Origin of the sequence: Microbacterium sp. 22215, assembly GCF_052045655.1 — a bacterium.
Taxonomy (GTDB): Bacteria; Actinomycetota; Actinomycetes; order Actinomycetales; family Microbacteriaceae; genus Microbacterium; species Microbacterium phyllosphaerae.
The window spans coordinates 171,749-216,723 of sequence record NZ_JBQEPC010000006.1 but is presented as its reverse complement, the minus strand read 5'-3'; the positions used below and the strand labels follow the sequence as shown (position 1 = coordinate 216,723).

Genomic DNA, 44,975 nt, shown 5'->3' with positions numbered 1-44,975 from the left:
TAAGATAGAGAAGTTGCCCTTCGGGCCTGGTTGTGATGACTGGGTCGTGGGAGCATCCGATCCTTGAGAACTCAACAGCGTGCACTTGTCAAATGCCAAATTATCCTCGTCTAGCTTCGGCTAGTTGAGAATTCCTTTGGATCAAAGACCAACCTCCTTGTGGGGTTGGCATTCGGATGAAGTCAGCAATGAATTTGTCTCTTTGGTCAGCATCAAACTCGCTGCGTCACCGTTTTCCCGGTGTCGTATGCATTTCTTTTTTACGGAGAGTTTGATCCTGGCTCAGGATGAACGCTGGCGGCGTGCTTAACACATGCAAGTCGAACGGTGAAGCCCAGCTTGCTGGGTGGATCAGTGGCGAACGGGTGAGTAACACGTGAGCAACCTGCCCCTGACTCTGGGATAAGCGCTGGAAACGGCGTCTAATACTGGATACGAGTAGCGACCGCATGGTCAGTTACTGGAAAGATTTATTGGTTGGGGATGGGCTCGCGGCCTATCAGCTTGTTGGTGAGGTAATGGCTCACCAAGGCGTCGACGGGTAGCCGGCCTGAGAGGGTGACCGGCCACACTGGGACTGAGACACGGCCCAGACTCCTACGGGAGGCAGCAGTGGGGAATATTGCACAATGGGCGCAAGCCTGATGCAGCAACGCCGCGTGAGGGATGACGGCCTTCGGGTTGTAAACCTCTTTTAGCAGGGAAGAAGCGAAAGTGACGGTACCTGCAGAAAAAGCGCCGGCTAACTACGTGCCAGCAGCCGCGGTAATACGTAGGGCGCAAGCGTTATCCGGAATTATTGGGCGTAAAGAGCTCGTAGGCGGTTTGTCGCGTCTGCTGTGAAATCCGGAGGCTCAACCTCCGGCCTGCAGTGGGTACGGGCAGACTAGAGTGCGGTAGGGGAGATTGGAATTCCTGGTGTAGCGGTGGAATGCGCAGATATCAGGAGGAACACCGATGGCGAAGGCAGATCTCTGGGCCGTAACTGACGCTGAGGAGCGAAAGGGTGGGGAGCAAACAGGCTTAGATACCCTGGTAGTCCACCCCGTAAACGTTGGGAACTAGTTGTGGGGTCCATTCCACGGATTCCGTGACGCAGCTAACGCATTAAGTTCCCCGCCTGGGGAGTACGGCCGCAAGGCTAAAACTCAAAGGAATTGACGGGGACCCGCACAAGCGGCGGAGCATGCGGATTAATTCGATGCAACGCGAAGAACCTTACCAAGGCTTGACATATACGAGAACGGGCCAGAAATGGTCAACTCTTTGGACACTCGTAAACAGGTGGTGCATGGTTGTCGTCAGCTCGTGTCGTGAGATGTTGGGTTAAGTCCCGCAACGAGCGCAACCCTCGTTCTATGTTGCCAGCACGTAATGGTGGGAACTCATGGGATACTGCCGGGGTCAACTCGGAGGAAGGTGGGGATGACGTCAAATCATCATGCCCCTTATGTCTTGGGCTTCACGCATGCTACAATGGCCGGTACAAAGGGCTGCAATACCGCGAGGTGGAGCGAATCCCAAAAAGCCGGTCCCAGTTCGGATTGAGGTCTGCAACTCGACCTCATGAAGTCGGAGTCGCTAGTAATCGCAGATCAGCAACGCTGCGGTGAATACGTTCCCGGGTCTTGTACACACCGCCCGTCAAGTCATGAAAGTCGGTAACACCTGAAGCCGGTGGCCTAACCCTTGTGGAGGGAGCCGTCGAAGGTGGGATCGGTAATTAGGACTAAGTCGTAACAAGGTAGCCGTACCGGAAGGTGCGGCTGGATCACCTCCTTTCTAAGGAGCATCTGACTCTTCGGAGTCCAGAACCCAGTTCGAAGGCATACGTTCTTCGCTGGGAGCTCATGGGTGGAACATTTGACATGGTGCGAAGGATGAAGGTTTCTCTTAGTACACCGCTTGCGGTGGGAACGGGGAGGGTTTCGGATGTCGCACCTGCACGCTGTTGGGTCCTGAGGGACCGGATGCGATCTTCGGATCGTTTCTGTACCTCTGGGCCTCTTGTTGTTTCTCCTGTGGGGGAAGTGAGAAGGGGTACCGCCCGTACTTTGAGAACTACACAGTGGACGCGAGCATCTTGCAGCTGATCTTCGGATCGGTTGCACAAGATGATCTTAAAGATCATTAGTCAATTTCATGCCAGGCTTTCGGGCCTGGTGTCGATTCTGATTCAAACTCATGTGATTTCAAGTCTTTAAGAGCAAACGGTGGATGCCTTGGCATCTGGAGCCGAAGAAGGACGTAGCAATCTGCGATAAGCCTCGGGGAACTGATAAGCAAGTTTTGATCCGAGGGTGTCCGAATGGGGAAACCCCGCTGGGCGGCGTGCCGACCTAGTGACTCCCGCCTGAATATATAGGGCGGGTAGAGGGAACGTGGGGAAGTGAAACATCTCAGTACCCACAGGAAGAGAAAGCAACCGCGATTCCGTTAGTAGTGGCGAGCGAAACCGGAACAGGCTAAACCTAGCGTGTGTGATAGCCGGCAGGCGTTGCACGTTGGGGGTTGTGGGACTTTTCAGTCATCTCTGCCGAGGTGGCGGCGTTACACGATGGTATAGACGAACGGTCTTGAAAGGCCGGTCATAGAGGGTGCCAACCCCGTAGTCGAAATGCCAACCGTGGCGCGAAGAGTATCCCAAGTAGCACGGGGCCCGTGAAATCCCGTGTGAATCTGTCAGGACCACCTGATAAGCCTAAATACTCCCAGATGACCGATAGCGGACAAGTACCGTGAGGGAAAGGTGAAAAGTACCCCGGGAGGGGAGTGAAATAGTACCTGAAACCGTTTGCTTACAAACCGTTGGAGCAGCCTTAGTAGCTGTGACAGCGTGCCTTTTGAAGAATGAGCCTGCGAGTTAGCGATATGTGGCGAGGTTAACCCGTGTGGGGTAGCCGTAGCGAAAGCGAGTCTGAATAGGGCGATTCAGTCGCATGTCCTAGACCCGAAGCGAAGTGATCTATCCATGGCCAGGTTGAAGCGACGGTAAGACGTCGTGGAGGACCGAACCCACTTAGGTTGAAAACTGAGGGGATGAGCTGTGGATAGGGGTGAAAGGCCAATCAAACTTCGTGATAGCTGGTTCTCTCCGAAATGCATTTAGGTGCAGCGTTGCGTGTTTCTTGCCGGAGGTAGAGCTACTGGATGGCCGATGGGCCCTACAAGGTTACTGACGTCAGCCAAACTCCGAATGCCGGTAAGTGAGAGCGCAGCAGTGAGACTGTGGGGGATAAGCTTCATAGTCGAGAGGGAAACAACCCAGACCACCAACTAAGGTCCCAAAGCGCGTGCTAAGTGGGAAAGGATGTGGAGTTGCCTTGACAACCAGGAGGTTGGCTTAGAAGCAGCCACCCTTGAAAGAGTGCGTAATAGCTCACTGGTCAAGTGATTCCGCGCCGACAATGTAACGGGGCTCAAGCACGCCACCGAAGTTGTGGCATTGACATTATTGGTAGGCCTTCGTGGTCCAGCCGTGTTGATGGGTAGGAGAGCGTCGTGTGGCCAGCGAAGCGGCGGTGTAAACCAGCCGTGGAGGCTACACGAGTGAGAATGCAGGCATGAGTAGCGAAAGACGTGTGAGAAACACGTCCTCCGAAAGACCAAGGGTTCCAGGGTCAAGCTAATCTTCCCTGGGTAAGTCGGGACCTAAGGCGAGGCCGACAGGCGTAGTCGATGGACAACGGGTTGATATTCCCGTACCGGCGAAGAACCGCCCAAGCTAATCCAGTAGTGCTAAGTGTCTGAATCCCAGTGACTGATCCCTTCGGGGTGACGCTCTGGGCCTAGCGCACGACCCCATTCTGGTGCGGTTAGCGTATTAACAGGTGTGACGCAGGAAGGTAGCCCAGCCAGGCGATGGTTGTCCTGGTGCAAGTGCGTAGGCCGAACGGTAGGCAAATCCGCCGTTCACATAGGCTGAGACACGATGCGAATAAAAAGTGGGTGATCCTATGCTGCCAAGAAAAGCATCGACGCGAGGTTCTAGCCGCCCGTACCCCAAACCGACTCAGGTGGTCAGGTAGAGAATACCAAGGAGATCGAGAGAATCGTGGTTAAGGAACTCGGCAAAATGCCCCCGTAACTTCGGGAGAAGGGGGGCCTTCGACGTATTAGGACTTGCTCCGAAAGCGTTTGGAGGCCGCAGAGACTAGTGGGTAGCGACTGTTTACTAAAAACACAGGTCCGTGCCAAGTCGCAAGACGATGTATACGGACTGACGCCTGCCCGGTGCTGGAAGGTTAAGAGGACCGGTTAGCCGCAAGGCGAAGCTGAGAATTTAAGCCCCAGTAAACGGCGGTGGTAACTATAACCATCCTAAGGTAGCGAAATTCCTTGTCGGGTAAGTTCCGACCTGCACGAATGGCGTAACGACTTCCCAACTGTCTCAACCGCGAACTCGGCGAAATTGCATTACGAGTAAAGATGCTCGTTACGCGCAGCAGGACGGAAAGACCCCGTGACCTTTACTACAGCTTGGTATTGGTGTTCGGTGTGGCTTGTGTAGGATAGGTGGGAGACTGTGAAGCATGGACGCCAGTTCATGTGGAGTCATTGTTGAAATACCACTCTGGTCACTCTGGATATCTAACTTCGAACCGTAATCCGGTTCAGGGACAGTGCCTGGTGGGTAGTTTAACTGGGGCGGTTGCCTCCCAAAAAGTAACGGAGGCGCCCAAAGGTTCCCTCAACCTGGTTGGCAATCAGGTGTCGAGTGTAAGTGCACAAGGGAGCTTGACTGTGAGACTGACAGGTCGAGCAGGGACGAAAGTCGGGACTAGTGATCCGGCAGTGGCTTGTGGAAGCGCTGTCGCTCAACGGATAAAAGGTACCTCGGGGATAACAGGCTGATCTTGCCCAAGAGTCCATATCGACGGCATGGTTTGGCACCTCGATGTCGGCTCGTCGCATCCTGGGGCTGGAGTAGGTCCCAAGGGTTGGGCTGTTCGCCCATTAAAGCGGTACGCGAGCTGGGTTTAGAACGTCGTGAGACAGTTCGGTCCCTATCCGCTGCGCGCGTAGGAAATTTGAGAGGATCTGACCCTAGTACGAGAGGACCGGGTTGGACGAACCTCTGGTGTGTCAGTTGTTCCGCCAGGAGCACCGCTGATTAGCTACGTTCGGGATGGATAACCGCTGAAAGCATCTAAGCGGGAAGCCGGCCTCAAGATGAGATTTCCATACCTTCGGGTGAGAGGCTCCCAGCCAGACTACTGGGTTGATAGGCCAGATGTGGAAGTGCAGTAATGCATGCAGCTGACTGGTACTAATAAGCCGATGACTTGATAACACACCGTTTGTTGGTGCTACGCGTCCACTGAGTGGTTCTCGATGTACGGTCGAGAACCGCATGACAATGACTTTGTTATGTGTTTGATTGAAACATCAATAGTGTTTCGGCGGCCATAGCGTGAGGGAAACGCCCGGTTACATTCCGAACCCGGAAGCTAAGCCTCACAGCGCCGATGGTACTGCAGGGGGGACCCTGTGGGAGAGTAGGACACCGCCGGACTTCTTTTAAACAGAAAAGCCACCCAATGTTGGGTGGCTTTTCTGCGTTAACGTGCGTTCGTGCACGACGACGATGACAGCTTCGATGGCGTCACGCGTTCGTGAGCGAATCGCGCACCCGGGCGCCGCGCACCCGGGCACGATGACGCGTCAGCGATTGAGTTCAGCGCGTGAGCTCATGGCTGGGTTTCAGCGCTTGAGTCGGGATTCGAGCACCGCGGCCGTCTCGATCACGGCATCCGCGAGTGCGCGCTCGTCGAGCTCCCCACCCGCCCAGGTCACCGCGACGGCGGCGACAGGCCACCCCGCGTGATCGCGAACGACCGCGCCGACACTGCGCAGCCCGTCTGCGACCTCGCTGTCTTCCGTCGCATAGCCGCGCCCTCTCACCGTGCGCAGCAGCTCACGCAGGTCACTCGGCTTTCGCGGACCGAGGCCGGTGCGGTCGGGGAACGCGGAGGCGCTCGGATACAGTGCACGCACCTGCTCACGAGGGAGGGCTGCGAGCATCGCTCGTCCGGATGCCGTGAGATGCGCGGGGAGGCGCACTCCGACGTCCGTGACGAGGGCCTGCCTGCGTGGGGCGCGCTCCTCGACGATGTACAGCACGTCACCACCGCTCATCACGGCCAGGTGCGTGCTCTCGCCGAGGCGGTCTGAGAGGGCAGCGACAAGAGGGCGACCGATGCGTGCGAGCGGTTGCTGTCGCGCGTATCCGCCGGCGAGTTCGAAGGCCGACGTGCCCAGCCCCCAGCGCCGATCCTCCTTCATGTGCAGCACGAAGCCGTGCGCCGCGAGGGTGGTGAGCAGGTGGTACACGGTCGACCGGGGCAGCTCGAGCTCGCGAGCGATCGCCGAGGCGGCGACCGGCGCGGGGCGCCCGGCCAGATAGCTCAGGATCCGCAGCGTGTTCTGGGCAGCGGGCACCTGGGCGCCGGTCTCCGCATTGTCTGGGATCACAGACACAGGATCCCACGTTCGTCTGTCGCGCGCGACCTGTCGGGTGTGGAATCGAGACATGAGCGAAAAGCCCTCCGTCCTCGTCGGCGATGCACCCCTGAGCCATTCCGATGTCGTCGCGGTCGCCCGACACGGTGCCCCGGTGACCATCAGTCCCGCAGCGCTGGTGCGGGTCGCCGAGACCCGGCAGGTCATCGACGGACTCGCGGCCGACCCGCACCCGCATTACGGGGTGTCCACCGGCTTCGGCGCGCTCGCCACGACCTTCATCGCGCCCGACCGCCGTCTGCAGCTGCAGGCCAGCCTCATCCGTTCCCACGCCGCCGGCACAGGCGCCGAGGTCGAGCGCGAGGTGGTCCGTGGCCTTCAGCTGCTTCGTCTGCAGACGCTCACCTCGGGTCGCACGGGCGTGCGCCCCATCGTGGTCGAGACGTATGCCGGTCTGCTCAATGCGGGGATCACCCCGGTCGTGCGCGAGTACGGCTCGCTCGGATGCTCCGGCGACCTGGCTCCGCTCGCCCACATCGCGCTCGCGACGATGGGAGAGGGCGACGTCCGCGACGCCGAGGGCGCGCTCGTCCCGGCATCCGATGCTCTGGCCGCCGCCGGCATCGAGCCGCTCACCCTCGTCGAGAAGGAGGGGCTCGCCCTCATCAACGGCACCGACGGAATGCTCGGAATGCTGGTGCTGGCGCTGCACGATCTCGAGACGCTGCTGCTCACCGCCGACATGGCCGCGGCGATGTCGGTCGAGTCGCAGCTGGGCACGGATGCCGTGTTCGCGGCCGACCTCATGGCGCTCCGCCCCCAGGCGGGGCAGGCCACGTCCGCGGCGAACCTGCGGTCCTTCCTCGGAGACTCTCCGATCGTGCGCAGCCACAAGGGTCCCGAGGACGGCCGCGTGCAGGACGCGTACTCGCTGCGCTGCTCGCCCCAGGTGCACGGAACCGCGCGCGACACCATGGGGTACGCGTCGATGATCGCCGACCGTGAACTCGCGAGTGTCATCGACAACCCCGTGATCACCGTCGACGGTCGCATCGAATCGAACGGCAACTTCCACGGAGCGCCGGTCGCGGCAGTGCTGGACTTCCTCGCGATCTCGGTCGCCGATGTGGCCTCGATCTCGGAGCGTCGTACCGATCGCGCCCTCGACCCCGCGCGCAGCCACGGCCTGCCGCCCTTCCTCGCCGATGAGGTGGGCGTCGATTCGGGCCTGATGATCGCGCAGTACGCCGCCGCCGGCATCGTGTCGGAGCTCAAGCGCCTCGCCGTTCCGGCATCCGTCGACTCGATCCCGTCGTCGGCGATGCAGGAGGACCACGTGTCGATGGGATGGGCGGCCGCTCGCAAGCTGCGCCGTGCGATCGACGGGCTGGGCCGCGTGTTGGCGATCGAGATCCTCACCGGTGCCCGCGCCCTCGACCTGCGAGCGCCGCTGCAGGCGGGACCCGCGACCGGCGCGGTCCGCGATCTCGTCCGCACGGTCGCGGCAGGTCCCGGACCCGACCGCTTCCTCTCACCCGACATGGAGGCCGTGACTGCACTCGTGCAGTCCGGCGCCGTCGCCCGCATCGCAAAGGAGCACGCGAATGACTGACACCACGACGCCCAGCATCACCACGGCGGGGCCGCGCACTGTGCGGGCCGCCCGCGGCAACCAGCGCACCGCCAAGAGCTGGGGCGCGGAAGCGGCAAAGCGGATGCTCATGAACAACCTCGATCCCGAGGTCGCCGAGCACCCCGAAGACCTCGTCGTGTACGGCGGCACCGGAAAGGCTGCTCGCAGCTGGGAGGCGTACGACGCGATCGTCCGCACCCTCGACGAGCTCGAGCCAGACGAGACGCTGCTCGTTCAGTCGGGCAAGCCGGTCGGCGTCTTCCGCACGCACGAGTGGGCACCCCGTGTGCTGATCGCCAACTCGAACCTCGTCGGCGACTGGGCGACCTGGCCCGAGTTCCGCAAGCTCGAAGAGCTCGGCCTGATCATGTACGGCCAGATGACCGCCGGGTCGTGGATCTACATCGGAACCCAAGGCATCCTGCAGGGCACCTATGAGACGTTCTCGGCCGTCGCCCGTTCGCTCGGGCGGGACTCGCTCAAGGGCACGCTGACCCTCACCGGCGGCGCCGGCGGCATGGGCGGCGCACAGCCACTCGCCGTCACGCTCAACGACGGCGTCGTGCTGATCGTCGACGTCGACGAGTCGCGCCTCGCACGTCGGGTCGAACACGGATATCTCGACGAGTACACGACCGACCTCGACGCGGCCGTCGCCCGGGTCGTCGCCGCGAAACAGGCCGGCGAAGCGCTCTCGGTCGGCGTGGTCGGCAATGCGGCCGAGGTCTTCCCCGAGCTGCTGCGCCGTGGTGTGCCGATCGACATCGTCACGGATCAGACCAGCGCCCACGACCCGCTCGCCTATCTGCCGGTGGGCATCTCGGTCGCCGACTGGAAGGCCGAGGCCGAACGGGATGCCGAGGCCTTCACCCACCGCTCGCGCGAATCGATGGCGCAGCACGTCGCCGCGATGGTCGCATTCCAGGATGCGGGGGCAGCGGTGTTCGACTACGGCAACTCGATCCGCGCCGAGGCTCAGCTCGGTGGCTTCGACCGCGCCTTCGAGTTCCCGGGCTTCGTGCCGGCTTACATCCGTCCGCAGTTCGAAGAGGGCCGCGGACCCTTCCGGTGGGCGGCGCTCTCGGGTGACCCCGAGGACATCTACAAGACCGACCGCGCGATCGCCGAGCTCTTCCCCGACGACAAGGCGCTGCACCGCTGGCTCGAGAAGGCCGGAGAGAAGGTGCACTTCGAGGGGCTGCCCGCGCGCATCTGCTGGCTCGGCTACAAGGAGCGCCACCTGGCAGGGCTCAAGTTCAACGAGATGGTCGCCTCCGGTGAGCTGTCGGCGCCGATCGTGATCGGCCGCGATCACCTCGACTCGGGCTCGGTCGCTTCGCCGTACCGCGAGACCGAGGCCATGAAGGACGGATCGGATGCGATCGCCGACTGGCCTCTGCTGAACGCGCTGCTCAACACGGCATCCGGCGCGTCGTGGGTGTCGTTGCACCACGGCGGCGGTGTCGGCATCGGACGCTCGATCCACGCCGGCCAGGTCAGCGTCGCGGACGGTTCTACGCTCGCCGCCGAGAAGCTCGAACGCGTGCTGACCAACGATCCTGGCACCGGAGTCATGCGACACGTCGACGCCGGGTACGAGCACGCGCGCGACATCGCCCGCGAGCGCGGCCTGAAGGTGCCGATGCTGTGACCACCACGCTGATCACGAACATCGGCGAGCTGACGACCAACATCGGCTCACCGGACGGAGACCGCTTCGGCACGCTGCACGATGCGGCCGTGCTGGTCGACGGCGGACGGATCGCCTGGGTCGGCTCGGCGGATGCCGCACCCGGGGCCGATGAGATCGTCGACGCCGGCGGCCGCGCGGTCATCCCCGGGTTCGTCGACAGCCACAGCCACCTGGTCTTCGGCGGAGATCGTGCAGCCGAGTTCGAGGCGCGCATGGCAGGGCAGAAGTACGCCGCGGGTGGCATCCGCTCGACCGTCGCCGCGACGCGAGCGGCGAGCGACGACGAGCTGCGCGCGCGCCTGCGCGGTTTCATCGACGAGATGCTCGCGCAGGGCACCACGACGGTCGAGATCAAGAGCGGATACGGGCTGAGCGTCGCGGACGAAGAGCGACTTGTGCGCCTCGCCGCCGAGGTCACGCCGGAGGTCACGTTCCTCGGGGCGCACGTCGTGCCGGCCGAGTACGCCGACCGCGCCGACGAGTACGTCGACCTGGTGACGGGCCCGATGCTCGACGCCTGTGCTCCCCATTCGAGATGGATCGACGTGTTCTGCGAGACCGGCGCGTTCTCGGTCGAGCAGTCGCGCCGGGTGCTCGAGACCGGCGTCGCGAGGGGACTCGTACCCCGAGTGCACGCGAGCCAGCTCGGTCCGGGCGACGGGGTGCGGCTCGCCGTCGAGCTCGGCGCGGCCTCGATCGATCACGGCACCTATCTGACCGACGACGACATCGCCGCGCTCGCCGCCTCCGACACCGTGCTGACCCTGTTGCCCGGAGTCGAGTTCTCGACCCGGCAACCGTATCCCGACGCGCGTCGACTGATCGATGCGGGTGTCACGGTGGCGCTCGCGTGCGATACGAACCCTGGTTCGAGCTTCACCTCATCGATGCCGTTCTGCATCGCGATCGCGGTGCGCGATATGGGCATGACCCCCGCCGAGGCCGTGTGGGCGGCGACCGCCGGGGGAGCGCGGGCGTTGCGCCGCGACGACATCGGCGTGATCACGGTGGGAGCACGCGCAGACCTCGTGCTGCTGACGGCGCCCACCCGCATCCATCTCGCGTATCGACCGGGAGTGCCGCTGGTCGATCAGGTGTGGAAGGACGGCGTCGCGGTCTTCGCGGCACCGTCGAAGGCACGAGGAGCGGAGAACCATGGCCCTGTCGCACGATGACCTCTGGCCGCGCGCTGGATCCTGGCCCTCGTTCGCTGCGGGGGATGACGCGGATGCCGTACTGCTCGGCGTTCCCACGTGGCGCACGTCGCTGTCGCCGACCGGCGCGCATGCGACCCCCGCGGCGATCCGGGAGGCGTTGACCCGGTACAGCGCGACGCTCATGGGTCCGCCTGTGGTCGACCTCGGCGAGGCGCTGCGCGTGCTCGACGCAGGGGATGTGGCCGAGCCCGACGGCGAGGCCGGCATCGCGGCGAGCGTCGCGCGCGTGCATGAGCTCGCCGCATCCGCTCGTCTCGTGATCGCGCTCGGAGGCGACAACGCGCTGACCTACCCGGTCGCGCGGGGAGCCGGGGCCACCGGACTGATCACGGTCGATGCGCACTTCGACCTGCGCGACGGGATCTCGAACGGGTCGCCCGTGCGGCGACTGATCGAGGACGCGCCCGAGGGGGAGCGCATCGATCCGACGAAGATCGTGCAGATCGGCATCGCGGACTTCGCGAACTCCGCCGCCTACGCGGCGCGCGCCGCCGAGTGGGGCATTCGCGTGCTCACCCTCGACGAGGTCAGGCGCCGGGGCATCGACGACGTCGTCGCCGAGGCGACGAGCATCGCGGGAAGCGGTGCGGCTGCCCGCATCCATCTGGATGTCGATGTCGACGCGGCCGATCGGGCCGCAGCGCCCGGCTGCCCGGCGAGCGTTCCCGGCGGGTTGGCTGCGTGGGAGCTGCGCGCTCTCGTCCGCTCGGTCGTCGCGGATCCGCGCGTGGTGAGCGCCGATATCGCCGAGGTCGACGCGACCGCCGACACCGACGACATGCGCACGGTCAGACTCGCGGCCCTCTGCGTGCTCGAGATGCTCGCGGCCCTCGCCACCCGCTGACCGCACAGGGCCATCGGTCGGCGACTTTACGATGGAGCCATGGACACGCTGGACACCCTCGCTCTCGTCGGCGAGGTGCTGTCGTGGGTGGGTCTGGGGATCGGGCTGCCGCTGCTCCTGCTGGCCATGCTGATCCGCGCGGTCGAAGGACCGTGGCGGAGCATCGAGATCGCGATCGTCGAACGGGACGGCTCCGTGTTCGCCCGCTGGTTCGCCGGAGGCGACTTCCACGAGAGGCCGCTCCGGCGCGACGAGTTCGCGACCCCGGAGGAGGGCTGGGCTGCAGGGGTCGTCAGTGCGAACGATCCTGCTCGTGCACGTGTGGGGGATCCGCCACATCTGCGCCGGGTCGTGATGACCCTGGGGATCGTGTTCGCGGCTGTCGGCGTGATCGGTCTCGTCGGCTCACTGCTGCCGCTGTTCCTCTGAGCGGATCACCTGCGGGTCTGGCGGGCTACGCGCCCGGGAAGCGCGGATCGCGGGAGTAGTCCTGTCGCCGAAGGTCGAGCGCTGCGGCGACCTGTTCAGGAGCGTCGTCGCCGATGAGGACGCGCAGCGGCCCGTCATCGGAGGCGACGTGAGCGAGGATCGCGGCTGCGGCATCCGACGGCGCCGTGCCGCCGGACGAGTCGCCCGCTGGCCACGGAACCTCGGCTGTTCCGAACAACTCCGTCCGCTGAGCGTCATAGACGTCGGAGGGTGAACTGAACCGCATGCTCGGCCCTGCCCACGCGGTGTCGAGCGCCCCCGGTTCGATGAGGGATACGCGGATGCCGAAGCGTGCCACCTCGGCGGCCATGGCCTCGCTGAACCCTTCCAACCCCCACTTCGTGGAGTTGTAGAGCCCGAGCATCGGCATCGTGCCGACCGCGCCGACGGTCGAGATCTGCACGATGTGCCCGCCGCCCTGCTCACGCATGACCGGGATGACGGCCTGGCTGAGCCAGAGCGGACCGAGCAGGTTCGTCTCCATGATCGCGCGGATGTCGTCCTCCGAGGCTTCTTCGACGGAGCCGATCAGTCCGTAGCCGGCGTTGTTCACGAGCACGTCGATGCGCCCGAGACGTTCGACGGCGCGGCGAACGGTCTCGCGAGCGGCGCCACGGTCGCGGACGTTGAGAGTCATGACGGTCAGGCGGTCGTGCGCGGGCAGCTCATGCTCGCCGCGGACCGTCGCCACGACGGTGTGCCCCGCCTCGAGTGCGGCCTCGGCGAGTGCGCGTCCGAGCCCGCGGCCTGCGCCCGTGATCATCCAGATCTGAGGTGATGAGGTCATGGAGCGATCGTATCGATCCGCGTCGTCATTCCCCGGCGAGGGCTCTCAGGCCAGGGCCGCTGCACAGACGACGGCCGCCGCCGCCGACCACGCCTGGGGTCGGCACGCAGCGGGGTAAGGCACTGGCCGGACGCCATCGATCTTCCCGTTGCCGGAATGCAGCTCGGGAACGCGATAGTCGAAGCCCTCGGCCGCGTCGAGCAATTGGGTAGCGACCCCACGGGCTTCCTCGACGAGCCCTGACCGGAGCATGCCGTGCACGGCGACCGCCGAGTCGTGCGTCCAGACGCTGCCGCCGTGATAACTCAGTGGCCAATAGCCCTGCGCATCGGACGACAGGGTGCGGATGCCGAAGCCACTCGACATGGTCGCTCCGGTCAGAAGAGCCGCACACGCACGCTCCTCGTCGGCATCTAGCAAACCGGTGCCGATCAGGTGGCCGATGTTGCTGGTCAGCGAGTCGACCGCCGACCCCTGGGCGTCGAGCGCGACCGCTGGGTACCGACCTTCACCGGTCGAGACCCAGAACGTCGCACGGAAGCGCTCCCGCAGGTCAGCCGCCCATGTGCGAAGGCGCTCGCCGCCGGGTTCGCCGAGCTCGTCGAGCAGCGCGGCCCCTCGGGTCGCGGCCTCGTAGGCGTAGGCCTGCACCTCGCTGAGCGCGATGGGACCCTCGGCGAGCGTGCCGTCTCTCCACTGGATCGAGTCACCGGAGTCCTTCCACCCCTGATTCGCGAGGCCATGCCCGGTCTCGTCGACGTAGTCGATGAATCCGCTGCCCGATGCATCGCCGTGCACGACCGTCCATTCCAACGCCGCCCGCAGTGCCGGGAGCAGGTCACGGAGTTCGTGTTCGGGCATGCCGGCGTCGTGCGCATCGGCCAGTAGGCACACCCACAGGGGGGTCGCGTCGACGGTTCCGTAGTACAGCGGGGGAAGATGCACGCCCTCCTTCGGGAGCGACAGCACCCCGCTGCGGAGCTCGTGCAGGATCTTGCCCGGCGCCTGCGCGGTCGCCGGGTCCGTCACCGTGCCCTGCAGTCGGGCGAGCACGCGGAGGGTGGATGCGGCCATCGACGGGTCGGCGGCGAGTGCGAGTCGGGCAGCCCAGATCGAGTCCCGCCCGAACAGCGTGAAGAACCACGGCGCTCCCGCGGCGTAGAACGCATCCTCCGGGTGATCGGGGAGGGTGAGCCGGAGCGCGGCCAGGTCGGCCATCGCTCGGGTGGCCCATCGCGCGAGCCGAGGATCGTCGGCGGTCGGCTGGGTCGCGGACGAAGACGCAGGAGCGGCGGCGACCACGAGGGTGCGATCGTCGAGACCGACCGACCACGACACCTCGACGCTGCTACGAGGCGGCACGGTGATCTCCCAGCGCACCGTGAGGCCGTCGGGGTCGGCGGAGACGTCGGCGTCCTCCGCGGTCAGAGAGAAGGAGGCCTCGCCACTGCGCACGACGTGACCATCCCACGTCCACTGCGCGTCGGACGTCCCACCGGCCTTGACCGCCTGCATCGGGGCGAAGTCCGGGCGGAGCCGCAGCTCGAGTGCGACCGGCACCGCATGGTCGAGGTGCGTGACAACACGCAGCCGCTCCTCGAACCGGCCGGCGGTCGCGACGCGCTCCCGATCGAGCCGCACCTTCGGGTCCGCCGTTTCATCGTCGAGACCGCGCAGCAGGTCGGTGAGAAGAGCCCGCTGTGGCGTCGGCGACGAGCATCCGATCGACTCGAGGTCGGAGCCGTCGACCGAGAGCTCGACAGCCCGGATGTGTCGGAGGTCGCCGTGGTAGATGCCGTGGATCGGGGCGCTGCCAATTCGGCCGGTGGCGTCCGACCACACCTGGGTCGGCGCCTGCAGCACGATCAGCGCGTCGTCGAGCAGCGGCTGGAGGGCGGGGGGAGTGGGGGTCATTCCTTGACGGCTCCTTCTGTGGAGTTCATGATGCGGCGCTGGAAGATGAAGAACATCACGGCGACGGGGACCGTCATGATGAGCGCGGCCGCCAGCTTGAGCGGGTACTGCGTTCCCTGACTGAGTTGGCCGCTCGCGAGCGAGGCGACTCCCTTGGTCAGGGTCGTCAGTGCAGGGTCGTTGGTCGACACGATGAAATGGCTGAGCTCGTTCCACGACCCCTGGAACGACAGGATCACGATGGTGATGAGCGCGGGGGTCGCCATCGGCAGCACCACCGACCAGAACAGGCGGAAGGTGCCAGCGCCGTCGATCCTCGCCTGTTCCTCGACCGACACCGGGATGGATTCGAAGAAGTTCTTCATGATGAAGACTCCGGCGGCATCCACGAGCAGCGGCAGGATCATGCCGGCGTACGAATTGAAGATGCCGAGCTGGTTGATCACGAGGAACTTGGGAATCAGCAGCACGACGGCCGGCACTGACATGACGGCGATCAGAGCGGCGAAGACGACGTTCCGTCCGCGGAAGTGCAGTCGGGCGAGCGCGTAGCCCGCGAGCGAGTTGAAGAACACGCGGCCAGCGGTCACGAAGATCGTCACGATCGCGCTGTTGACGAACCAGGAGGGGAAGTCGCTGCGTGCGAACAGGCGCTCGTAGGCTGCGAAGGTCCAGACCTGAGGGATGAGTGTGATGCCGCTGGAGGCCGCATCCTCATCGGTCTTGAAGCTCGTCGAGACCTGCACGAGGAAGGGATAGATGTAGACGATGGCGAGGCCGATCAGCACGGCGTAGAGCACGATCTGCCAGGTCAGCTGCGTGCGGGAGAGCCTCATGACTGGCCTCCCTTTGTCGAAGTCTCATAGGCGCGGATGCGTCGCCTGGACACCGGCCGATCGCGCAGCACCCATCGCTGAAGCAGGGTGAACACGACGATGATGACGAACAGGATGAACGCGATCGCGGCTCCCTGGCCCCACTCCTGATTCGAGAACGCGGTCTGGTACGACAGATATGCGGGCGTGAGCGTGGTCTTGCTCGGCGCGCCGCGGGTGCCGGTGTAGATCTGGTCGAACACCTGCCAGGTGCCGATCAGGCCGAGCGTCAGCACGGTGAACAGCGTCGGGCGCAGTTGAGGCAGGGTGACCCTCCAGAAGCGCTGCCAGCCGTTGGCGCCGTCCATCATCGCCGCCTCGTCGACGTCGCCGCCGAGGTTCTGGAGACCCGCGAGGAAGAGCAGCATGAACGTGCCCGACGTGGTGAACACCGCCATCATGATGTAGGCGCTCATCGCGATCGACGGCCCGGCGAGCCAGTCCCACCACGAGACGCCGAGCATTCCGCCCTGCGTCAGAGCCGCGGGCCCGGAGTCGACGCCGACTCCGCCGAGCGCGAGATGCAGGATGCCGCGAGGATCGTTGAACCAGTTGGGGCCGTTGATACCGAACCAGGACAGCACGCCGTTGACCGCGCCGCTGGCGGAGAAGAGGAACAGCCACAGAACGGTGATGGCGACGGAGCTCGTCACGGAGGGGAAGTAGTACGCGGTGCGGAAGAAGCCGCGGCCGCGGAGGACCGCGCGATTGACGAGGATTGCGAGGAACAGGGCGAGAGCGGTCTGGAGGGGCACGACGAGCAGCACATACCAGGCGTTGTTGCGCAGGGCGGTGCCGAAGTCCTTGGTCGCCAGTCCGCCGTCGGTGAGCACGGCCGAGAAGTTCTCTGCGCCGACGAACGAGACAGACCCGGAGAGGGGGCTTCCGCGACCGCCCCAGTCCGAGACGCTCACCCAGAGGGCCATGAGAACCGGCACCAGGAGGAAGACCCCGAGGATCACGATCACCGGTGCGGTGAACAGCCAGCCGGCGGCGGCCTCGCCGCGGCGGAGGCCGGAGCCCCCGCCGTGGCGAGGCCCGGCGTGCGTCGTCGTCACCGCTACTCGACGATCGCTTCGAGGTTCGACTGGACCGAGTCGAGGATGTCGGCCGGCTCCGTCGTCTTGAGCGACTCGAGCTGCGCGTTGAAGTCGGCGATGACGTCGGCGGCGCCGTCCTGGTTCGGTGGGAACTGCGCATAGTCGGCGCCGGCGAGGAAGGGCGCGAGAGGCGCGTTGTCGGCGGTCCAGGCGTCGGCCGCGGACTTGATCGACGGCATCGGTCCGAAGGCCTTCGAGAATGCGAGCTGGCTGTCAGCGCTGGTCAGGTACTCCACCAGATCGAGGGCGGCCTGCTGGTTGGGGCTGTCGGCTGCCATGCCCCAGCAGTTCGTGAACTGCAGTGTGCCCTTGCCCTCGGGGCCTGCGGGAAGCTCAGCCACGGTGTACTCGATCGAGCTGAAGTCGTTCGCCAAGGCGCCGGTGATCCAGTTGCCTTCGATCACCATCGCCGCGGATCCCTTGCCCAGCGCTTCCCCGCCCCATCCGGCGCCGACGTCCTTCGCATACGCGAACGTGCCATCGGTGAGGTGGGACTTGACGTAGTCGAGCGCCTCGACGTTGGCCGGATCGTCGGCGATCGCCTGGCCGTCCTTGACGAGACCGCCTCCGGCCTGGGCCATGAACGTGCCCACCCGCTGGAATTCGGCTCCGAAGGCGAGACCGACGTGGTCGGCGGTGGTGAGCTTCGAGGCCACGGCGGCGAGGTCATCCCACGTCTGGGGAATGTCGGCGTCCGTGAGTCCGGCCTCAGCCCACATCTGGCTGTTGATGACGAGCGCCAGCGTCGAGAAGTCCTTCGGGGCGCAGTAGAAGGTGTCGTCGATGGTGAAGTTCTCGACGAGCGAAGGATAGAAGTCGTCCTTGTTGCTCAGCTCGTCGCCGTAGGCCTGCAGCGACCCATTCGAGGCGAACCCTGCGATCTGGTCGGTCGAGAGGTAGAAGAGGTCGGCGGGCTCACCGGCCGCGAAGCCCTGCGAGAGCTCCTGCGAGAGGTCGCTCGCCACCTGCAGCGACACCTTCGTGCCGGACTCCTCCGACCAGGCGTCGAGGGCCGACTGCACTGCCGCGGTCTCGGCGTCGCCCGACGAGCCGATCAGCACAGTCAAGGCGTCGTCGGAGGACGTGAGCTCGGACGACTCGGAGGACGCTCCGCCGTCGGAGAAGCCCGAGCCCCCGCATCCGGTGAGCACGAGCGTGCTGGTGAGCAGCACTGCCCCGGTGCCGAGGATGGTGCGCGTGGTGTGCCGTGTCATGGTCTCTCTCCTTTGATGAGTCATTGCGGTCGCGTGCGGAACGGGTCTGCCGGCTGCGTGGGCAGAAATTTGAACGATCAAACTCTGCGTGCAATACGCTAGGGGCGAGGTCGCGGCCATGTCAAGAGCGACCCGACAGACGAGACGCGAGCAGCGAGGAGCAGCGATGGCGAAGGCGCCCACCGTCGAAGACGTCGCGGCCCACGCGGGTGTCTCGAGGCAGACCGTGTCGAACGTGCTCAACACCCCCGAGGTCGTGCGCCCCGCCACGAAGGAACGCGTGCTCGAAGCGATCGACGCGCTCGGGTACCGGCGACACGCTGCCGCTCGTCGCCTGCGGCTACGACGGAGCTCCACCATCGGCATCCGACTGGATCCCTACGTCGGCGGGATCTCCGGAGTCGTGCTCGACCGTTTCGTGCACGCTATCACGGAGCACGCCAGCGAGCGGGGCATGCGCATGCTCGTCTACGCTGCGCGTGACACCGATGAGGAGCTTGCTCGCCTGTCTGAGCTGTGGGAGGGCTCCGAGATCGACGCCGCCATCATCACCGGAACCTTCCGCGACGACCCGCGGGTCGGGCATCTGGATGCCGAGGGGTTGCCGTTCGTCTCATTCGGCAGGCCGTGGGGCGAAGACGACATCGCGGACCCGCGGCACCTGTGGGTCGACGTCGACGGCGCCGCGGGAACGCGGGCGGCGACTCAGTACGCGCTCGGAGCCGGTGACCACGTGACGTTCTTCGGATGGCCGGAGGGTTCGGGGACCGGTGATGATCGCGAACGCGGCTGGCAGGAGACGATCCGTGGCGCGGGTGCTCGGGGTGGACGTCTGACGGCCGACGACTCCGTCCCTCGGGCGCGCGTCGCCATGGAGGTCGCGCTCGCAGCGGGACTCGAGACCGACGCCCTCGTCTGCGCCAGTGACTCACTGGCTGTGGGAGCCTTGCTCGCGTTGGCGGACGCGCGCCGGGTCCTGCCGGTGATCGGTTTCGACAACACCCCGACGGCAGAGGCGCTCGGCTTCTCAAGTGTCGAGCAGCGCCCCGAAGACGTCGCCACGGCCGTGCTGGAGCTTCTGATGGGGCCCACGGGAGACGTCGTAGCACCTCGTCGGCTCGAGGCCGGGTCGGCGCACGCCTTGATCACTCCCGAGCTCGTCGTGCGCTGACAGAAGCCATCAGCCGGCGGCCTTCTCCAGCAGCGCGAGTCTCTCGTCGGGACTTCCCGTGAGCGTCACCATCGGCGGTGCGATGCCCGCACGTTCGAGGTCATCGAGCGCGTCGAGGAGGGCATCCGCCATCGCCTCACGGAGCTCCGGATCCTCGTCGTCGGGAACGGCGATCGCCTGCCGTGGGTCGAGCGGCACGACGGCGATCAGATCGACATCGGCCATCGAGGACTCGACCAGCTCCTGCGCTCGAGAGAGCAGGGCGCCGTCGCCGCGCCCCAGCGCCTCGAGCGCGGTGAGATAGGCGAGGAAGTCGATAGGCCCGCGTTCCGAGATGACGGCGTTCAGATGCGCCGACTCGCGCAGGCGTGAGATGGTCACTCGCAACTGCGCCACGAAGCTGGTCGCGCCAGTCGGCGCCTCCGACTCGATGTCATCGAACGGGTCGCCGAGGACCGCGTACTCGGGGTGAGCTGCGTGGAAGTCGGAGATCAGCGTGCTCTTGCCGCTCGCGTGAGTGCCCGACACGACGATCCGCACGCGTCAGACCCCGGGGATCAGCAGGTGGGCGATCGTGAAGATCGCGAGACCGGCGAGGGCGCCGACGAACGTGCCGTTGAGGCGGATGTACTGCAGATCGCGGCCGACCATCAGTTCGATCTTCTCGGTCGTCTCGACCGGGTCCCAGCGCTCGACGGTGTCGGTGATGATCGACGCGATGTCGTGGCGGTAGCGGTCGACGAGGAACACCGCGGCATCCGACACCCAGGTGTCGACGCGGTGCTGCAGTGCTGCATCCGTCGTCAGCCTGTCGCCGACCTCCTGCAGAGCCTGAGCCGCACGCACGCGCAGCCCGCTCTCGGGGTCGGCGAGGGCGGTGAGGAGTCCGTTCTTGGCCGTGTTCCACGCCTCGGCCGCGAGGGCGCCCACGCGGGGGCTGTCGAACAGCGAGGCCTTGGCGTTCTCGAGCTTGGCCCTCGTCGCGGGGTCGTTCTGCAGACTGTCTGCCAGGCGGGCGAGGTAGCCGTCGACGGCGATGCGGGCCGGATGCTGCGGATCGGCCTGCACGGCGCGCACGAACTTGACCGCTTCGTTGTACGCGGTGTCGTCGACGAAGCGGTGCGCGAGCTTCGGCACCCAGCCGGGGAGCCGCCGTGAGATGAGCCCCGAGAACGAGGCCGCATTCGCGTCGAGCCAGCGGGCGATGCTGTCGGCCGCGAGGTCGACCGCTCCGTGGTGAGCATCCGCTTCGACGATCTTCTCGAGCCAGGCCCCGGCCGGCGGACCCCACTCGGGAGAGACGAGGTGCTCGCGGGCGAGGTCGGTGATGAGGTCGCGCACGTCGTCGTCACTGAGGGCGTTGAGCACCGCCGTGGCGATCGTCGCTCCCTCGGCGCCCACGCGCTCGGCGTGGGCCGGCTCTCGCAGCCACTCGCCCGCGCGCTTCGCGATCGCGGTGCTCGCGAGCTTGGTGCGCACGACGCTCGCCTCGAGGAAGTTCGTCTCGACGAACTCTCCCAGCGTGCGCCCGATCTCGTCCTTGCGGTTCGGGATGATCGCGGTGTGCGGGATGGGCAGGCCGAGCGGTCTGCGGAAGAGCGCTGTCACGGCGAACCAGTCGGCGAGGGCACCGACCATGCCGCCCTCGGCGGCCGCGCGCACATAGCCGAGCCACGGCTGCCGCTCCTGGAACGCGAAAGCGATCACGAACACGACCGCCATGAAGATGAGAGCCCCGAGGGCCACCGCCTTCATGCGGCGAAGGGCGCGAAGTCGTACCTGGTCTGCGGGCGACAGGAGCGCCATCGGGGTTCGCGGCATGACGTCATCCTTTCACGGGGAATTCTCGCCGAGGTCGGTGTGCCGCATCGAGTCGTCCGTGGAAAGATCTGGGCTGTGTAGTACCATCACTACATTCCGAATCGAGGTACATCGTGTTCACCATGACCGCTCGAGAATTCAATCAGTCCGTCGCGCGCGCTCAGCGCGTCGCCGACGACCAGCCCGTGATGATCACGAAGCGCGGCGAGCCCGCGTACGTGCTCTTGAGCATCGACGAGTACGAACGGCTCGTCCCGGCCCGGCCCGGGTCGATTCTCGAGTTCCTCGCGATGCCGGAGGAGGACCTCGTGGACGACGACGGCGAGTTCGATCGCATCATCGACGGGATCGTCGCCGACCGGAAGACGGACTTCGGTCGTCCTCCGATCGAGTTCTGACCGATGTATCTGCTCGACACGAACACGTTCTCCGACGCGAGGCGCGGAACCGGAGCCGGCATCGCCGCTCGCACCTGGATGGAGAGCGGGGTGCCCGAGGCTCTTCACATGAGCGCCATCACCGACTACGAGCTGGAACTCGGTGTCCTCGGACTCCAGCGACGAGATCCGCGTCAGGCGAGAGCACTCCGACGCTGGCTGGACGCGCTCCGGCTCGGGCTCGGCTCCCGCATCCTCCCCGTCTCTCCGCAGATCGCGCGGACGTGCGCCGTTCTCAACGTGCCGGATCGTCGTCCGTGGGCTGACGCGCTGATCGCGGCCACAGCGTTGCATCACGGCCTGACTCTCGTGACGCGCAACACGAAGGACTTCGAGATCCCCGGCCTGTCGGTGCTGAACCCGTTCGAGGACTGACAGCGGCAGGACCCGAGTACCCTCGAAGCGTGATCGAAGACATCAAGAAGCGCGCCCTGCATCGCACCAGCATCCTCGAGGGTCAGATGCGCGGCGTCGCGCGGATGATCGAGAACGAGGAGTACTGCATGGACATCATCACGCAGTCCCGCGCGATCCAGCGCTCACTGGAGTCGTTGAACCGTCTGCTGCTCGAGAACCACCTGCGCACGCACGTGACGCACATGTTCGACGAGGGTGGGGAGGAGCGCGACAAGGCTGTCGCCGAGCTTCTCAAGGCGTTCGACTTCGACCGCAAGTAGGGTCTGGCCGGTCGCGGAGATTCGGCGGAAAACCCTGCGACCCGAGTGGGAATCTGCGAGCGTGCGCAGATGTCCGCCGGGATGGGGCAGCTCGCCGCAGCCTCGTCTGCATCGCGTCGCAGATCTGCACCATGCCTTGGATCTGCACCGTGTCGCGGAGATTCGGCGGAAACCCTGCGACCCGGGCGGGTATCTGCGACCGGCTGCAGATGCCCGCCCGGGGTGGGTCAGCGGGTGGCGTGCTCGTCTGCCACGGCGAGCGCCTCGTCGAGCACGGCGAGACCGCGCACCAGGTCGTCCTCGCTGATCACGAGCGGCGGCGCCACGTGCATGCGGTTGAAGTGCGTGAACGGCCAGACGCCGGCCTTCTTCGCTGCGGCGGCGAACGCGGCGACCGGCGCAGCATCCGCTCCGCTCGCGTTGAACGGCACGAGCGGCTCGCGTGTCTCTTTGTCGCGCACGAGCTCGACGGCCCAGAACAGCCCACGGCCGCGCACCTCTCCGACGCTCGGGTGGGTGTCGGCCCAGCGGCGCAGGGTCGGCTCGACGATGCGCTCGCCGAGATCGCGCACGCGCTCGAGGATGCCGTCGCGGCGGAACACGTCGAAGGTCGCGACGCCCGCGGCGCACGCGAGCGGGTGGCCCGAGTACGTGAGCCCGCCGGCGAACGGCGTGGTGTCGAAGGCCTTCGCGATGCGCTCGGAGATGACGACGCCGCCGAGCGGCACGTAGCCGGAGTTCACGCCCTTGGCGAAGGTGATGAGGTCCGGGCGCCCGCCGTACGCGTCGATGCCGAACCACTCGCCGAGTCGGCCGAAGCCGACCATGACCTCGTCGGCGATGTAGACGATGCCGTAGCGGTCGCACAGCTCTCGCACGCCCTGCAGGTATCCGGGCGGCGGCACGAGCACGCCGTTCGTGCCGACCACGGTCTCGATGATGATCGCGGCGATCGTCGCCGGCCCCTCGAGCTGGATCGTCTGCTCGAGGTGGGCGAGCGCACGCTCGGACTCCTGCTCGGGCGTCTCGGCGTGGAACGGGGAGCGGTAGAGGTACGGCCCGAAGAAGCGCACGGCTCCCGAGTCCGGAGTGCCGTTCGCCCATCGACGAGGATCACCCGTCAGCGAGATCGCGGTCGACGTGGAGCCGTGATAGCTGCGGTACATCGAGAGCACCTTGTGGCGACCGGTCGACTGACGCGCCATGCGCACCGCGTACTCGTTGGCCTCGGCGCCGCCGTTCGTGAAGAAGACCTTCTCGAAGCCCTCGGGCGCGACCTCGACGATGAGTCGGGCGAGCTCGCCCCGCACGTCGTTGGCCATCGCGGGCTGGATGGTCGAGAGGCGTCCGGCCTGCTGCTGGATCGCGGCGACCAGATCGGGATGCTGGTGCCCGAGGTTGAGGTTCACCAGCTGGCTCGAGAAGTCGAGGTAGGCGTTGCCGTCGTAGTCCCAGAACGTCGAGCCCTCACCCGCGGCGACCGGCAGCGGATCGATCAGGCCCTGCGCGCTCCACGAGTGGAACACGTGGCCGCGGTCATCCGCTCGTACCTGCGCCTCGGCCTCGGGGGCAGGCAGCGGGTGGGATGCACCGTGGCGGTCGGTGTAGCTCGTCATGTCTCGTGTCTCCGTTCTCTGTCTGCTCGGGAGCTCAGTGGTTGCTCGGGAAGCCCAGGTCGATCTGCGAGGGCGTGTGGTCGGGCCAGCGAGTGGTGACCACCTTCGACCGAGTGTAGAAGTGCACCGACTCGGGGCCGTAGATGTGCGAGTCGCCGAACAGCGAGTCCTTCCATCCACCGAACGAATACGCGCCGATCGGCACGGGGATCGGCACGTTCACGCCGACCATCCCCACCTCGATGTCGAACTCGTACTGGCGGGCGGTGCCACCGTCACGTGTGAAGATCGCGGTGCCGTTGCCGTAGGCGTTCGCGTTGACGAGCTCGACGGCCTCGGCGTAGGTCTCGACGCGCACGACCGAGAGGACCGGACCGAAGATCTCGTCGTCGTACACCTTCATGCCGGGGGCGACCTGGTCGATCAGGCTGACTCCGATGAAGAATCCGTCCGAGTCGAACTCCTTCGTCGTGCCGTCGACCACCACCGTCGCACCCTCGGCTGCGGCGCCCGTCACGTACGAGGCGACGCGGTCGCGGTGCTCGAGCGTGATGAGAGGGCCCATCTCGCTCGCGGCATCCGTGCCGGCGCCGATCGTGAGGCCCTCGATGCGCGAGGCGATCGCGGCGACCAGGTCGTCGGCGATGTCGCCGACCGCGACGAGCACCGACACGGCCATGCAGCGCTCGCCGGCCGAGCCGTACGCGGCGGAGACGGCGGCGTCGGCTGCGGCGTCGATGTCGGCATCCGGCATCACGACCATGTGGTTCTTCGCGCCGCCGAGAGCCTGGACACGCTTGCCCGCGGTCGACGCGCGCTGGTAGATCGACCGGGCGATGGGCGTCGAGCCGACGAAGCTGATCGCGTTCACGCGCGGCGACTCGAGCAGTGCGTCGACCGCTTCCTTATCGCCGTGCACGACGTTGAGCACGCCGTCGGGGAGCCCCGCCTCCTGGAAGAGCTTGGCCAGCCAGATCGAGGCCGACGGGTCCTTCTCGCTCGGCTTGAGCACCACGGTGTTGCCGCAGGCGATCGCAGAGGCGACCATCCACAGCGGCACCATCACGGGGAAGTTGAAGGGAGTGATCGCGGCGACGACGCCGACGGGCTGCTTGACCGAGTGCACGTCGACACCGCGCGAGACCTGCTCGCTGCGCTCGCCCTTGAGCAGGTGCACGAGACCGGCGGCGAACTCGACGTTCTCGATGCCGCGCGAGACCTCGCCCGCGGCATCCGAGAGCACCTTTCCGTGCTCCGAGGTGACGATCGCCGCGAGCTCGGGCGTGCGCTCTTTGAGCAGCTGGCGCAGACGGAAGAACACGTCGGCGCGCTTGATGAGGCTCGTCTCGCGCCACGCGGGCAGAGCGGATGCCGCAGCGGCGATCGCCTGATCGACCTCGGCGGTGGAGGCGAAGGCGACCTGCTTCGAGACCTGACCGGTGGCCGGGTCGAAGACCTGACCCGTGCGCGCCGCGTCGGCGGTCTCTGCTCCATTGATGAGGTGACGGACGATGTCCACGGGGCTCCTTCGGGGTACGGAATCGGTATCGAACACTCTGACCGAGGCGCGATACGCTGACTTCCTCCCATGATCACAGAGCACGAGGAGCCAGAACGGTGTCAGAACGTAGCGACATCGCCGACGATCGGACAGATCGTCCGGCGAGTGCGGTCTTCCTGACGGTCGCCGACGTCCTCGCAGAGGCCGCGGTGCAGCAGGGCGAGCCCGACGTGATCGTCGGCGGAGCCGCTCTTGACGCCGCCGTGCGCTGGGTGCACGTGTCCGACAGCGTCGGAGTCGCACGTCTGCTCGACGGCGGCGAGCTGCTGCTGACCACCGGGGCGGGGTGGCCTGTCGATGATGCCGAGCTGCGGGACTTCGCGTCGAGCCTGCATCGGGCGGGCACCGCCGGCATCGTGTTCGAGCTGAAGACCGCGAGGCAGGCGGTGCCACAGCCGGTCGTCGACGTCTGCGCCACGGTGGGGCTGGCCCTCATCGCGCTCACGCACGAGGTCAAGTTCGTCGCCGTGACCGAGGCGGTGCATCATGCGCTGATCGCCGCACAGACACAGGCGCTGCGCGAACGGCAGCACCTGCACGAGCTCTTCACCGCGCTGAGTCTGCAGGGGGCTCCCGCCGACGTCGTGGTGTCCGAGACCGCCCGCGCGCTCGGAGCCCCGGTCGTGCTCGAGAATCTCGCAGGCGAGGTGATCGCGACCGAGGGACTAGGAATGGCGGTCGCCGAGGTGCTCGGGAACCGCAGTGCGGCCGAGACGGTGGCCGTGCAGGCGCGGGGGGTGCGCTGGGGCACGCTCCTCGCTCTGCCGGGCGCCGCTCACCCCGCCGGTCGGGTCACGGTGCTCGAGCAGGGAGCGACGGCTCTGGCCTTCGGATGCATCGCCGACGGCGGCGACGCCGAGTGGTCGCTGCTGGCCCAGCGTGGGGTGATCGACGACCTGCTCGGCGCGCGCTTCGCCAAGGCCGAGGACATCGACGCACGGCTGCGCGCCGGTGGCTTCTCGCTCCGAGGCCGCCACTGCCACGGGATCGTGGCACGCGGCAATGGCTCGATCAGCGAGCTCGCCTACCGTGCGCGGCAGGCGGGATTCGCGGTGATGGCCGCCCGTGGCGACGGCGACGACGTCGTACTGCTCTCGACGCCCGCATCCGCCGGGCTGTCCGACGAGGTGCTGCTGCGCATCGCCGGTCCCGACCGCGCCGTGTTCGTGGGGCCGGTCGCCGACGACGTGCTCGGTCTGCTCGGCTCTCTGCGGGCGGCGCGCGACCTCGCCGACAGCGATCGTGCCGAGGCAGGGACCCGAGTGCGCCGCGTCGACGACCGCCCGCTCGAACGGCTCGTCGCGACCCTGCGCGACGACCACCGATTGCACGAGCACAGCGAGCGGATGCTGTCGCCGCTGATCCGACACGATCGTGAGCGCCGCGGCGACCTGCTCGACGTGCTCGCGGCTCTCGTCGCCCACCCGGGCAATCGCTCGGCGGCAGCGGCGGCGAGCCACCTGTCTCGGTCGGTGTTCTATCAGCGGCTCACGCTGATCGGCGATCTGCTCGGAGCCGACCTCGACGACGGCGAGACGATCGCGGCGCTCCACCTCGCACTTCTCGCGAGGCGGCGCACCGCGGCATCCGGCTGATCCCGAACTGACTGAGGGCTAGAGCACCGACTGGGCTTCCGAGAGCACGCCGCGCAGGATCTGCCCGATCTCGCGGAACTCGGCAGGGCCGATCGTGAGCGGCGGCGCGAGCTGGATCACGGGGTCGCCGCGGTCGTCGGCGCGGCAGTAGAGCCCGGCCTCGAACAGGGCGGGCGACAGGAAGCCGCGCAGCAGCCGCTCGGACTCGTCGTCGTCGAACGTCTCCCTCGTGGCCTTGTCCTTCACCAGCTCGATGCCGAAGAAGTAGCCGTCACCGCGCACGTCGCCGACGATCGGCAGGTCGAGCAGCGTCTCGAGCTCTGCACGGAACAGCGGCGAGTTCTCGCGCACGTGCTCGTTGAGCCCCTCCTCGTCGAAGATGGCGAGATTCTCGAGTGCGACTGCGGCCGAGACCGGGTGCCCGCCGAACGTGTAGCCGTGCGGGAACGACACGTCTCCCTTCGAGAAGGGCTCGTAGATGCGGTCGCTGATGATCGTGGCCCCGATCGGTGAGTAGCCGCTCGTCATGCCCTTGGCGCACGTGATCATGTCGGGCACATAGCCGAGACCGGTGCAGGCGAAGGTGTGGCCGAGTCGACCGAACGCGCAGATGACCTCGTCGGAGACGAGCAGCACATCGTGGCGGTCGCAGATCTCGCGCACCCGGGCGAAGTAGCCGGGAGGCGGCGGGAAGCATCCGCCCGAGTTCTGCACCGGCTCGAGGAAGACGGCGGCGACCGTGTCTGCGCCCTCGAACAGGATCATCTCCTCGATCCGGTCGGCGGCCCAACGGCCGAACGCCTCGAGGTCGTCGCTCGGGCCGCCCATCTCGGCCGCGCGGTAGAAGTTGGTGTTCGGCACCCGGAACCCGCCGGGGGTGACCGGCTCGAACATCGACTTCATCGCCGGGATGCCGGTGATCGCGAGAGCTCCTTGCGGGGTGCCGTGGTAGGCGACCGAGCGCGAGATGACCTTGTGCTTGGTGGGCTTGCCCTGCAGCTTCCAGTAGTGCTTCGCGAGCTTGAACGCGGTCTCGACGGCCTCGCCGCCGCCGGTGGAGAAGAACACGCGGTTGAGGTCGCCGGGGGCCTCGTCGGCGAGCCGGTCGGCGAGTTCGATCGCCGCGGGGTGCGCGTACGACCAGAGCGGGAAGAAGGAGAGCTCGGATGCCTGCGTGGCCGCGGCCTCGGCGAGACGACGGCGCCCGTGCCCGGCGTTCACGACGAAGAGCCCGGCGAGGCCGTCGAAGTACTCCTTGCCCTTCGAGTCCCAGATGCGGTGCCCGTCGCCCTTGACGATGATCGGGACGCCGCTCTTCTCCATCGTGGACTGGCGCGTGAAGTGCATCCACAGATGATCCTTGGCCATCGCCTGGAGTTCGGCCTCGGACGGTGTCGTGCGTTGCGTGCTCATCTGGTCCCCCAGTTGTAGAGCTGCTTCTGCAGCTTGGCGTAGATGAAGGTCTCGGTCGACAGCACCCCGTCGATCGGGCGGATGTGGTCGTTGATCATGGCGAGCAAGTCTTCGTCGTCCTCGCAGACGACCTCGGCGAGGATGTCGAAGGATCCGACCGTGATCACGACGTAGTCGATCGCGGGGATCTCGGCGATGGCCTCGGCGACGATCCGGGTGTCCCCGGAGACCCGGATGCCGATCATCGCCTGCCGGGGAAAGCCCAGCTGCATCGGGTCGGTGACCGCGACGATCTGCATGACACCGGACTCGGTGAGGCGCTGCACGCGCTGCCGCACGGCGGCCTCGCTCAGGCCCACCTCGCGGCCGATGTCGGAGTACGAGCGGCGCCCATCCTCCTGGAGCAGCTCGATGATCGTCTTTGCGACATCATCCAGTGGGGGGTGCTTCTTCGAGGACGCCATGATGCGATCCTCGCACCGGAGCGGGCTCTCTTCAACCGATTCCGCAGAATCTCTCATTCCCTGACGGGGAAACCGCAGAATACCGGGGTTAGGACTCCAGCGGTCCCAGCCACGCGCTCGCCGCGGTGGCGTGCGCCGACTCCGGGTCGGACGGGTGGAAGGCCCCCGCCAGCACATCGCGGTACAAGCGCGAGAGCTCGTTCGACGAGAAGTACGAGCCGCCGCCCGCGACGAGCATGGCCTGATCGACGACGTGCTTCGACATGGTGATGGCGCGGTGTTTGACTCCCGAGAGCAGGGCGAACCAGCGGGCGCCGTTGTCGACCTTCTCGTCGACGTCGCGGGCGAGTGCGGCGATCTGTGGCGGCAGAGCGTCGTACGCGAGGCCCATGTCGGCGATCCGCCAGCGGATGTCGGGGTCCTGGCTGTAGGCGGCGCCCGTCTTCTTCGAGCGGCGCTTCTGGGCGGTTTCGACCGCGAGGTCGAGCGCGCGTCGCGCAATGCCGGTGTACACCGAGGCGAGCAGGATCTCGAAGACCGAGAAGATGCCGAACACGATGGGGTCGGGGTTCGGGCCCGGATCGATGCGGCGCACCACGTGGGCGGCATCCGCGAGTGCCCCGTTCAGGCGGGTCGTCCTGCTCTGCGTCCCACGCATGCCGAGGGTGTCCCAGTCATCACCCGTGACGACCGCATCGGTGCGGTCGACGAAGGCGAACACGAGCTTGGGGGCGTCGGGGCTCGTGGTGTCGAGTCCGTGCAGGCCGAGCCGAGTCCAGACGGGCGCGAGCGAGGTGAAGATCTTGGTGCCGGTGAAGGAGTAGCCGTCGTCGGCGGTAGGCACGGCATCCGTGTCGCTGCCGAACAGCACGAGGTCGTTGCCGCCCTCGCTGATGCCGAACGCGAAGACCTCACCGGCGACCGCACCGTCCTGCACGAACTCGAGGCCCGGGACTCCGCGGTCGGAGAAGACCTTGGCGACGCCCGTCCAGACGAGGTGCATGTTGATGGCGAGCGCCGTCGCCGGGGCTGCCGTGGCGAGGCGCTGCTGCAGGATCGCCGCCTCGGCGAGTCCCAGACCCGCGCCGCCGCGCTCGGTCGGCACGAGGATCGACAGGTAGCCCGCGTCGCGGAGCTCATCGAGGTCGTGCTGCGGGAACGTGTTGTCGCGGTCGTGGATCGGCGCGCGTTCGCGGATGCGCTCGAGCAGATCGTCGGGGAGGAAGGCGGTCGGATCGAACGTGCTCATGCGAGTGCCTCTTCCAGCTGTCGGATGGTCTCCTCGGGCTTGTCGCGGTGCAGCGAGTGCCCCGATCCCGCGACCACCGACATCGTGATGAGCGGGTTCGAGGCGAGCACGCCGGCCGCCACATCGCCGGTGAAGATGCTGTAGACCGCGGGATCCGAGGCGATCACGTGCGTGGGGACGCTCAGACGCGCGGCATCCGCGGTGACATCCCAAGGAGTGTTCTGCCTGCTCGTCTGCTCGACCGCCCAGGCGCTCGTGCGGTGCACCGCGTCGACCTTGAGCTCCCAGTCCTGCGGATGCCAGTGCGGATGCTCCTGCTGCACCAGCTCGACCCGGTTGTCGGCGAACGCGCGCTCCTGGCTCTTGCGCACGATCGTGGCGTCACGGCCGCCGACGAGGATCGCGGGGTCGAGGAGCACGAGTCGGCGGGTCCACTCCGGGGCGGATGCCGCGGCCACCGTGGCCGAGGCGCCACCGAGCGAGTGGCCGACGACCGCATCCCACGGTCCGCCGCCGTCGGGGAGCGTCGCGACGAGGTCTGCGCCGTAGGCGGCGACCGAGTAGTCGAGGGCTCGCGGGGCGTCTCCGTGGCCGCGCAGATCGACCGCGGTCGCGTGCCGGCCCGCGTCTGCCAGAGCGGTGCCGAGGCGCCACATGAGCGCACCGGACGAGCCGAGTCCGTGCACGAGGAGGACGCGGCGGTCAGACGTCGGGTCTCCCCAGGAGATGCGAGGCAACGAGAGCGGTGCGGGCATGCAGCAAGCCTACGACCGGGATGCGCAGGGCAGCTCGGTCGCAGTCACGTGAGGTCAGATCAGCGGAGGCAGGTCGCCGTGCGTCGTGAGCACGCGGGCGGCGGCGGCGTGCCCGGCGGTGAGACGGTCGGCGAGGCCGGCGCCGTCGAGGGTCGCGGCGAGGAAACCTGCGGCGAACGCGTCACCGGCGCCGACCGGCTCGACGACGTCGACGCGCGGAGCGGGCACGAACACCGGCTCGGCCTCGCCGTGGAACGCCGTCGCGCCGATGTCGCCGTCCTTGACGATCAGCAGACCGCAGTGCGGGAGGTGAGCGCGGATCGCGGCGGGCGTCACGGTGCCCCAGATGCGCTCGGCCTCATCGCGTCCGACGAACGCGATGTCGGCCGCATCCGCGAGGCGGGCCACCGTTTCGGCGGCATCCTGCATGGTCCACAGCGCGCGACGATCGTTCACGTCGAAGGAGACGAGGGCACCTGCTGCGCGGGCATCGACGGAGAGCTGGTCGACCATCGCGCGGCACGACGGAGAGAGCGCGGGGGTGATGCCGGTGGTGTGCACGATCCGGACGCCGGCGAGCTGTGCGGCGTCGAGGAACCCCGGACCCATCAGCGATGCCGCCGACCCGCGGCGGTAGTAGTAGACGGAGGAGGACTCGACGCCGGGATCCTTGAACATGACGCCGGTCGGAGCATCCGCATCGGTCGTGACCCACAGGTCGACGCCTCGACGAGTGAGCTCGGTGGAGATCCGCTCGCCGATCGGGTCGTCGCCGAGACGTGAGGCCCACGCCGCCGTATGCCCCGCTGCGACAAGGCCCACCGCGACGTTGCCCTCTGCGCCCGCGAGCCCGAGGGCTGCGGTCTCGGTCTCGGCGAGCGGTGCGCCGAGTGCCGTGACGAGACCCATGGACTCGCCCACGCAGACGACCTCGGGGGCGGTGGATGCGGGGGAGGGGACAGAGCTCATGAAGGGGTGACCGCCAGGGGTTCGGTGTCGGGGTGGGGGCTCGCGTCGCGGTGACGCAGATCGGGGAAGAAGCGGACGAACACGATCGAGACGACGAGAGCGGCAGCCGCGAACAGCGTCGCGGCGAGGTAGGCGCCACGCGGATCCGTCGCGTCGACGAGGAACCCGGCCACGGCGGATCCGGCTGCCGCCCCGATGAGCTGGCCGGTGCCCGCCCAGCCGAACGCCTCGGCGGTCTCGCTGAACTTGACGCTCGCGGTCGTGATGGCGAACAGCACGGCGAGCGCCGGGGCGATGCCGATCCCGGCGACGATCAGGGTGCCGCCGAGCCAGAACTCGTTGAGGGAGAACATCGTGAGGGCGAGACCGATCGTGACGATCGTGAGGCGGCGGGCCATCGCCCAGGGGCCGATCGGGATGTGCCCGAACGAGAGTCCTCCGGCGAGGCTGCCGACGGCGAACACCGCGAGCACGACGCCGGCCGCGAGGCTGCCGTGCTCGAACGTCGCGACGACTCCGACCTCGACGGCCGAGCAGGCGCCGATGAGCAGGAAGCCGATGATCGTGGCGAGGAGCACCGGAGGCTTGAGGACGACCTTGCCGAGAGCGCTGCGGCTGCGGGGGATGCGCACGCGTCCGACCTCGGGGGAGAGGATGAACCACGCCCCTCCGCCGACCAGGACGACCGCGACGAGGAGCAGTCCCTCCGCCGTTCCGACCTGTGTCGAGACCAGCGTGATCACGACGGGCGCCAGCACCCAGATGATCTCCTGCAGCGAGGCGTCGAGCGAGAACAGCGGGGTGAGCTGCTTGGCGTTGACGAGCTTGGGATAGATGGTGCGCACCGCGGCCTGCACCGGCGGTGTCGAGAGCCCGGCGATCATGCCGAGGACCATGTAGCCGGGCACGTTCAAGGGCAGGAACGCGAGTCCGAGCACGGCGATCACGCACACGCTGAGCGTGAGGGTCAGCACACGACGCATGCCCCACGCGCCCATCCAGCGGCTCGTGATGGGGCCGGCGACCGCCTGTCCGACACTCGTCGCGGCGAGCACGAGCCCGGCGGATCCGTAGGAGCCGGTCTGCTGCTCCACATGCAGGAGGATCGCGAGCGAGCTCATCCCGTTGGGGAATCGCGCGGTCAGCTGCGCCGCGATCATGCGCGCCACTCCGGGCGTGCGAAGTAGGTCCCGATATCCCGCCACGGGTCCACGCTACCGGGAGCCGGCGACACCGGTCGAAGGGGTGTCTCGGCGACACGCCGCGACACGCCGGAGGTGCGTTTCCACAGAAAATCCGATGTCCGAGGCCGCCCGTATCGTGCCGCCTGTGGATGGATCTCTCACAGGTGCTTCCCAGCCGCGATTTCTCGCGGTTCGGAGGCCTCTCTCAGGGGGTCCGGCCTGTGGAAGAAACGGTGGAGAACCTGTGTTGTAACAGTGGAGAGCGGTGGAAAACTACACGACTGTAACTACTACCCCTAGTGGTCACCCTGAATGTCCGTACCTATATGTAGTATTGAGATCCCGGCGAGGGTCTGCCGGAAAATGCTTGAGAAGAAGAAGCAATCAGAGATTTGAGGGGAAGCGAAAGAATGTCGATCACGGTCTACACCAAGCCGTCCTGCGTCCAGTGCAACGCGACGTACCGCGCGCTCGACGCCAAGGGCATCGAGTACGACATCCTCGACCTGTCGGAGGACCCGACGGCCCTGGAGCAGGTCAAGGCGCTCGGCTACATGCAGGCACCCGTCGTCGTCACCGACGAGGGTCACTGGTCGGGCTTCCGCCCCGACAAGATCGACGAGCTCGCCTCGCGTCTGGCGTGACACCCCATGAGCGCCGTCGCGACCGCTGCGCCGCTCCTGGTCTACTTCTCGAGCACCTCGGGTAACACCGCGCGCTTCGTGGAGAAGCTCGGGCTTCCGGCCCGACGCATTCCCCTTCTCCGTCAGCAGGAAGATCTCGTCATCGACGAGCCCTTCGTGCTGATCACTCCCACCTACGGCGGGGGTGAGGGGCGCGGCGTCGAACGAGGTGCGGTGCCCAAGCAGGTGATCCGGTTCCTCAACGACGAGCGCAACCGGCGACACATCCGCGGAGTGATCTCCGCGGGCAACACCAACTTCGGCGAGTCCTTCTGTCTCGCCGGTGACATCATCAGCCGCAAGTGCAACGTGCCTCACTTGTATCGGCTCGAGATCTTCGGCACACAAGACGATGTTGATCGCGTGAGCGACGGATTGGAGCGACGGTGGGTACCGCAGTTGACGAGCAGGCAGGGACTGACTCAGTGACCGACACGGTGGCGTTCAAGATGAACCCGACCTATGAGGGCCTGGACTACCACGCCCTCAACGCGATGCTGAACCTGTACGACGCGAACGGCAAGATCCAGTTCGACGCCGACAAGCGGGCGGCACGCGAGTACTTCCTGCAGCACGTCAACCAGAACACGGTGTTCTTCCACTCGCTCAAGGAGCGCCTCGACTACCTGGTCGAGAAGGAGTACTACGAGCCGGCCGTGATCGAGCAGTACTCGCTCGAGTTCATCCAGCAGCTCAACGACCTCGCGTACGGCAAGAAGTTCCGCTTCGAGACCTTCCTCGGCGCCTTCAAGTACTACACGAGCTACACGCTCAAGACGTTCGACGGCAAGCGCTACCTCGAGCGCTTCGAGGACCGCGTCGTGATGACGGCCCTCGGCCTCGCAGGCGGAGACGAGAAGCTCGCGGTCGCGCTGGTCGAGGAGATCATCTCCGGACGCTTCCAGCCCGCCACCCCGACCTTCCTCAACTCGGGCAAGGCGCAGCGCGGCGAGCTCGTCAGCTGCTTCCTGCTGCGCATCGAAGACAACATGGAGTCGATCGCCCGCGGCATCAACTCCGCTCTCCAGCTCTCCAAGCGCGGCGGCGGCGTGGCGCTGCTGCTCTCGAACATCCGTGAGGCCGGCGCGCCGATCAAGCAGATCGAGAACCAGTCCTCGGGCATCATCCCCGTGATGAAGCTCCTCGAAGACAGCTTCAGCTACGCCAACCAGCTCGGTGCCCGTCAGGGCGCAGGAGCGGTGTACCTCAACGCGCACCACCCCGACATCATGCGCTTCCTCGACACCAAGCGTGAGAACGCCGACGAGAAGATCCGCATCAAGACGCTGTCGCTCGGAGTCGTCGTTCCGGACATCACGTTCGAGCTCGCCAAGAACGGCGAGGACATGTATCTCTTCTCGCCGTACGACGTCGAGAAGGTCTACGGCGTTCCCTTCGGTGACATCTCGGTCACCGAGAAGTACCGCGAGATGGTCGACAACCCGCGCATCAAGAAGACCAAGATCAACGCGCGCGAGTTCTTCCAGACCATCGCCGAGATCCAGTTCGAGTCGGGCTACCCGTACATCATGTTCGAGGACACGGTGAACAAGGCCAACCCGATCAAGGGCCGCATCAACATGTCCAACCTCTGCAGCGAGATCCTGCAGGTGAACACGCCGACCACGTACAACGACGACCTGTCGTACGACCAGATCGGCAAGGACATCTCCTGCAACCTCGGCTCGATGAACATCGCGCTGTCGATGGATGCCGATGACCTGGGTCAGACGGTCGAGACCGCCATCCGCGCACTGAGCGCGGTCAGCGACCAGAGCCACATCCGCTCGGTCCGCTCGATCGAAGACGGCAACGACCGCTCGCACGCGATCGGCCTCGGCCAGATGAACCTGCACGGCTTCCTCGCTCGCGAGCACGTGCACTACGGCTCCGAAGAGGGCATCGACTTCACGAACATCTACTTCTACACGGTGTTGTTCCACGCGCTGCGCGCCTCGAACAACATCGCGATCGAGCGCAAGCAGGCCTTCGACGGCTTCGAGGACTCGACGTACGCGTCGGGGGAGTTCTTCGACAAGTACATCGAGCGCGCCTGGGAGCCCGAGACAGAGAAGGTCAAGGAGCTCTTCGCCGGCAAGCACATCCCGACGCAGGCCGACTGGGTGGCGCTGAAGTCGTCGATCCAGGAGCACGGCATCTACAACCAGAACCTGCAGGCGGTGCCGCCGACCGGCTCGATCTCGTACATCAACAACTCGACGTCGTCGATCCACCCGATCGCGTCGAAGATCGAGATCCGCAAGGAAGGCAAGCTCGGCCGCGTCTACTACCCGGCGCCGTTCATGACGAACGACAACCTGGAGTACTACCAGGACGCCTACGAGATCGGCTACGAGAAGGTCATCGACACGTACGCCGCCGCCACGCAGCACGTCGACCAGGGCCTGTCGCTGACGCTGTTCTTCAAGGACACCGCCACGACGCGTGACATCAACAAGGCTCAGATCTACGCATGGCGCAAGGGCATCAAGACGATCTACTACATCCGTCTGCGTCAGATGGCACTGGAGGGCACCGACATGACCGAGTGCGTCTCCTGCATGCTCTGAGCCCGTCACTGAACACGAGAAACGACGAATCATGACTCCCCACCCCCCGATCAAGCTGGTCGACAGCGTTCAGGCGATCAACTGGAACCGCATCATCGACGACAAGGACCTCGAGGTCTGGAACCGTCTGGTGAACAACTTCTGGCTGCCCGAGAAGGTGCCGCTGTCGAACGACATCCAGTCGTGGAACACGCTGACGCCCGACGAGCAGCTGCTCACCATGCGGGTCTTCACCGGCCTGACGCTGCTCGACACGATCCAGGGCACCGTCGGCGCGGTCTCGCTGATCCCTGACGCGATCACCCCGCACGAAGAGGCGGTATACACGAACATCGCGTTCATGGAGTCGGTGCACGCGAAGAGCTACTCCTCGATCTTCTCGACGCTCGCGTCGACGAAGGAGATCGACGAGGCGTTCCGCTGGTCGACCGAGAATCCGAACCTTCAGAAGAAGGCTCAGATCATCATGGATTACTACCAGGGCGATGACCCGCTCAAGCGCAAGATCGCCTCGACGCTGCTCGAGTCGTTCCTGTTCTACTCGGGCTTCTACCTGCCGATCTACTGGTCGTCGAAGGCGAAGCTCACGAACACGGCCGACCTGATCCGCCTCATCATCCGTGACGAGGCCGTGCACGGGTACTACATCGGATACAAGTTCCAGAAGGGTCTCGAGAACGAGACCGAAGAGCGTCGCCAGGAGCTGAAGGACTACACCTTCAACCTGCTGTTCGAGCTCTACGACAACGAGGTGCAGTACACGCAGGACCTCTATGACGGTGTCGGCCTGACCGAAGACGTCAAGAAGTTCCTGCACTACAACGCCAACAAGGCGCTGATGAACCTCGGCTACGAAGCGATGTTCCCCTCGACCGTGACGAACGTGAACCCGGCGATCCTGTCGGCGCTCTCGCCGAACGCCGACGAGAACCACGACTTCTTCTCGGGCTCGGGATCCTCCTACGTCATCGGCAAGGCCGAGGCGACGGAAGACGACGACTGGGACTTCTGAGTCGCACTGTGCGGCGTCACGCATTACGGCGCCGCCACACGTTGAAGTTGACACACGTCATAGGCATCGGCACTGATTCGGTACCTGGCGTAAGAAACCATTGAGAGTGGGGTGCGAGGCCTTTGCCTAACAAGCCGCACCCCACTCCGAAGGACCTCACCGAGTCGTGGCCAGAGAAGCCTTCTCCTGACCCCGCTGGTGAAGCGGCACGCAGATTTGTTGTGAATCTGCGTGCGGCAATTGGAGAGAAGAGTGTCAGGCGGGTTGCCGCAGATGCAGGTCTCGATGAGGGATCTGTGAGACGGGTGCTTGCGGGCGCAGCGTGGCCTCATCTGCGGGCGATGGTCATGTTGGAGGAATCGCTCGGAGTGTCCCTCTACACCAGATGAGGGCATTGCAGGATGGATCGGGGGAGCCAATGACCACGCAATGGTCGCACACGTCGACGATGAGCGCCGCCCCATCCGAGGCGCCTCTTCTGGTCTTCTTCTCGACCGTGTCGGGCAACACTGCGCGCTTTGTGAAGAAGCTCGGGCTTCGTGCCCGACGCATCCCTCTCCACAGTCGAGCGGACGACCTCGTCGTGGATGAGCCGTTCGTTCTCGTCACCCCCACCTATGGTGGTGGCGAGGGGGGCGTCGTCGAACGAGGCGCTGTTCCCAAGAAAGTGATCCGTTTCCTCAACGATGAGCGCAATCGGAATCAGATCCGCGGAGTCACCTCCGCGGGCAACACCAACTTCGGCGAGTCGTTCTGCCTCGCCGGTGACATCATCAGCCGCAAGTGCCACGTGCCTCACTTGTATCGGCTAGAAATCTTCGGCACACACGACGATGTCGATCTCGTCACTGACGGTCTGCGACGTGGGTGGGACCTGCGCTCGGAGAGCTTGGCGAGCTCGACGGAAATTGGACGTCGATAAGAACCGACGGCCGGAAAGCAGGGATCATTATGGCTATACGACGGATGCCTTCGCAGTCGCAGCTTCGTTCACAGGTGCGCGCAGCAGGACGCAAGATCGAGCGTGAGATGAATTCCGAGCTGAATCGGATTCAGAACAAGCTCGAACGTGACGCGAACGTTGCCGCGCGCAAGGCGCAACGAGACTTCAACCAAAAGGTGCGCGCCAGCCGCCCGTCGGTGTCGTACACGGTGACGGAGCGCGCGTACCTTGAGCCGGTCCGCGCGATGGCTGCTGAGCAAGCGCAGGTGCATCCTGAGCGCCGCGACATCTTCCTGTGCCACGCCTGGGGCGACCGTGAAGGCGCAGCCGCAGAGCTGCACGATCTGCTGGATTCGTACGGTGTGGACGTCTGGTTCAGCGAGAAGGACGTCGCGCTGGGTACGTCGCTGATTCGCGCCATCGACAAGGGCCTTCGCATGTCCCGCATCGGAGTGGTGCTGATGACTCCACACATGCTGGAGAGCCTGGCGAATGAGGGCGTCGCCGAGCAGGAGCTGTCAGCGCTGCTGGCGACGGAGCGAGTCATCCCGGTGGCTCACGGCATCAGTTATGACCAGCTTCGTGCGGAGAGCCCGCTCCTCGGAGCGCGAGCAGGGCTCACTAGCGATGGCGTCTCCCTGGTCGATATCGCCGTGAAGATCGCGAACGCGGTCCGCCCCGAGTAATTACAGCCCTTCCGGACGGGTGAGGTAGCGGGACAGGTCCTTGCCGAGGACAAGAACGATGGCCGTGTCGTGCGGGCCTCGCGTGCAACCGGTCCAGCGCAGACAATCGTCGTTCCAGCGCCGGGGTCGTTCCGGAGCGAAGGGCTTCGCCGACGCATTCTTGATGACCAGGGGGAGTGGTCCATCTACGTATCGAGCTGGGAGCGGGGAACGCGGTGGGATGGAGTGCCGCGGCTGTCGGCGCGATACGCCTGACGGCCCTCACCTACGAGCGAAACCAGGCAGGTCCGATAGGCCCAGGCATCGCGGTACCCGGCGGCGGGCGGCGTTCAGGTCGTCGCCCAAGTGTCCATCGTCAGATCGAAATCGTCCCCCGGAATCAGATGGAGGTCTCGAGAAACAGCCAGAGCGATCTGTTCGACTCGAATCGCCTTCATCATCATGCGGGGGAGGCTGCCGCTGAACTCGCGGGCGGAATCCCAGTCTGCGAACACTTCGGTGAGATACAGAAGCCGGCGCTGGGATTCTTGTATCGCGGTGAACTCTGACCGGGCCCGAGCAACATCTTCGTCATCTACGAGTGCGGACAACCGGTTCTGAACAGTCTCCAGTCGGCGGCGCAAGGTAGCGACTGCTGAGCTTGAAGCGGCAGAGGCTACATTGCCAGCGAACGAGTACGCCTCGGCCAGGTACGTGCCGACACCATCAACCAGCTTCTGGGACCGCTCAGTCCGGGAGTCGAGGGTGTAGTCCACGTAACCGATCTCGGCCAACGTCTGGGCGTGCCGGTTCGCCGGCGAGTAGCTCTCTTCAACCGCGTAGGCGAACAGTGCGACGTCCGTCTCGTCGGCGATCTCGACGGCCTGCGCGGTGAAACCAGAGAGGGAGTAGATGAGTGCGACACTGTTCGGAGCCGCCGCTCCGATGAACTGCTGCACCGTCGGAGAGCCCACTGGTTTGCGCATGTGCTTCACCTGAGCGGAGCCGCTGGTCGCGAGGACGTCGATGCCCTTGTCGGCACCGCGCCGGGTGATCTCGGCATCGGCGAAACCGAGCGAGCGCATGTGCACGGCAGCGGCCATCTCTGCCTCAGCCCAAGAAGTAATCATGCCCCCAGTCATAGCAGTCCGTGAAGCTTGCGCTCGCAGCACTGCGTCGTAGTGCGGTTGACGCTGTGGTTATGCAGTTCGCAGATGCGCGAGAATTCGAATATGACCGCGGATGTGAACTGGCTTCTGAGCTCCATAGCGCAAGGCTCTGCTGCGATGATTGCAATCGTCGGGGGCCTCCTCGTGTCCCGATACGTCGGGCTGCATGCTGAGCAGGAGGCGGCGCGTCGCCGGGTGGATGATCTGAAGTCACGCGCCACGGCGGCCACGGACTTGGGCACTCGCTTGGAAAGCGAGCTGAGGGCGCTACAGATCAAGCTTCTGGTCAATCGTGACGATGTTTACAACGCGCTCATCCATGCAGGCCTTGACCTGTCTCTCGACGAACTCTTTGCTCTCACCGGCGAGGATCGGTCGTCTTACGACGAAGAAGACGTCTCGGCGCAGCTCGCGATTCTGGGTGCGGAGATCAAGTCGGCGGCTGGCGTTCTTCTGAAGCGCGTGAGTGAGGAGCTTGAGCACCCGCAGTGGTCACGGTTCCGCAGCCGCAATCTCGACCTTCCCATTGAGAATGACGATGCATGGGAATGGACCTACTCCAGAATCTGTGCAGACAAGCGCGCCGCGGCGGTGGATGCCCTGCCTCAGATGCAGCGCCTTGCGCATATCGGTGCCGCACCCCTCGATCTGTCGAGACTCGTCCCTTCAGACGAGCCCTCGCGGCGACGACAGCTCATCGAGCGCATCGAGCGCGCGCAAGCGGATGCGCGCGGAGCGACGCAGGAAGCGGCCCTTGCCCAGGAAGCGTTCGAGTCCAGCCGACAGCCCGCAGGGTTCTCGCTCGCGCTGCAGGTGCTCACCACCTTGGCGATCCTCGGGATCGCAGTGCCGGTGGTCGTCATGGGCATAGGGCTGGACGCCCTCGACCTCTGGGTGCGCGTTCTGGTCATTCTCGTCTTCTTCGTCGGGGTAGCGCTGCTTCTGCGCTACCTCTTCGTGTACGCGAGCTTCCTTCGAGAGGGCGGCCGACGTACTCTCCCACGGCATGTCTTCGGCCTCATTGGGAAGGAGCGGCCGCTGGCTGAGGACTCCGCCGTGTAGGACCCCTCGGACATTGGGCGGCGCGAGTCGGCTGATCCTCCGAGGCAAACCGCGACTGTCCTACTCTGGTCGTGTGCCCACCTTCGAGAGCTTGGACGGACCCGTCGACCTAGAGGCGTCGGACGAACTCAGGTTCGACATCGAAGACGCCCTGTCCTTCTGGTACCGGTATGGACGGCATCCGTATCGGTCGATGGGCGGGATGTCGAAGTTCATGATTACCAGCGCGGACTTCCGCTACGTCGACAGCCCGCGCTTCTGGCGGTTCACCTTCGAGCAGACCGAAGACCTGGTGAGGCGCCTCTGGCCGGCTGACGGAGCGGAGGGGCTCGAGCAACTGCAACGCATCAGCGGGTATGAGCCCAGTGGGTCTTAGGTGGACTGTCCGTAAATCTGATTGCAGAGTAGCCAAAAACAGCCAAGGTCACCCGAATCGTCATGTGACCTTGCCTTTCTCTCGTCCACCGTTGGCGCAGGCTGCTTGAGCCAAGCCAACGAAACAGACTGGATGTCTCTGAACGCAAGCCAAGTCTGGACGGTCCTGAGCCGGGGACGGTCCTCGGGCAGAACATCCAGTCGTTGAGTGCGAGCTCGGCAAATGGTCGTGAGGCTCTGATGACGTGTACATCTCCCTGGCTCTATGCCCGATGCCCAATGCCCGACAGGCGAACATCACTTCTTCCGTCCGAGACGCGTTCATCATGGCTGCCGGCTTCGTCAGAATGGCGCAGGTCTTGGCGGCGTTCTTTGGCCCGTATCTGGATGCGCACAACGCCTACCAGACGTGCGACACTGAGGCTCCGAACGGCGTGCTGGTCGGCGGGGTGACGCCGAGCATGACCATCGACCAAGCCTTCTTCCCCGCAGAGAGGGGATGCACGTGCGACATCCTCGGCGGGGGCATGGTGTCGGTCCACAGGGGATGGGTCTCGACGACCCGGCTGGCTCGCTACCGCAACCTTCGCGTCGCTCGACAGCCCAGCGGGCAAGCCAATCTACACCTCCGAGTGAAGTCCAGGGGCGTCGAGAGTGCCGGCCGGAGCGAAGCCCTCAATTCGTATTTCCCCTTCGACGACCGGTGACGTCGCGGTAGACCACAGCGGGCATACATCGCGGCGTGGAGGAGCATCATCGTGTCAGGGCGACGCCGACGAGGCGTACCACCAGGACCACGCACGGCAGTTCGACCGGCGCGAGCGACGTCAGGCTTGCGCGTATGGTGACAGGTCGATCTCGGTTGCCTCCCGGCGCAAGGTCACGACCCGGCCCGTGTCGTCGATGCCGCTGACGGCGAAGACGCCGAGGAACCGGTAGTAGGTGTCGTTGAAGACCGGGTGCCGGTACTTCGCGAACACGACGTTGCGCATGTCCGGGTTGTGCGGGTGCTTGGGCTCGTCGAGCTCGATCTGTGTGATGACCTGGCCGTCCTCGCTGAGGACGTTCTTCCAGTCGTCGCGGTCCCTGCCGTCAGCCTGGTGCAGCTCGGGCATCCACACCTGGAAGTTCTCGCCGAGGCGGTACGTCGCCTTCCTCTGGCTGTTTGTGATGTGCCCGAAGAGCGCGACGACGTGGGTTGCCCGCGGCATCTGGATATCGTCCTCGAGGGTGACCTTGCCACGTTCGCGCCACACACTCGGCGTGTAGCGGTCGCCGTAGTTGAACGGGACGAACGTGCCCGCCGAGATCGCCTCCGCCTTCCACTCGCGGATGCGAGCGATGAGCTCGTCCGTTCTCTCTTTGAGCGTGTTCAGCGGGTCGGTGCTCTCCACGCTGAGGTGCTCGAGGGGGTGGCGGATGTCGGAGACTTCCGTGATGGCCTGCTCACGCGCCTGGTCGTGCTCACGCGTGCCTTCGAGGAGATGGTGGAGCTCGTCCACCTCGACGCCGACGTTGAACTGCGGAAGGTAGAGGTCCAGCAGCGAGAGAGACCCGTCGGCCCTCCGGACCGGCTTCTGGGTGACGAGCTCGATCTCCGGGTCGTCGAGCAGGTGCATGATACGGCTGACCGCGTACACTTCGTACTTCTTGCCACGGATAGACCGCAGCATCTTGCCGTAGTAGTCCACCTCGGTGGGCATCGTCCACGGCGTGCGCGTGGGTTTCTCGCTCGCGCTGTCCTCGACCGTCGTGCTCATGCTCTTCCCCTCGTCTCCCACCCGGTGGGGGAGTCAGCCTCGACCCTATCGAACGCGGATGGTGCTCAAGCAAGACGAATCCGACGCGGCGGGCGACCGCGCCTTTCGAACCGTATTCCGTCCCGTGAGAGCGCCCCAGTGAGACAGCCTTACTCTGCTGCCGGCTCATTGCGTCCAGGAGCGGTCGCAGGAGGCCGCATGACGAGCCCTCAGATACGCTCGCTCGCTGCGATGATGTCGATCTCCCAAGCGAGCAGATTGTCCGGGGTGGCGTGGGACGCTTCGTCAGCGTCACGAATCGCACCTTCGATGCCTCTCATTGCCTGCTCGAACTGGTCTTCAGTCAGCATGATCCTGTGCCGTGCGAACGCCCCGTTGAGTTCGGTGGTGCGTCCGCTCGCGTATTCCTCAACCCAGCTCAAAGAGCGAGCGAGAAGCTCTTGATGCTCTGAGGCGAGTGCTTGCAATACGGCGCTTCCGAGCTCGGCATCCGCTACTGGCGCCGAGGGGACGCCCACGTTATAGGTCCCTGGAACGAGAACCCAGACCCGGTCTCGTCTATCTCGCGCGAGTTCGGGGGCCTCGGCCAGGAACCCAGCTCGTGCCAGGGTGCGAATGTGGAAGCTGATGGAGTTCGAGGGCACCCCTAGCTCGTCGACGAAGTCGGCGCCTCTCGCTGATTGGCGGTGACTGAGCATCCGCAACATACGTCGTCGGAGGGGGTGCGCCAAAGCCGCGAGCATCGCGGACGTCATCGTTCCCGCCTCATGCTCCTCCGGACCGGCCATGAGAACACTCTAAGCCAGCGGCATGCGGGTTTCCCATGAAGAGTTGCCCAATTGAGGTTGGCCACTTACTGTTGGGGAATCGACAAGGAGGGGAGGTGACACATGGACATGCAGCAGACCGCCCAGGACCTTCTCGCGAAGACCCCCGCACCGGAGGTGCGCGACTTCTTCGACGAGTACAGCGTCGCGGCAGACGTTCGCTGGGAGAAGAAGGACTTCTGATCCGACGCAGTCGTTCCGTGGCTCAAGACGTCGTCTTGGGCCACGGAACGGCTCTAAACCTTGGAACCGACATGTCATCAATCATGTTGAGCAAGCCTCATCGCCAGATTCTCAAGGGCACCTCGCTCGATTTCCAGGAGCGCATGGCCGAGCTCGGTGTCGTCTCGCCGACGCACGAGGACGCCACGCCCTGCATCGTCGTCGCGACCGTCCGCGATGACATGGAGATCTCCGCGCTATCCCTCGGGCTCGCCGCCCAAAACATCAGGCTCCTTCGTCTCAACGTCGACGACCTGCCGGACGTGGACATCGTCAGTTATGTCGAAACGTTCGAACTCAACCACGGTGCTGAAGCGTTGCGTCCCGTGTTGTTCTGGGCTCGGTATCTTTTCCACCACCCGCAGCGCGCTGTGCCCGCGCCCGGTTCACTCGGTGGCGAGGTGCTCGGAACGTACATCAGCCAGCACAACTCAGCGTTCATCCGAACAATCGAAGAACTCAGCCCTCATCGAATAAACGGCGACGCTTCGGCGACCGGCCGACTAGCTCAGCAACGTCTCGCTGCCCGGAGCGGACTACGCGTCCC

Annotated in this window: 39 protein-coding genes and 3 rRNA genes (1 of these 42 cut by a window edge); 23 read left to right on the top strand and 19 right to left on the bottom strand. The window is 65.6% G+C overall.

The features are described 5' to 3' along the window. Positions 1-259 precede the first annotated feature (259 nt). From ACTJKH_RS12265 to rrf, 3 genes are all read left to right on the top strand, one after another. Positions 260-1,782: ribosomal RNA gene (locus ACTJKH_RS12265) — 16S ribosomal RNA — on the top strand. 408 nt (positions 1,783-2,190) lie between these two features. Beyond that, a 23S ribosomal RNA gene (locus tag ACTJKH_RS12260) occupies positions 2,191-5,293 on the top strand. Between the two features lie 105 nt (positions 5,294-5,398). Then, positions 5,399-5,515 (top strand): 5S ribosomal RNA (rrf, locus tag ACTJKH_RS12255). Together the 16S, 23S and 5S rRNA genes form the textbook arrangement of a ribosomal RNA operon. 188 nt (positions 5,516-5,703) lie before the next feature. Here rrf and ACTJKH_RS12250 read toward each other — a convergent pair. Beyond that, positions 5,704-6,480 carry an IclR family transcriptional regulator gene (locus ACTJKH_RS12250; protein ID WP_440737159.1) on the bottom strand — a complete coding sequence of 259 codons (777 nt, stop codon included), beginning with the start codon at positions 6,478-6,480 and terminating at the stop codon, positions 5,704-5,706. Between the two features lie 52 nt (positions 6,481-6,532). Here ACTJKH_RS12250 and hutH point away from each other — a divergent pair, with 52 nt between their 5' ends. The 5 genes from hutH to ACTJKH_RS12225 are packed head-to-tail and all read left to right on the top strand — an operon-like array spanning position 6,533 to position 12,278. After that, complete coding sequence (gene hutH / locus ACTJKH_RS12245) at positions 6,533-8,074, top strand: histidine ammonia-lyase (protein ID WP_440737158.1); 1,542 nt, start codon at positions 6,533-6,535, stop codon at positions 8,072-8,074. Continuing rightward, a complete protein-coding gene (gene hutU / locus ACTJKH_RS12240; RefSeq protein WP_440737157.1) occupies positions 8,067-9,746 on the top strand; it encodes a urocanate hydratase in 1,680 nt (559 codons plus the stop codon). Before hutH ends, hutU begins: the two co-directional genes overlap by 8 nt. Then, on the top strand, positions 9,743-10,963 hold the full coding sequence (hutI, locus tag ACTJKH_RS12235; protein WP_440737156.1) for an imidazolonepropionase: 1,221 nt from the start codon (positions 9,743-9,745) through the stop codon (positions 10,961-10,963). Before hutU ends, hutI begins: the two co-directional genes overlap by 4 nt. Continuing rightward, positions 10,944-11,849: an arginase family protein gene (locus ACTJKH_RS12230; protein ID WP_440737155.1), complete on the top strand. Its 906-nt coding sequence runs from the start codon at positions 10,944-10,946 to the stop codon at positions 11,847-11,849. Before hutI ends, ACTJKH_RS12230 begins: the two co-directional genes overlap by 20 nt. Before the next feature lie 39 nt (positions 11,850-11,888). Beyond that, on the top strand, positions 11,889-12,278 hold the full coding sequence (locus ACTJKH_RS12225; RefSeq protein WP_440737154.1) for a hypothetical protein: 390 nt from the start codon (positions 11,889-11,891) through the stop codon (positions 12,276-12,278). Between the two features lie 25 nt (positions 12,279-12,303). Here the strand turns inward: ACTJKH_RS12225 and ACTJKH_RS12220 are convergent, their stop codons facing one another. The 5 genes from ACTJKH_RS12220 to ACTJKH_RS12200 are packed head-to-tail and all read right to left on the bottom strand — an operon-like array spanning position 12,304 to position 18,228. Beyond that, positions 12,304-13,125 carry an SDR family NAD(P)-dependent oxidoreductase gene (locus ACTJKH_RS12220; RefSeq protein WP_440737153.1) on the bottom strand — a complete coding sequence of 274 codons (822 nt, stop codon included), beginning with the start codon at positions 13,123-13,125 and terminating at the stop codon, positions 12,304-12,306. Between the two features lie 45 nt (positions 13,126-13,170). Then, positions 13,171-15,039 (bottom strand): glycogen debranching N-terminal domain-containing protein, encoded by a 1,869-nt coding sequence (locus ACTJKH_RS12215; RefSeq protein ID WP_440737152.1) that lies wholly within the window; start codon positions 15,037-15,039, stop codon positions 13,171-13,173. Continuing rightward, positions 15,036-15,875, bottom strand: a complete 840-nt coding sequence (locus ACTJKH_RS12210) for a carbohydrate ABC transporter permease (RefSeq protein ID WP_440737151.1) — start codon at positions 15,873-15,875, stop codon at positions 15,036-15,038. The genes ACTJKH_RS12215 and ACTJKH_RS12210 overlap by 4 nt, the downstream gene beginning before the upstream one ends. Continuing rightward, the gene (locus ACTJKH_RS12205; RefSeq protein ID WP_440737150.1) at positions 15,872-16,972 is read right to left on the bottom strand and encodes a carbohydrate ABC transporter permease; all 1,101 of its coding nucleotides are present in this window, start codon (positions 16,970-16,972) and stop codon (positions 15,872-15,874) included. The genes ACTJKH_RS12210 and ACTJKH_RS12205 overlap by 4 nt, the downstream gene beginning before the upstream one ends. Before the next feature lie 2 nt (positions 16,973-16,974). Further along, positions 16,975-18,228, bottom strand: coding sequence for a sugar ABC transporter substrate-binding protein (locus ACTJKH_RS12200; RefSeq protein ID WP_440737149.1), 1,254 nt, complete (start codon positions 18,226-18,228; stop codon positions 16,975-16,977). A gap of 166 nt (positions 18,229-18,394) precedes the next feature. Between ACTJKH_RS12200 and ACTJKH_RS12195 the strand changes: the two genes are divergently transcribed. Then, entirely contained in the window at positions 18,395-19,399 is a 1,005-nt protein-coding gene (locus ACTJKH_RS12195; protein WP_440737148.1) for a LacI family DNA-binding transcriptional regulator, read from the top strand. A 9-nt stretch (positions 19,400-19,408) separates the two neighbouring features. On the opposite strand, the gene ACTJKH_RS12190 is transcribed toward ACTJKH_RS12195, so the two are convergent. Both ACTJKH_RS12190 and ACTJKH_RS12185 read right to left on the bottom strand, forming a co-directional pair. Next, a complete protein-coding gene (locus ACTJKH_RS12190) occupies positions 19,409-19,927 on the bottom strand; it encodes an AAA family ATPase (RefSeq protein WP_440737147.1) in 519 nt (172 codons plus the stop codon). Between the two features lie 15 nt (positions 19,928-19,942). Beyond that, complete coding sequence (locus ACTJKH_RS12185) at positions 19,943-21,220, bottom strand: DUF445 domain-containing protein (RefSeq protein ID WP_440737146.1); 1,278 nt, start codon at positions 21,218-21,220, stop codon at positions 19,943-19,945. A gap of 122 nt (positions 21,221-21,342) precedes the next feature. Here ACTJKH_RS12185 and ACTJKH_RS12180 point away from each other — a divergent pair, with 122 nt between their 5' ends. From ACTJKH_RS12180 to ACTJKH_RS12170, 3 genes are read left to right on the top strand one after another with little or no spacing between them, the layout of a single operon-like run. Then, complete coding sequence (locus tag ACTJKH_RS12180) at positions 21,343-21,618, top strand: type II toxin-antitoxin system prevent-host-death family antitoxin (protein WP_440737145.1); 276 nt, start codon at positions 21,343-21,345, stop codon at positions 21,616-21,618. A gap of 3 nt (positions 21,619-21,621) precedes the next feature. Next, complete coding sequence (locus ACTJKH_RS12175; protein ID WP_440737144.1) at positions 21,622-22,032, top strand: type II toxin-antitoxin system VapC family toxin; 411 nt, start codon at positions 21,622-21,624, stop codon at positions 22,030-22,032. Between the two features lie 29 nt (positions 22,033-22,061). Beyond that, the gene (locus ACTJKH_RS12170; RefSeq protein WP_056517673.1) at positions 22,062-22,334 is read left to right on the top strand and encodes a metal-sensitive transcriptional regulator; all 273 of its coding nucleotides are present in this window, start codon (positions 22,062-22,064) and stop codon (positions 22,332-22,334) included. 227 nt (positions 22,335-22,561) lie between these two features. Here the strand turns inward: ACTJKH_RS12170 and ACTJKH_RS12165 are convergent, their stop codons facing one another. Both ACTJKH_RS12165 and ACTJKH_RS12160 read right to left on the bottom strand, forming a co-directional pair. After that, complete coding sequence (locus tag ACTJKH_RS12165) at positions 22,562-23,950, bottom strand: aspartate aminotransferase family protein (RefSeq protein ID WP_440737143.1); 1,389 nt, start codon at positions 23,948-23,950, stop codon at positions 22,562-22,564. 34 nt (positions 23,951-23,984) lie between these two features. Then, positions 23,985-25,469, bottom strand: a complete 1,485-nt coding sequence (locus tag ACTJKH_RS12160; protein WP_440737142.1) for a CoA-acylating methylmalonate-semialdehyde dehydrogenase — start codon at positions 25,467-25,469, stop codon at positions 23,985-23,987. Positions 25,470-25,567: 98 nt separating this feature from the next. Between ACTJKH_RS12160 and ACTJKH_RS12155 the strand changes: the two genes are divergently transcribed. Further along, the gene (locus tag ACTJKH_RS12155) at positions 25,568-27,106 is read left to right on the top strand and encodes a PucR family transcriptional regulator (protein ID WP_440737141.1); all 1,539 of its coding nucleotides are present in this window, start codon (positions 25,568-25,570) and stop codon (positions 27,104-27,106) included. 18 nt (positions 27,107-27,124) lie between these two features. Here ACTJKH_RS12155 and ACTJKH_RS12150 read toward each other — a convergent pair whose 3' ends face one another. The 6 genes from ACTJKH_RS12150 to ACTJKH_RS12125 form a co-directional block, all read right to left on the bottom strand. Then, on the bottom strand, positions 27,125-28,519 hold the full coding sequence (locus ACTJKH_RS12150) for an aspartate aminotransferase family protein (protein WP_440737140.1): 1,395 nt from the start codon (positions 28,517-28,519) through the stop codon (positions 27,125-27,127). Next, positions 28,516-28,983 (bottom strand): Lrp/AsnC family transcriptional regulator, encoded by a 468-nt coding sequence (locus tag ACTJKH_RS12145; RefSeq protein ID WP_210098999.1) that lies wholly within the window; start codon positions 28,981-28,983, stop codon positions 28,516-28,518. Before ACTJKH_RS12145 ends, ACTJKH_RS12150 begins: the two co-directional genes overlap by 4 nt. A gap of 88 nt (positions 28,984-29,071) precedes the next feature. Continuing rightward, on the bottom strand, positions 29,072-30,232 hold the full coding sequence (locus tag ACTJKH_RS12140) for an acyl-CoA dehydrogenase family protein (protein ID WP_440737139.1): 1,161 nt from the start codon (positions 30,230-30,232) through the stop codon (positions 29,072-29,074). Continuing rightward, positions 30,229-30,987, bottom strand: coding sequence for an alpha/beta fold hydrolase (locus ACTJKH_RS12135; protein WP_440737138.1), 759 nt, complete (start codon positions 30,985-30,987; stop codon positions 30,229-30,231). The genes ACTJKH_RS12140 and ACTJKH_RS12135 overlap by 4 nt, the downstream gene beginning before the upstream one ends. Positions 30,988-31,041: 54 nt before the next feature. After that, positions 31,042-31,956, bottom strand: a complete 915-nt coding sequence (locus ACTJKH_RS12130) for a sugar kinase (protein ID WP_440737137.1) — start codon at positions 31,954-31,956, stop codon at positions 31,042-31,044. Beyond that, the gene (locus ACTJKH_RS12125) at positions 31,953-33,161 is read right to left on the bottom strand and encodes an MFS transporter (RefSeq protein WP_440737136.1); all 1,209 of its coding nucleotides are present in this window, start codon (positions 33,159-33,161) and stop codon (positions 31,953-31,955) included. Before ACTJKH_RS12125 ends, ACTJKH_RS12130 begins: the two co-directional genes overlap by 4 nt. Positions 33,162-33,550: 389 nt before the next feature. On the opposite strand from ACTJKH_RS12125, the gene nrdH reads away from it, so the two are divergent. The 6 genes from nrdH (at position 33,551) to ACTJKH_RS12095 (ending at position 39,034) form a co-directional block, all read left to right on the top strand. After that, the gene (gene nrdH, locus ACTJKH_RS12120) at positions 33,551-33,784 is read left to right on the top strand and encodes a glutaredoxin-like protein NrdH (RefSeq protein ID WP_210098994.1); all 234 of its coding nucleotides are present in this window, start codon (positions 33,551-33,553) and stop codon (positions 33,782-33,784) included. Positions 33,785-33,790: 6 nt separating this feature from the next. Further along, positions 33,791-34,252 carry a class Ib ribonucleoside-diphosphate reductase assembly flavoprotein NrdI gene (nrdI, locus tag ACTJKH_RS12115; protein WP_210098993.1) on the top strand — a complete coding sequence of 154 codons (462 nt, stop codon included), beginning with the start codon at positions 33,791-33,793 and terminating at the stop codon, positions 34,250-34,252. A 20-nt stretch (positions 34,253-34,272) separates the two neighbouring features. Then, positions 34,273-36,393: a class 1b ribonucleoside-diphosphate reductase subunit alpha gene (gene nrdE / locus ACTJKH_RS12110; protein ID WP_056517749.1), complete on the top strand. Its 2,121-nt coding sequence runs from the start codon at positions 34,273-34,275 to the stop codon at positions 36,391-36,393. 31 nt (positions 36,394-36,424) lie between these two features. Further along, complete coding sequence (gene nrdF / locus ACTJKH_RS12105) at positions 36,425-37,405, top strand: class 1b ribonucleoside-diphosphate reductase subunit beta (RefSeq protein ID WP_045253201.1); 981 nt, start codon at positions 36,425-36,427, stop codon at positions 37,403-37,405. Between the two features lie 448 nt (positions 37,406-37,853). Further along, on the top strand, positions 37,854-38,327 hold the full coding sequence (gene nrdI / locus ACTJKH_RS12100) for a class Ib ribonucleoside-diphosphate reductase assembly flavoprotein NrdI (RefSeq protein WP_440737135.1): 474 nt from the start codon (positions 37,854-37,856) through the stop codon (positions 38,325-38,327). A 44-nt stretch (positions 38,328-38,371) separates the two neighbouring features. Next, a complete protein-coding gene (locus ACTJKH_RS12095) occupies positions 38,372-39,034 on the top strand; it encodes a toll/interleukin-1 receptor domain-containing protein (RefSeq protein WP_440737134.1) in 663 nt (220 codons plus the stop codon). 329 nt (positions 39,035-39,363) lie between these two features. On the opposite strand, the gene ACTJKH_RS12090 is transcribed toward ACTJKH_RS12095, so the two are convergent. After that, positions 39,364-40,143, bottom strand: a complete 780-nt coding sequence (locus ACTJKH_RS12090) for a restriction endonuclease (RefSeq protein ID WP_440737133.1) — start codon at positions 40,141-40,143, stop codon at positions 39,364-39,366. Between the two features lie 102 nt (positions 40,144-40,245). Here ACTJKH_RS12090 and ACTJKH_RS12085 point away from each other — a divergent pair, with 102 nt between their 5' ends. The 3 genes from ACTJKH_RS12085 (at position 40,246) to ACTJKH_RS12075 (ending at position 42,326) form a co-directional block, all read left to right on the top strand. Then, a complete protein-coding gene (locus ACTJKH_RS12085) occupies positions 40,246-41,244 on the top strand; it encodes a hypothetical protein (RefSeq protein WP_440737132.1) in 999 nt (332 codons plus the stop codon). A gap of 73 nt (positions 41,245-41,317) precedes the next feature. After that, positions 41,318-41,620, top strand: coding sequence for a hypothetical protein (locus ACTJKH_RS12080; RefSeq protein ID WP_440737131.1), 303 nt, complete (start codon positions 41,318-41,320; stop codon positions 41,618-41,620). Positions 41,621-41,864: 244 nt separating this feature from the next. Beyond that, a complete protein-coding gene (locus ACTJKH_RS12075; protein WP_440737130.1) occupies positions 41,865-42,326 on the top strand; it encodes a hypothetical protein in 462 nt (153 codons plus the stop codon). 120 nt (positions 42,327-42,446) lie between these two features. Here ACTJKH_RS12075 and ACTJKH_RS12070 read toward each other — a convergent pair whose 3' ends face one another. Next, positions 42,447-43,379 carry an AbaSI family restriction endonuclease gene (locus ACTJKH_RS12070; protein ID WP_440737129.1) on the bottom strand — a complete coding sequence of 311 codons (933 nt, stop codon included), beginning with the start codon at positions 43,377-43,379 and terminating at the stop codon, positions 42,447-42,449. Between the two features lie 209 nt (positions 43,380-43,588). Continuing rightward, positions 43,589-44,167, bottom strand: a complete 579-nt coding sequence (locus tag ACTJKH_RS12065; protein ID WP_440737128.1) for an ArsR/SmtB family transcription factor — start codon at positions 44,165-44,167, stop codon at positions 43,589-43,591. A 239-nt stretch (positions 44,168-44,406) separates the two neighbouring features. On the opposite strand from ACTJKH_RS12065, the gene ACTJKH_RS12060 reads away from it, so the two are divergent. Continuing rightward, positions 44,407-44,975, top strand: the 5' portion of a protein-coding gene (locus ACTJKH_RS12060) for an ATP-grasp domain-containing protein (protein WP_440737127.1). Its footprint extends 547 nt past the window's final position; only the first 569 of its 1,116 coding nucleotides appear in the window; it begins with the start codon at positions 44,407-44,409; the stop codon falls past the right edge of the window.

Excerpts from the sequence above, each read along its gene's own strand:
- hutH (WP_440737158.1), top strand. The coding sequence starts at position 6,533 with ATGAGCGAAAAGCCCTCCGTCCTCGTCGGCGATGCACCCCTGAGCCAT.
- hutU (WP_440737157.1), top strand. The coding sequence starts at position 8,067 with ATGACTGACACCACGACGCCCAGCATCACCACGGCGGGGCCGCGCACT.
- ACTJKH_RS12230 (WP_440737155.1), top strand. The coding sequence starts at position 10,944 with ATGGCCCTGTCGCACGATGACCTCTGGCCGCGCGCTGGATCCTGGCCC.
- ACTJKH_RS12225 (WP_440737154.1), top strand. The coding sequence starts at position 11,889 with ATGGACACGCTGGACACCCTCGCTCTCGTCGGCGAGGTGCTGTCGTGG.
- ACTJKH_RS12220 (WP_440737153.1), bottom strand. The coding sequence starts at position 13,125 with ATGACCTCATCACCTCAGATCTGGATGATCACGGGCGCAGGCCGCGGG.
- ACTJKH_RS12215 (WP_440737152.1), bottom strand. The coding sequence starts at position 15,039 with ATGACCCCCACTCCCCCCGCCCTCCAGCCGCTGCTCGACGACGCGCTG.
- ACTJKH_RS12210 (WP_440737151.1), bottom strand. The coding sequence starts at position 15,875 with ATGAGGCTCTCCCGCACGCAGCTGACCTGGCAGATCGTGCTCTACGCC.
- ACTJKH_RS12200 (WP_440737149.1), bottom strand. The coding sequence starts at position 18,228 with ATGACACGGCACACCACGCGCACCATCCTCGGCACCGGGGCAGTGCTG.
- ACTJKH_RS12195 (WP_440737148.1), top strand. The coding sequence starts at position 18,395 with ATGGCGAAGGCGCCCACCGTCGAAGACGTCGCGGCCCACGCGGGTGTC.
- ACTJKH_RS12185 (WP_440737146.1), bottom strand. The coding sequence starts at position 21,220 with ATGCCGCGAACCCCGATGGCGCTCCTGTCGCCCGCAGACCAGGTACGA.
- ACTJKH_RS12180 (WP_440737145.1), top strand. The coding sequence starts at position 21,343 with ATGACCGCTCGAGAATTCAATCAGTCCGTCGCGCGCGCTCAGCGCGTC.
- ACTJKH_RS12175 (WP_440737144.1), top strand. The coding sequence starts at position 21,622 with ATGTATCTGCTCGACACGAACACGTTCTCCGACGCGAGGCGCGGAACC.
- ACTJKH_RS12165 (WP_440737143.1), bottom strand. The coding sequence starts at position 23,950 with ATGACGAGCTACACCGACCGCCACGGTGCATCCCACCCGCTGCCTGCC.
- ACTJKH_RS12150 (WP_440737140.1), bottom strand. The coding sequence starts at position 28,519 with ATGAGCACGCAACGCACGACACCGTCCGAGGCCGAACTCCAGGCGATG.
- ACTJKH_RS12145 (WP_210098999.1), bottom strand. The coding sequence starts at position 28,983 with ATGGCGTCCTCGAAGAAGCACCCCCCACTGGATGATGTCGCAAAGACG.
- ACTJKH_RS12140 (WP_440737139.1), bottom strand. The coding sequence starts at position 30,232 with ATGAGCACGTTCGATCCGACCGCCTTCCTCCCCGACGATCTGCTCGAG.
- ACTJKH_RS12135 (WP_440737138.1), bottom strand. The coding sequence starts at position 30,987 with ATGCCCGCACCGCTCTCGTTGCCTCGCATCTCCTGGGGAGACCCGACG.
- ACTJKH_RS12130 (WP_440737137.1), bottom strand. The coding sequence starts at position 31,956 with ATGAGCTCTGTCCCCTCCCCCGCATCCACCGCCCCCGAGGTCGTCTGC.
- nrdH (WP_210098994.1), top strand. The coding sequence starts at position 33,551 with ATGTCGATCACGGTCTACACCAAGCCGTCCTGCGTCCAGTGCAACGCG.
- nrdI (WP_210098993.1), top strand. The coding sequence starts at position 33,791 with ATGAGCGCCGTCGCGACCGCTGCGCCGCTCCTGGTCTACTTCTCGAGC.
- nrdE (WP_056517749.1), top strand. The coding sequence starts at position 34,273 with ATGAACCCGACCTATGAGGGCCTGGACTACCACGCCCTCAACGCGATG.
- nrdF (WP_045253201.1), top strand. The coding sequence starts at position 36,425 with ATGACTCCCCACCCCCCGATCAAGCTGGTCGACAGCGTTCAGGCGATC.
- nrdI (WP_440737135.1), top strand. The coding sequence starts at position 37,854 with ATGAGCGCCGCCCCATCCGAGGCGCCTCTTCTGGTCTTCTTCTCGACC.
- ACTJKH_RS12095 (WP_440737134.1), top strand. The coding sequence starts at position 38,372 with ATGCCTTCGCAGTCGCAGCTTCGTTCACAGGTGCGCGCAGCAGGACGC.
- ACTJKH_RS12090 (WP_440737133.1), bottom strand. The coding sequence starts at position 40,143 with ATGATTACTTCTTGGGCTGAGGCAGAGATGGCCGCTGCCGTGCACATG.
- ACTJKH_RS12085 (WP_440737132.1), top strand. The coding sequence starts at position 40,246 with ATGACCGCGGATGTGAACTGGCTTCTGAGCTCCATAGCGCAAGGCTCT.
- ACTJKH_RS12070 (WP_440737129.1), bottom strand. The coding sequence starts at position 43,379 with ATGAGCACGACGGTCGAGGACAGCGCGAGCGAGAAACCCACGCGCACG.
- ACTJKH_RS12065 (WP_440737128.1), bottom strand. The coding sequence starts at position 44,167 with ATGGCCGGTCCGGAGGAGCATGAGGCGGGAACGATGACGTCCGCGATG.